A 56,548-nucleotide genomic window follows, 5' to 3' on the forward strand; every position below is an offset into this window, starting at 1 on the left:
TGGAGAAAGTGTTGCAGCTGTCAGGCCTCAATGGGCGAAGGCCCAGTGCAACAAAAGGCCCTTATAGGGCCAGAGGAAACCACCCGTTTTACGGTTGGTTTTGATAATAACTATATTGTAAAACTATATAGTATATGTTAAATTATAGATAACCGATAAACAAGGAGGGACTCAGCGATGAAAATCATTCACCTGCATCTATTTGAACAAGCCTCGGACCTGTTGTTTCGCTGTCAGCTGTATTTGGAAAAGGATGAAAGCTTCTGGCTTTCCGATCAGCTGACTCTCCATCGCATCGTGAGCCAGGATCAAGAAATTGCCTTCGAAGCAGGTCCCTCAGAACCGATGCTATTCCGCTCGGCTGCCCGCAAGATTACGCCGCAGATCGTTCAGGCAGGGGAAATCGAGATCGAATATCAAGGACAGCCGGCTGGATGGGGGAACGTCAACCGCTCCGATCTGCTGGCCCTCAACACTTATTCCGTTTACTATCCGCAGTCGAAGACCTTGTCCCTCATTCCGTTTCCACTGACATATCAAGGCCGGCCGGGACAGGTCATGCTGGAAGGACACTGGGATGAAGCTCAGAAGGCCTGGTTTTCTTCAGGGCTGGCCGGGGATCCCGGCAATGTCGTGATCTATAAGTCGGAAAGCAAACTGACGCAGGAAAATGCCGCAGTGCAGTTTATCTATTTCAATCCGGATGAAACGGAAATCATTTCCCGCATGGTCGAGGAAGTTGAACAAATTCTGATGGAATATCAGACAGCCTATGGCGCGCGGGAGCTGCCGCAGCGAAAAATGATATCTTTGGATATTCCCGACTATCAAAATGCCGGCGCTTTCCAGCGTGGGGAGTGGACGTTTTACACGCGGATTCTGCCGGAAGATTGTTCTCAAATCCAGGAACATGCCGATCGGATGATTGGCTTGATGGCGCATGAACTGGGTCATCTCTGGTTTACCGGCGCCGACGTTTCTTCCTGGGAGGACTGGCTGAATGAAACAGGGGCGGAATGGGCTTGCCTGCGTTACTTGATGAAACACGGCCCGACCTGGCTGCTAAAGCAAAAATTGAACATGCTCGTTTCCACTTATGCACCGCTGCGGCCGATCCGTACACCGGAAGGAAAGAACGATGCAAAAAGCATCCATCAAAAAGGAACGGCTTTGTTTTTAAAGCTGGCGTTTGATCAAGGAATGACGGTCGTCGATCAAATTCTTTCCTTGTTAGCGAACCTGACGGTTAAGTCCACGGCAGCTCTGCTGGAAGCAATCCGCCGGGAACTTTCCCCGGAGCTGGCCGCGGAGATCGAAAAATTTCTGGATCAGGCTGATTTTGGACTGCACGGGGAGGATCCAATCTTAAAGAAATGGATTGAAGCCGTAAGTCAGGCATCCGCGGAATAAAACAGAAAAATCAAAGTAAGAAAGAAAAGTTGATTTTAGGATACTAAAAGAGGAGCGCACACTCCTCTTTGTTGTCTATGTCAGAATCTGGGGCAGAAGACAATTTCGTCCATGCTTTCCCCAAGATCTTTAGAACATCCTGATCGGAGAAAGTTAGATTGATTTCCCCGCGACATAACCGGTCTGCGCGGCTTCCAGGACACTGCCGATCCCCTGAGCGTCGCCGATTTTGACGGATTTACCCACATTCAGTATCCATTCCGCCGTTAGGCAGCCATCCGTGCCGCCGATGATCCCAATGGTTTTGCCTGTCGGTTTACCCGCAGCGCTTTCTTGGCGTTTGTGACCAGTGGTTTGTCAAAGTCCGGAATCCGCAGAACTTCTGGCAGAACACCGGTGACGACGATGACGACGTCTGGATTCAGATGCGCGACTTCCTCGCAGATGATCCTGTCACAGGCGCTCTACTCGACGCAGGCTTCTTTGATCAGCTCCCACCGGGTCGATAATTTTCCGGCGATCGCGGAGTGGTCGATGCGTTACCGGCGTCAGCTTCAGGAATACATCCAGCGCCATGATCCCGACTTAAGTGAAAGCGAAGCCCGGACCCGGGCGAACGTCGTCCATTGTCTGCTCAACAGCTATGCGATGCGTTATGCCGATCGGCTGCAGCGCTTCACCTATGATGCCAAACCGTTCCGTGCCATACTTTATTCCTTATTAAAATTGGAAGATTACAATACCAAAGATCCGCTGTCGTCCGCCGTTTGATCTGTTTTTCAATTCCTTGGGAAATTCTGTCAGAATTTCCTTTTTTCTTGTGTTTTCCGGTTGAAATGTAAAATTGAATATGGTAATCTAAACATGCTTGTGTGAAAGCACAGCTAGAGGCGCGGAGATTAAGAGTACGCTGATGGAGGCCGAAAGCCTAAGAAGTCAGCCGGAAAGGATGATCCGCCGAAGTCGCTTTGTCATAAAAGCGGCTGGGGACCTGTCGAACAGGTAGGTCACTGTCTTTGTAAAGATGCCATTTTACAAAGGAGCACTATCTTAAGGCATATAGGGATGAATGATGATTTCCATTGATCTTTACATGTTTTAGGATGTAAAGATTTTTTTGTTAAGGAGGAAATTGTATGCGCAAGAAAACTGCCACATCATTCAAAATGCCCCATACCTATGTCATTATCTTCGGCATGGTCCTGTTGACCGCGCTGTTGGCGAACATTGTGCCGGCCGGGGAATTCACCCGTGTTCTGGACGAAGCCAGCGGCAAGATGGTCGTCGTCGCCGATTCATTCCATTACCTGCCGAAAACCGGCTGCAGTCTGTTTGAAATTTTTACTTCGATTCAGTTGGGCTTCATCGACGGTGCTCAGATCATTTTCTTCATCGTCTTTGCTTACGCCTTTGTTTATATGTTATTGAAAAACGGAACGTTCGACGCGGTCGTCGGCGCCGTTTTGCGAAAGATCGGCAACCGCGTACACCTGTTGATTCCGATCTGCATGATCGCCTTCGGAATCCTCGGCTCGACCATCGGTCTGTTTGAGGAAACCTACGGTCTGCTTCCGATCTTCATTTCGATCGCGATCGCGCTGGGCTTTGACGCCATCGTCGGCGGTTCGATCGTGTATATCGCAGTCGCGGTCGGCTTTGCGGCGGCGACGATCAATCCGTTTACGATCGGCATCGCTCAGGAAGTTTCTCAGGTTCCGCTGTTTTCCGGTCTGGGTTATCGGATCTTCTGCTTTGTTATTTTCATGGGCATCTCGATCATTTATGTCTGGCGCTATGCGGAGAAGGTCAGAAAGCATCCGGAAAAATCAATTCTGGCCGGTGAAAATCTGAATTTCCGCGAAGTCGGTACCAAGGAAGAGTTGATGAAGCGTGATTTTACGCTGACGCAGAAAATTTCCGGGCTGTGCTTCATTTTCACCGTGGTCATGCTTTTGATCGGCACGATCAAGCTGGGCTGGTATATCAATGAAATCGCGGCGCTGTTCATCATCATGATGCTTGTGATCGGTCTGGTGTCCCGGTTTACGCCGAGTCAGATCGCGCAGTATTTCATCGAAGCGGCGAAGGATATGATGTTCGGTGCATTGATTGTCGGACTGAGCCGGGCGATTCCGGTCATCATGGACAATGCGCACATCATCGACACGATTGTGTACTGGCTGTCGACCGGCTTGGCGCAGTTTCAGGGCATTGCGAGCGCGATGGGCATGTTGTTTGTGCAGAATATCATTAACTTCTTCATTCCGTCCGGCGGCGGACAGGCGGTCGTCACGATGCCGATTTTAGCGCCGGTTTCTGAAATGGTCGGCTTGAGCCGGCAGATCGCAGTTCTGGCTTTCCAGTTCGGCGACGGGTTCTCCAATATTTTCTGGCCGACCTCCGTCTTTATGATGTGCGGAATTATGGGCCTGCCCGTCAACAAGTGGTATAAGTTTGTGACGCCGTTGTTCGGTTTATTGTTCATCGCGGAAATTGTGCTCTTAACGATTGCCGTGCTGATCGGATACTAGACGGGAGGAAATCACGATGGAAAAGAACTTGGAAACGCTGCGCGAGGCGCTGTTTGCGCGGGAAGCGGAAATGGCTGAACAGTTTGAACGAGTCCGCGATGAAATCTACGCCCATCCGGAACTGGGGTGTGATGAGGTCTGGTCGTCGCAGTATTTGTGTGAAAAAATGCGCGGCTATGGCTTTGCGGTCACGCAGCCTTACGGCGGTCTGGCAACGGCGTTTCGCGCCGAGCTGAACTGCGGCGACGGTCCGAAAATCGCTTTCCTGGCAGAATATGACGCGCTGCCGGGCTATGGTCCGGAGCATAACCAGAACGCCCATGCCTGCGGTCATAACTGGATCGCAGCTTCAACGCTGGGCGCGGCCGCCTTGCTGGCGCAGATCAGCGAAGAATTCAGCGGTACAATCGTTTTGATCGGCACACCGGCGGAAGAAACGCTGGGCGGCAAGTGCGACCTGGTTGACGCGGGCTGCTTTGACGATATTGACGCGACATTTCAGATGCATTTAGGCGCGGAAAACAACATTCATGTCGTGTCGCTGGCGATGGATTCCCTGCAGTTTGACTTCACCGGGAAAGCGGCGCACGCCGCGGCGTATCCGCATTTAGGCATCAATGCTCTGGATGCTGTCCAGCTCACGTTTGCCGGGATCAACGCTCTGCGCCAGCACATGCAGAGCGACGCAAGGGTGCATGGAATCGTAACCAACGGCGGAGCGGCGGCCAACATTGTGCCGGAAAGCGCGTCCTGTCAGTTCTATATCCGGGCGAAATCCCGCGCTTATCTGGAAGAATTGACGCAGCGGATCATCAACTGTGCCAAGGGTGCGGCGCTGATGACCGGCGCGTCGTTAGCTTATCATAACTTTGAGAATTCGTATGACGATCTGGTATACAGTGAGCCGCTGCGAAAGCTGTTGAAGGAAAATCTGGAAGCGCTGGGCGTGACCCATTTTGTGCCGCAGTCCAACGAAGCCTCCGGCTCGACCGATATCGGCAATGTCTCGCATGTTTGTCCGACGGTGTATTGCGAAATTGAAACCGACGCTTGTCCGCCGGTGTATGCGCACAACGAAGATTTTCTGGACTATGTTCATGGTCATGCCGCCGATCACTCGCTGCACACAGCGATTAAAGCGATGGCCTTCAGCGCGCTGCAGGTCTTTCTGAACCCGGAACTGTTAAAAGGCTGACTGTAAAGCGTTCCCAACGCTCAGGAATCAGCGGAATTCAGAAGTTTCCAAAACAATCGACAAAATAAAGCCAAGAGCCGCGGTAAGCGGCTTTTTTAACACACACGATGAAATGGCTGAAAACTTTGGCATTCAGTCTGAAAAAGCAAGCGAAGCCTTATCCGAGTGCAGGCGGGGCTTGTGTTTGCCGTGAGAGATGTTTATAATCGGATTGAAGTCATCGGACTTGAAGGAGGAATTGAACAATGCAGAGAATCGTAACCATTCAGGATATTTCCTGCGTCGGCAAATGTTCGCTGACCGTGGCGCTGCCGATCATTTCGGCGATGGGCGTGGAAACAGCGATCATCCCGACGGCGGTGTTGTCGACCCATACAATGTTTCAGAACTATACATTTCATGACCTGACCGACGAAATCGCGCCGATCGCACGGCATTGGCAGCAGGAACAGATTGATTTTGCGGCGATCTATACGGGATATTTAGGATCGAAACGGCAAGTTCAGCTGATTTCTGATTTCTTTGATCAATTCAAATCTGAGGATAATTTTATCTTTGTGGATCCGGTCATGGCGGATAACGGCAAGCTTTATCCACTGTTTGACCTGGACTTTGCCGCCCAGATGGCCAAGCTGTGCGCCAAGGCGGATATCATCGTGCCGAATCTGACGGAAGCATGCTTTCTGACGGGGACGGAATACCGTGAGCACTATGACGAGCAGTACATCGAAACGCTGCTGGATAAGCTGGCCGCTTTGGGAACAAAACGTGCGGTCGTTCTGACCGGTGTGGCTTTGGAACCCGGCAAGACCGGCGTCGCCGGCCGGGATCTTGTAAGCGGGAAGAAAATCCGCTATGTGCATGACCGGATCCCTGTCAGCTACCATGGAACCGGGGATATTTTCTCAAGCACGACTGTCGGCGCTCTGGCACTGGGAAAAAGCTTGCAGGAAGCGCTGGAGATTGCGGCCGACTACACCGTCGCTTGTATCCGCGAAACGATGGAACACGACGCTGAAAAGAAATACGGCGTGAATTTTGAACGGGTACTGCCGCAGCTGATCCGCCGTCTCGGTTTATAAAAATAGAAGAGGCGAACAAAATTTAAAGCTTTTGCATCTATGGGAATCCTTCTCAGTATTTTGACGTCCTGCATACCATAAGAGATTCCTGCATCATAGAGGACATTGACGATGATATCCAGCGTGATCAACGACAATCCAGTTAAGAAATAATCACCTGTTCTGATAATTCCTGGTGGGATAAAAACTATAAAACAGAAGAAAAATGATTGAAAACAAGCGGACAGATTGGTAAAATTACATTGACTGGAAATAGCTGTTGTGCTATTATTATCACGTTGTATGCCCCTCTGATGGCTGCAACCGCTCATAACAGGGTTTTAAGACGGGAAATCGTCCCCTGCGCTGGCGAGTCTCTTTCAGAAATACATGAGAATATGAACGGAGGTGCAAGTCATGTACGCAGTAATTGAAACAGGCGGAAAGCAGCTGCGCGTTGAAGTCGGCCAGTCGATCTATGTAGAAAAGCTGGACGTTCAGCCGGGTGAAGAAGTCGTCTTCAACACCGTTGTGCTCTATGCCAACAGAACAACAAAAATCGGTACGCCGTATGTCAAGGGTGCTAAGGTCACCTGCAAAGTTGAGAAGCAGGGCAAGGAAAAGAAGGTCACGATCTTCAAGTACAAAGCCAAGGACGGTTCTTCTCACCGCAAGCAGGGCCACAGACAGCCATATACAAAGCTGACCGTTGAAGCCATTGAAGCTTAAGTCTCATGATTCGGATCAAGCTGACTGAACGTCAGGGAAAGGCGGAAACCTTACTGGCGGAGGGTCATGCGGGCTACGCTGAAATGGGACAAGATCTTGTCTGCGCCGGCGTCAGCTGCATTACGATCGGAACCAATAATGCTTTGGATGAATTAGCGCCCGGTACGTTTCAAACGGAAACCCGGGAGGGATATCTGAAAATCCGGATTCTGAATCTGGACGATCCGACAGCCCAGCTGATTCTCCGAACAGCCTGGATTCAGCTGCAGACCATTGCAGAGAGTTATCCAGAATTTATAAAACTCAAAAAACAGGAGGTGTAAGCCATGAAGTTAGTATTGAACATTCAGTTGTTCGCTTCCAAAAAGGGTGTCGGTTCTACAAAGAACGGCCGTGATTCTCATTCCAAAAGACTGGGAGCCAAGAAGGCGGACGGACAGTTTGCGACAGCCGGTTCAATCTTATACCGTCAGCGCGGCACAAAGATTCATCCGGGTGTGAATGTCGGACGCGGCGGCGATGATACCTTATTCGCAAAAGTCGACGGAACTGTAAAATTCGAGCGCGTAGGCAAGGACAAGAAGAGAGTTTCTGTCTATCCAGCAGCGTAAGTTAACAAAATCCCCGGTTGGGGATTTTTGTTTGAAGAAGTACGATCGAGGTTATTCTAAGAGGAAAGGAGGCGTTTTCCATGTTTATTGATCGTGTTAAAATGAAACTCAAGGCCGGCAACGGCGGCAACGGATTGGTTGCGTTCCGGCGTGAAAAATATGTACCCCTGGGAGGACCGGCAGGAGGGGACGGCGGCGACGGCGGCGATATTATTTTTGAAGCTGACAGCAACAAGTCAACCTTACTGGATCTGCGCTATTCCAAGCAGCTGACCGCGGGCAACGGCGGTGTCGGCAAGCCGAAGAAAATGCACGGCGCGGATGGCGACGACGTATTGGTCAAGGTTCCGCTGGGCACGCTGGTGAAGGATTTGGCGACCGGCGGACTGATCGCCGATTTAACAAAACCCGGCCAGCGCGCAGTCATCGCCAAAGGCGGCAAGGGCGGCCGCGGCAACTGGCACTTTGCTACCGCCCGCAACTCTGCGCCGGAATATTGCGAGCAGGGCGAAGACGGCGAAGCCAAAGAAATTCAGGTTGAGCTGAAACTGTTGGCGGACGTCGGACTGGTCGGCTTTCCATCCGTCGGCAAGTCAACGTTATTATCCGTTGTCTCCAAGGCTCGCCCGGAAATTGCGGATTATCCGTTTACGACGATCACGCCGAATCTGGGCATGGTCCAGGTCCCGGACGGCCGTTCGTTTGTCATGGCGGATTTACCGGGTCTGATCGAAGGCGCCAGCGAAGGCAAGGGGCTGGGACATCAGTTTCTGCGTCACATCGAGCGCTGCCGGGTCATCGTGCACGTCGTGGACATGGGCGCCAACGACGGCCGCGACCCGATTGAGGATTACAGAATCATCAACAAGGAGCTGGAACAATACGAACTGCGCTTAATGGAACGGCCGCAGGTCGTGCTGGCAAACAAGATGGATCTGGAGGGCGCGGAGGACAATCTGAAGCGTTTTAAGGAAACCTATCCGGACGTTCCGGTATATCCGGTGATCACGCTGATCGCGGAAGGGCTGGACGAGGTTCTTTACAAAGTCGCGGATCTGTTGGAAACGACGCCGGAATTCCCGATGACAGGTGAAACTGAAGTTGAGGAAGGCGTATTGTATAAGTTTGTACCGAAGGCACCGGATTTCATCGTTACCAATCTGGGCAATCACCAGTGGCGGCTGGAAGGTCCGAAGGTCGAGAAACTGTTCAAGATGACTGATTTTGAGGTTGAGTCGCAGGTGTATCGGTTCGGTCAGTCGCTGCGCAAGCTGGGTGTCGATGAGGTGCTGCGGCAGAAGGGCGCGGAGGACGGCGACCTCGTCTTCATCAACGATTTCCAATTTGAATTTGTCGAATAAGCAATCAGAGGCCGTTTGCGCCTCTTTTTCGTTGGCCATAGATCGGACCAGAGGGAAATGGGATTTCTGGCTTGAAAAAAGACTTAAACAAACGATCAGTTTTTGAGTGGGAAGGAGAATGAAATGATGGCGACCATACGGTTAGCTCAGCGGCAGGATTTACCGGATTTACTTCAGCTTTATACGTATTTAGGCGATAACCCCATCCCGGCGTTGGATGATAAACTCATGCGGCTGTGGCAAACGCTGCTGAACGATCCGCAGACAGCGATAATCGTGGCTGAGAGTCAAGGCCATGTAGTCTCAACCTGCACACTGACGATCATCCGCAATCTGACGCATGATCAGCGGCCCTGCGGGATCATCGAAAATGTGGTGACGGATCCGCGGTATCGGTGTCAGGGCTTAGGCCGGAGGGTCTTGGAGGAAGCGGTGCGGATCGCCTGCGAGAATCATTGTTACAAAGTGCTGCTGACAACGGGCTCCAAGCGGGAAGGTACGCTGCGTTTTTATCGTGAGGCGGGATTTAATGATCAGGATAAAACCGCCTTTGTGCGCTGGCTGTAAACGGATCCTGATTCTAAGCCGGACGCGAAGTTTTTTATTTCCTCGTTTTTTACTTCTTCATTGGTATTTTCTTTCAAGACGTCAAACGGAGGAGCGGAAACGCCGGGAAACAGACAAGTGTTGGTTAAGCCTGAGGCAAGCCTTCGTCAGTTTCCTGATTAGCTGTTTCGTTTGCGCTTGTTTTATGGTAAAATAAACGGCAGGTGATAACATGATAGCAATGATTAAAGGAACGGTTTTTGCCGTGGGTTTGGATTGGATCATAATCGAAAACCAGGGTATCGGATATAAAGTGTTCTTTTCCCGTCCGGAGACGGTCCGGCTGAATCAGGAAGTGCGGGTCTTTACTTACCAGCACGTGCGCGAAGAGGAGTTCAGCCTGTTCGGCTTTTTGTCGATGGAGGAACAGGACCTGTTCATCAAGCTGATTTCCGTCAAGGGTCTGGGGCCGAAGACGGCGATGAATATGCTGGCGGCATCGACGTATCAGCAGATGGTGCAGATGATCGAGCATGGCGATGTCGCGGCGTTAAAAAAGATGCCGGGTATCGGTGCGAAAACCGCGTCGCAGATCATTTTGGATCTGAAGGGCAAGCTGGTTCGCGAAGAAAGTGCTGAAGGCAAGTCCAGTCAGGCGATCGAAGACGCGCTGGAAGCGCTCAAAGCATTGGGCTATAAGCAAAGCGAATTGAGCGGGTTATCGAAAATGATGCGCGAGCATCCGGATAAGACGACGGACGAATATGTGAAATTAGGTCTGCAGCATTTGCTGCAGCGGAAAAGAGGGGGATAAGGGATGGACGAGGAACGGCTGCTTTCCGCGCTGCCGGAAGCGGGGGATGATGAGTCGTCGCTGCGGCCGCAGCGGCTGGCGGATTATATCGGTCAGACCCAGCTGAAAGAAAACCTGAAGGTTTTTATCCAGGCGGCGCTGCAGCGCAATGAAACGCTCGATCACGTCCTGTTGTACGGGCCTCCGGGATTGGGCAAAACGACGCTGGCCTACATTCTGGCCAACGAAATGGGCGGCAAGGTGCGCACAGCCAGCGGTCCGAGCATTGAACGCAGCGGCGATCTGGCGGCGATTTTGTCAACGCTGGAGCCGGGCGACGTGTTGTTTATCGACGAAATTCACCGGCTGCCGAAGATGGTCGAGGAAGTGCTGTATCCGGCGATGGAGGATTTCTGCATTGATATCGTTGTCGGCAAGGATTCCGGCGTGCGCTCGATCCGCCTGGATCTGCCGCCGTTTACGCTGGTCGGCGCAACGACGCGGGCGGGCGATCTGACGGCGCCGCTGCGCGATCGCTTCGGCATCGTCAATAAGCTGGAATATTATGACGAGGATCAGCTTTCACAGATCGTTTCGCGGACGTCGCGGGTGCTCAATGTGGCGGCGGACCCGGAAGCGGTCAGGGAGATTGCCAAGCGCTCCCGCGGTACGCCGCGAATTGCGAACCGTCTGCTGCGCCGCGTGCGGGATTTTGCGCAGGTGCTTAACGGCGGCGTGATCAGTCTGGACGTCGCGCAGACAGCGCTGGATCGGCTACGGGTCGATTCACTCGGCCTGGACGACGTCGATATCCGCTATCTGCGGGGGATTATCGAACGCTTCCGCGGCGGTCCGGTCGGTTTGGAAGCGCTGGCTTCCAGTATCTCTGAGGAACCGATGACGCTGGAAGATGTGTATGAGCCGTATCTGATTCAAATCGGCTTTATCAACCGGACGCCGCGCGGCCGGGTCGCGACGCCGAAGGCTTACGAGCATTTAAAAATTGCTTATCATGATCAGCTGTTCGATCTGTAAGCAGAAAATCAAAGGGAAAAGAAGATTCGTTGAATAAAAGGACGCAATGACCGTGTCCTTTTTTGTTTTTCATGAGGGAATTCTGCATCGTCCTGGATCCGATCTTCGATCTAATTCCGTTTTCATTGATTTCAAGCGGGGATCTCTATCTTCACAAGGCAGAATCTGACTGCGTTTGCGGAAATTGAATTCCTTCGTCTTGTTGAGAATGCAAAAAAGCAGACGGGGAAACCAATAAAAAAGGATCCCCGCTTCCGACGCTTGCCGTTTGCAAAGATCCAGATGAATTTCAATGATTTTACAGTGCTCTGCACCCCGTTAAATCCGATCCGCCGGTCTGACCTGCAGGCGGGAAGCACAGTGCAGCCGATCTTCGCCCTGACAATAGCGCAGCGCACCTTCCTCGTTCAGCACCACCGGCATCCGGTCGTGGATAGCGGAGAGTTCCGGCAGCGCCGGGCGGGTCATAATGACGAAGTGCGGACCATCCGCTTCCAGACGGTAGAAACCGGCCATGCACAGCATCGCCTGATCCGGAAGGGTGAACAACATCTTTTTCCGGCTGGGCTTCTCCCATTCATAATAACCGCTGGCACAGATGACGCAGCGGCGCTGACGCAGGCTTTCGCCGAACATCCGTGAGCGCGGCGCGGTTTCCGAGCGGGCGTTGATCACCAGCCGTTTCTGCGTCGGATGGGTAAATCCCCAGCGCATGGCGGCCGGAACCAGTTCTTCCCCCTGCTCAGACAACAGGTAGACCGGCGTCCGCTGCGATGGAAAAACCTCGCCCAGACTCAATTCCGATAGCGGCTCGTCGCCCAGCTGCCGCTCAAGCAAAGCCAGCAGCGAGCGGATCCGCGCGTTGTTCTGATCAAAGAATAAATAACGTCCGCACATCGCTTCACCCTCATTTCTCGATAAACCAGCGGTTTTCACAAAAGTACAGATACCGCCGCTGCCCGTGGGAAAACAGGCAGGTATAGCGCAGACCCGCGCCGCCGCTTTTTAAGGAAGCCGCAGGACAACGCTGAACAATTTTCTCTATCTTATATTTTAACCCGTTTTCCCAAAGAATAAACAAGGGAATGAAACTGCCGTCGTCTTCCCAGTTGCCGTTTACCCGAACATACTGCTTTTCCATGAAATCCTCGCTCCTCTCTGTCTTATATTTTACTTGATTATTATTCAATTTCAAGCGGTACATGAACAAATTTAAAGGATAAACCTGGAATACTTGAAAAAAGTTCCGATTAGTCGTTGAAAAAACAGAAAGATTCCGTTACAATGAAGCCAGGGTGGTGATTCCGATGTATTTTAAGGAAAACCTGAGATATCTCAGAAAGAAGTATCATATTACACAGAATGACCTGGCGGAGAAATTCGGCTATAAATCATTTACGACGATTCAGAAATGGGAAGACGGTACCTCAATGCCGAAAATGAGCATCCTGCAGCAGCTGGCGGACTTTTTTAACCTGACGATTGAACGGCTGATCAACCAGGATCTGACACGCGATGAAATGTCAGGCGTGCGGGTGCCGGTGTTGGGCAGCGTCAAGGCAGGCTATGATCATCTGGCAGAACAGATTGTTGAAGATTATGAATGGGTCAGCCCGGATGAAGCCCGGGGCGGCGAATATTTTTATCTCGACGTCGTCGGGGATTCGATGAAAAACGCCCGGATTGAGGAAGGCGACCGCGTGTATATCCATCGTCAGAATTCCGTGGATAACGGGCAGATCGCCGTCGTCCTGCTGGAAAACGACGAAGTAACGCTTAAACGTGTGTTCTATAAAGACGGCGATATGATCCTGCAGCCGGAGAACGACGCTTACGAACCGATCGTCGTGCCGTTAAAAGACGTCATGGACCGCCGCGTGCAGATATTGGGACGGCTGGTTCACAACAAGATCCGCTATTAACATCAAAAGCGGGGATAATCTGAAAGAAAAAGGAAAGACCGTGAACGGATTTGAATTGAAAACTGAACGGTCTTTTCGTTTGGGTTTTGTTGCAATGACAGCGGTTTCAAGGTAAACTTATACAAGAAATGAAGGTGGAAGCATGGAAAAATATATTATGGCGATCGACCAGGGAACGACCAGCACCCGGGCGATTTTATTTGATCAGCAATGTCAGATCCGCGCGCAGGCACAGAAGGAATTTACACAGTATTTCCCCAAGCCCGGCTGGGTTGAGCATGACGCAACGGAGATCTGGCTGAGCGTGCTGGCCGTGATGGCGGAAGTTGTAATGGCCAGCGGCATCGACCCCGTTCAGGTAACGGGGATCGGGATTACGAATCAGCGCGAAACGACAGTCGTCTGGGACAAAACGACCGGTCTGCCGATCTATCATGCGATCGTGTGGCAGTCGCGGCAGACGGATAAGCTCTGCGACCAGCTGAAAAAAGAAGGGCTGGAAGACTGGATTCGCGGGAAGACCGGACTGGTCATCGACCCGTATTTCTCGGCGACGAAAGTCAAGTGGATTCTTGATCATGTCCCGGGCGCGCGGAAGCGGGCGGAAAACGGCGAGCTGTTGATGGGCACGATTGATACGTGGCTGGTGTGGAAGCTCAGCGAAGGACGCTGTCACAGCACGGATTATTCCAACGCTTCGCGGACGATGATGTATAATATCTTCGATTTGAAGTGGGATGCGGAGATTCTGGCGAAGCTCGATATCCCCGCAAGCATGCTTCCGCAGGTTCAGCCGTCCAGTCAAATTGTCGCGACGACGGCGCCGGTGCATTTTTTCAACCGGGAAGTCCCGATTGCCGGGGTCGCAGGCGATCAGCAGGCGGCCTTGTTCGGCCAAGGCTGCTTTGAGGAAGGCATGGCAAAAAACACCTACGGCACCGGATGCTTCCTGTTGATGAACACTGGCGCGAAGCCGGTCGTTTCCCGTCATGGCTTGGTGACGACGTTGGCCTGGGGTGTGGACGGCAAGGTGAATTACGCGCTGGAAGGCAGTATTTTCGTCGCCGGCAGCGCGATCCAATGGCTGCGGGATGGGTTGAAGATGATCCGCACAGCCCCGGAGAGCGAAGCGCTGGCGACCTCGGTGTCCAGCAGTGAAGGCGTGATCGTCGTTCCGGCGTTCGTCGGATTGGGTGCGCCGTATTGGGATGATAAAGCCCGCGGGGCGATCTTTGGTCTGACCCGCGGCACAACGCAGGCTCATTTAGCGCGGGCAACGCTGGAATCGCTGGCATTCCAGACCCGCGACGTATTGGAAGCGATGCAGAAGGATTCCGGCATCCGCTTAAAAACACTGAAGGTTGACGGCGGCGCCGTGCGCAATAATTATCTGATGCAGTTTCAGAGCGATCTGCTTCAGACACCGGTGGAACGGGGAAAAATCAATGAAACGACAGCGCTGGGCGCGGCTCTGTTAGCCGGTCTGGCCGTCGGTTTCTGGAAAGACCGGCAGGAGGCGCTGGCCGGGCTGCAGCTCGACCGCCGCTTTGAGCCGCAGATAGAACAGGACCAGGCGGACGAGGATTACCGCCGCTGGCAGCAGGCCGTGGCGTGCTGCTGCCAATATCATCCTGAAGCTTAAAGGGAATCCGGAAATAAACAAAGAACAGGAGAATTGGACCCATTCATGGTATTAGATAAAGAAGGCTTTAATCAATGGGCGGCGCAGTATGATCAAACCGTCGCTCAAACTCAGGCTGACAGCCAGTATCCGTTTGCCGGCTACGATGCCGTGCTTCAGGCGATTGAAACGATCGTTGCCGCAAAGCCGCAGCCGGAGGTGCTGGACGCGGGTTTTGGCACCGGCGTTCTGACCCGGCGGCTGGCAGAGCAGGGCGCCCGGATTACCGGTTTTGATTTTGCTCTGGCGATGGTTGAAACTGTCCGGCGCCAACTGCCGCAGGCAGAATTGTTCGTGCATGATTTTAATGACGGCTGGCCGGCAGTGCTGGCGGAAAAACAGTTTGATTTTATCGTGTCCACGTATGCGCTGCATCATCTCAGCGTGGCTGGGCAAATCGCCTGGATTCAGGAAATGCTCGGCCATCTCAAGCCCGGCGGCCGGGTGCTGATCGGCGACGTCGCGTTTGACAACGCCGCGGCGCTGCACGCATGCCGCGATCAGGCAGGAGAGCGATGGGACACGGAAGAAATCTATCTGACCCGGGAACAGCTGGAACCCGTCTTTGCACAACAGCTGCAATGGCGGCGCTGTTCATTCTGCGCGGCGCTGATGAGCTTCGGCGCTGACTGAAGCCGGCGGGCAAAATAAAAGAAAACAGGGGGGATAAGCAATGAAAGCATTAATCTTTGATATGGACGGCGTCATCATCGACAGTGAAAAAGTGTATGAGCAGGCAGATCAGCGGTGGTTTGCGGAGAACGGCATCAAGACGGACCGGATCGCGCTGCGCCAGTGCCTGGGCTGCACGGACGATGTGAACTGGGGTATGATCGCCCGCTGGAATCCGGAATTGGATATCGCTGAGGCGTTTCAAAAATACCGCGCGTTCTGCAAGGACGTGCGCGTTAATTATGAAAAAATTTACCGTCCCTACGTCCAGACGCTGATCGATCAATGCCGCCGCTGCGGGATTTTGACCGCGCTGGCTTCAAGCTCGCCGATGGACAATATCCAGACGGTTTTATGCGATTGTCAACTGGAGGGACAGTTTGATTTAGTCGTCAGCGGCTGCGATCTGCCCGTCAGCAAGCCGGATCCAGCGATCTTTCTGCAATGTGCGGAGCAGTTGGGCTGCATACCGGCGGAATGTGTCGTGATCGAGGATTCATTGAACGGCGTGACGGCGGGGAAACGGGCAGGCATGACGGTGATCGGGCTGGACGATCCGTACTTTGGTCAGGACCTGTCAAAGGCGGACGTGCGGGTCGATCAGCTGGAACAGATCGTCATCACGGATAAAGGATTTTTGATCGGCGGGCAAGCCTTATGAAAATCTTTTTTGTCAGGCATGGTCATCCGGATTATACCGAACCGAAAGCGCTGGGTTATCCGGGCTTTGGCAACGACCTGGCGCCGTTGGACGCGCTGGGACGTTCGCAGGCGGAACAGACGGCGCGGGATCCGCGGCTGAAGCAAGGCCAGCTGATCGTTGCTTCGCCGTTTACGCGGGCGCTGCAGACGGCGGCGGTCCTCTCGCGCCGGCTGGATCTGGAACTGCGCGTAGAGGTGGGGCTGCACGAATGGCTGCCGGATCTCACGTATTCGTATACCGACGTGGAAACGGTCGAGCGGGCCCGGGCGGAATTTGACGCGATGAACGGCATCGCCGGTCCGGAAAGAAAACAGGCCTGGGAGACGTGGGAACAGATGCGCACGCGCGCGGAACTGGCGTTAGCGCGGTATGCCGGCTATGACTGCCTGATCGTCGTCTGTCACGGGTTGTTGATGCAAGCCTTCGGCGCGGAAAAAACAATCTCCAACGGCGGGATCTTTGAGGCGGAGTGGTCGCCGGCATGCCGGGATTAGGACAGGGGGGAAACGAATGGAACGAATTTGTATTATCGGCTGTCCCGGCAGCGGCAAGAGTACGCTGGCCGCGCGCCTGGCGGCGCAAACAGGTATTCCGGCAGTGCATCTGGATCAGTTGTTCTGGAAGGAAAACTGGGTTCAGCGCACAGCTGCGGAATTTGATGAGCTGTTGGCGGAAGCGCTCAAGCAAAGCCGCTGGATCATGGACGGGAACTTTGCCCGCACGCTGCCGTTAAGGTTAGGCTTCGCGGATACCCTGGTCGTTTACGATCTGCCCAAATGGCGCAGTTTGCTGGGCTATTTTAAACGGCTGCGGCGCTACCGCGGCCAATCCCGGCCCGATATGACGCCGGGCTGTGCGGAGAAGCTGGATTGGGAGTTTGTGGGGTACATCCTAAAATTCAAACGTGAGGATCTGAGCGCGCTGCAACGTGAATTTCCCGATCTGACCATCATCCGGTTGCGCTCGCACCGTCAGGCAGAGGACTGGCTGGGACAGGTTGAACGCGTTTCCAAATTGTGAAAAGGGAGAGCGAAGCGCAATAAGAATATCCGGATAACAATTACAAAAGAAAAGAATAAAGATGAAAAAGAAAGTGAAAATGCGGACCGTCAGAAATGGCGACACATATTGACGAGGTGATCAAAATGCTTCAATTAAAACGTTTCACGGCGGCGGACGGCGAACAAGCGTACGCCTTCCTGCAAGCTTTCGCTCCGGACGAAAACGGCTTTATGAATCCTTACCGCGGCTGTCCGAAAGATCAGTTTTTAACGCAGGAGCTGCCGCAGATTCTGGCGCATGCCGAAGGAAAAATGCTGAAGGAAAATCACGTGCCGGAAACCTGGTTCTTTCTGTGGGATGACGATCAGATGGTCGGTTTGTTCCGGATCCGGCATTACCTCACCGAGGCCTTGGCGCAGGGTGCGGGCCATATCGGCTATGGCATCCATCCTGCTTATCGGGGGAAAGGCTATGCGACGCGCGGCTTAGCGCTGGCGGTCAAGGAAGCCGCGAAGCTGATCCGGGAGGAAGAGGTCTATCTGTCCTGTCATAAAGACAATCCGGCTTCACTGCGGGTTCAGCTTAAAAATCAGGCGCGGATTGATCATGAGGACGAGGTGGAATTTTATACCCGGATTCCGCTGCCGGAGTGCAAGGACTGACGAAAAAACAAGCTTGGCAAGATAAAAAAGAAGTCTGGCAGAATCCGGAATCATTCCGGTTGTCAGACTTTTTCAATAGATTGTGATATCGTGATGAAACGGAAAGTTTCCGTTCCGTAAGAATAAGCAATTCGATTTCCGAATGGTTAAGATTTAACGCCGGCCAGAGCTATGTTGGATGTCAGGCCTCTAGGCAGATAGGGTCGTGTCTGAATTCCCGCACGAGAAACGCCGCGAACCAGCTGACGAGCACTTCCTGCGGCATCATCGGGGCAAGCCAGTGCAGCTGCTGAAGCAGCGCGGTCTGTTGATGAAGCATCTGATCGCACAAACTGCGGCACAGCGTAATCCGGTCCGCTTTGCCGATCAGCGTCAATAACGATTGTTTCGTGGTCTGCTGCAGCAGGCTCTGATACAGCGAGCGTTCGGTTTCCAAGGCTGGCGATCCAGCGTTGAAATAGCTGGCCAGCTCGATCAGGAAGGCTTGCGTATCGAGAATGACCTGGGGGTCTTTTTTCATGAATTCCGCGCCGTTTTCCATCATCCGCACCAAGACCGTTTCTGCGGTATCGCCCTTGATTTTCAGCACTCTGTCCAGCAGCACGTTCTGCGGCCACAGCGTGTCGATGAACGGATGATCGGAATCGTCCAGCTGACATTGGAATAAGGTTAGCTCGCGCAGCATCCGCTCTGCCAGAGCACGCAGCGAAGCGTCCAGCGGAGAAAAGACGAAACGCTCTCCGATCAGCTGACCGAGAAATTTCCGCGCGTCCAGCAGCCCCAGCTCGCGGTTGCGCTTTAAAAGCTCAGGATCAAACGAAAGGAACGAACCCAGCTCGCGGGAAGGGGAAATCACGGCGACCTGCGGCAGCTTTTCCAGCGTCGGATGGACCGGACTTTGATAATGCAGATTCACGGCGATCACCCGGTCCGCGCCCATCCTCAGCGCCAGCGCGATCGGCAGGTTGTCCTGATATCCGCCGTCGATATACTGCTGTCCGTCGAACTCGTAAACCGGAAAGGCCGGAAAACACGAAGCAGTCGCGATCAGATAATCCTTGATCCGGCCTTCGGGAATCTGCGCTTTCGTCAGCTCCACCGCCTGAAGCGAAGGATAACGCACGGTGACCAGTCCGAAATCAATCGGCGAGCGGCGCAGCTTCTCTTCGTCGACCAGCCGGGCGATCATTTCTTTTAACGGCGTGTTGTCCGCCCCTTTGGTGTTGATGTATTTTTTTAGGAAAGGGGCGATTTTCTGTTTGTTTTCCATGATCGCGCTGAGCTCTAAATCAAAACCATCCTGCATCACGTCTTCTATCCTGAGTTTCGCCCACAAATCCAGCGCCGCCGCATAATCCTGCTGGACGATCAACGCGCCGTTTAACGCGCCGATCGAAGTTCCCGTCACGATGTCCGGGGCCAGGCCGGCTGCGCTTAACGCCTGCCACACTCCGATTTCATAGGCGCCCCGCGAACCGCCGCCGCATAATACCCATGCCGTTTTCATGATCTGTTCCTCCCGTTCGATTGTTTTCTATCTTTATGTATTATATAATAACGGCGCAGGTTTCGATACGCTGAAAACGTTTTTGGCGGAAACGAAACGGAAAACGAAAAGAAAGAGGTGAAGGACGATGAAGCTGATTCATCATGCGATTTATTTTGTCAGCTGCATGGCGATTTATATCGGCCTGTTCTGGGCGGAATGCCAGATCGTGCCGCCGGTGCTGGAACTGTGTCTGCCCTCGGGCTGGATTGGGGTCGAATGGGTCGTCCTGGGTCTGTTTCTCCTGTTTCCCAATCCGCAGCTGACCTGGATTTTCGGCAACCGGATTTCCCGCCGGCTGACGCCCGCTTCCTGATTTGACATCAAGTTTCACTTTCTCTGCGCATACGCTGTATGGGAGGTGAGACTTTTTTATGTTCCATCGAAAAAACAGGCTGCTTTTGATCGAAGTGCTGACGCTGGTGGCCGCCGGGTTGATCATGATCGCCTCCAGCTCGGTATACTGGGCGGAGTTCAAATATCACAACCCCTGGTATTTTGTCCAGCGTCAGGCGCTGTTTGCCGGGCTGGGCTTAGTCGCGATGAATTTGACCAGCCGGCTGAATATTCAAAAGCTGCGGGAAAAACAGAAGCCGATTCTGATCGGCTGTTATATCGCGCTGGCGCTGGTGCTGATTCCAGGACTGGGCGTGCAGCGCAACGGCTCGCGCAGCTGGTTCGGCGTCGGCAGCTTTTTGATCCAGCCCTCGGAATTTTTCAAGCTGGCGCTGATTCTCTCGGTGTCGGATTATCTGGCTTCCAAAGACCGGATTAAAAGTCTGCGCCGGGATTTGTTAGTGCCGCTGTTTTTAACCATGCTGGGTTTCGGACTGATCCTTCTGCAGCCGGATTTCGGCAGCGGATTGGTCATGGTCTGCAGCATCGTTGTGATCGTGCTGGCGGCGGACGCGCCGTTTAAGTATTTTATCCGGCTGGGACTGCTGGGCGCGGCAGGCTTGACCGGCTTGATTCTGGCCGCGCCGTACCGGATGGCGCGGATCGTTTCCTTCCTTGATCCGTGGCAGGATCCGTTAGGCAGCGGCTTCCAGATCATCCAGTCGCTGTTTGCGATCGCCCCGGGCGGCTTGCTGGGAGCCGGACTGAACCGGTCGATGCAGAAGCACTTTTATCTGCCGGAACCGCAGACCGATTTCATCTTCGCGATCACGGCAGAGGAGCTGGGCTGGATCGGCGCTTCGCTGATCATTATTATTTATCTGCTGATCATCCTGGAGGGTGTCCGGATCGCCAAGAACGCTCATGATCCGTTTCTGTGCTACGTCGCGGTCGGCATCATCAGTCTGTTCGCGATTCAGGTCATGATCAATCTCGGCGTCGTCGTCGGTTTGTTTCCGGTCACCGGGATTACGCTGCCCTTGATGTCCTACGGCGGCAGCTCGTTAGTGATGATCATGGCCTCGCTGGGCATCTTAATGAGTATCGCCAAGGCCTAAAGGCAAGATGCGGGTGGGCGCGGCGGACGATGTATGCTATAATAAGGCAGGCAAAAAAGCAAATGAAAAAGGAGTGAAACGCAATGCGCGTATTAATTGCGACCGGCGGCACCGGCGGTCATATCTACCCGGCGCTGGCGCTGGCCGACGCCATGAAGGAAAAAGATCCGCAAACGGAAATCCTGTTTGTCGGTACGGCGGAACGGATGGAGTCGACGGAGATTCCCAAGGCCGGCTATGCGTTTGAAGCGATTAAGGCCAAAGGGCTGAACGGTTCCGCCCTGGCGAAGGTTCAGGCCGTCATGCAGCTGGCTCAGGCGTATTTTGCCTGCCGGAAGATTGTGCGGCAGTTCCGTCCGGATTACGCGATCGGCTTTGGCAACTATATCAGCGCGCCGGTGATTCTGGCCGCGCACTTCGCGCATGTGCCGACGATGCTTCACGAACAAAATTCCTATGCCGGCAAAGCGAACCGCTTTCTGGCGAAATATGCCGATCAGATCGTCGGCTGCTATCCTGAAAACTTAGACCAGTTTCCGCCGCAGAAAACCCGGATCCTCGGCAATCCGCGGGCCAGTGTGGCGGCCCGGGCGCAGCGCGATCCCAACGTGGTGCGGCAGCTGGGTCTGGATCCGGCCAAGCTGTTAGTCGTTGTTGTGATGGGCTCGCTGGGCTCGGAAAGCGTTAACACCGTCATGGTCAAGGCGCTGAAGCAGATGGCCGGCCAATCCTATCAGGTATTGTATGTTACCGGCCGGGCGGCTTATGAGGAAGTCCGCGCGCAGCGTCTGGAATGTGCCAATATCAAGGTAGTCCCGTATATCGACGGGGTCAAGGTCATGGTCAACGCCGATCTGGCGGTGGTGCGCGGGGGAGCGACGACGGCCGCTGAGATCACGGTTTTAGGGCTGCCGGCGATCATCATTCCCAGCCCTTACGTTCCCAACAACCATCAGGTGCTCAACGCGAAAGCGCTGCAGAGCGCGGGGGCGGCGCTCATGATCGAAGAAAAAGACTTGACAGAAGGGGAAATAACCGCAAAAATAGAGAGTGTTGTTTTTGATCCGATCCGTTTGGAAAGCATGCGGACCGCCGCGAAGCGGCTGGGCTATCCGGATGCCAGCGAACAGATATACAACTGGATCCAACAAGGATAAAAGGTGATTCTAACAATGAGAAACAGCTTGGAAAGACTGCGGTGCTATGGCGATGTGACGGAAAATGTTCCGATGTCGACGCTGACGACACTGCGCATCGGCGGCAATGCCCGTGCGGTCGTCTATCCCAAGACAATGCTGGCGCTGACGCAGGTACTGCGGCTGTTAGCCAAGCAGGGGATTCCGTATAAAATCTTCGGCAAGGGGAGCAATTTGTTATGCTCCGACAACGATTACGAAGGCGTGATACTCAAGCTTGACCGCTATCACGGCGACTTTTATTTCGACGGCCAGACGGTAGTGGCGGAGGCCGGCTGTTCGATTATCGCTTTGTCGTATGAAGCGATGAAACATTCGCTGTCCGGACTGGAATTTGCCAGCGGCATTCCCGGCACGGTCGGGGGCGCGGCGTTTATGAACGCCGGCGCGTACAAGAGCTGCATGGCCGAGGTCGTCAGCGAGGTGTTCGTGCTGCGGCAGGGACGCTGCGAATGGTTAAGTCCTGCTGAGTGCGGCTTTGGCTATCGGACTTCGATTTTCCAAAGTCATCCCGACTGGGTGATTCTGGCCGTCCGGTTTCATTTGACAAAACAGGATCAGACGGAGATCCGCGATCTGATGGACCGCCGGCGTCAGCGGCGGATGGAATCGCAGCCGTTGGATAAGCCGAGCGCCGGCAGCGTGTTCCGCAATCCCAAGGGTCGCCAGGCCTGGCAGATGATCGACGAGCTGGGCTACCGCGGCCGCCGTGTCGGCGGGGTTTCCGTCAGCGAGAAGCACGTCAATTTCATCGTCAACGATCAACAGGGAAAGGCCCGGGATTTTATTGAACTGGTCGAGGAAATTCAGGAACAGGTGCGTCGTCAATATGGCGAGGAACTGATTCTGGAAGTGGAGAAGTTTAACTGGTGATCCGCAAACCATCGCCGGTCAAACCGGACGAAAACAAAAACTCGGTTGATCTGTTGATCGAACAACGGCGGCGTCAGGCCGAACAAAAAAACTTTCGCCATCAGAAACGCCGGCTGTTCAAGGCGTCGTTACTCTGCGCGTTAATCGTGATGGGACTGGCGTATTATTCAAGCGACGCTTCGCTAATCAAAACCGTCAGCGTTAAGGGCAACGTCAGTCTAAGTCGTGCCGATGTGCTGGAGCTGGCGGGAATCACAGCCCAAACGCGCTGGCTGACGGTATTTGCACCGCAGGTGAAAAATGCCCTGCAACAGTACCCGCTGATCGTCTCGGCTTCAGTGCGGCATGAACGCAACAACCAGATCGTGATTGAAATTGAAGAACGGGAGCCGGTCGGCTACCGCTACATCGAAGAACCGGAAATTTTATTCAAGGACGGAACCGTCGTCAAGATGGATGAACGGATGACCGGCCTGATCGCAAGGATTCCGCTGATCGTCGGCTTTCAAAGCGAGGAACAGAGCGCCGATCTGGCGATGGCGTTCCGGCATGTGCCCGCAGCGATGATTTCGCTGATTTCAGAGATCCAGCAATATGAGGTTTCCTACGATCCCAACATGATCCGGCTGATCATGCACGACGGCAACCAGTTTTTTTCCAGCTACTATTCGATGGACGTGCTCAGCGAGTACAACAGCATCGTTTCCAATCTCAACAAGCCGAACTCGTGCATCTACGTCGATGAAATGTCCAAGTCCGCCTACACCCAGCTGTGTCCGGGCGAAGCGGATCCCAACGCGCCCGCAGAGGGGGAATCAGATGAAAATTCTGACACAAACGGCGCAGAAACCGAGTAAAATTTGAAAAGTACAAATAGTTTGATATAATAAATAAAGCGAAGGAGGAATCGTTCATGTCCATAGAACGGGTAACCAGCTACGGAAATATCAACATCTCGCAGGAAGCGATCGCAACGTTGGCCGGAGGTGTCGTAAGCGAATGCTACGGCGTCGTCGGGATGGCTTCCCAGAAGTTAGTGAAGGATGGCTGGGCTGAATTATTGAAAAAAGAAAACTATTCCCGCGGGGTTGTCGTCAGAAAGACCGACAGGGGAATGGAACTGGATCTATATATCGTCATCGGTTTCGGCGTTAAGGTGTCCGAAGTCGTCAGTGAAGTACAGAAGAAAGTGAAGTATGTCCTTGAGAAAACTCTGGAGCAGGATTTTGCGGCCGTCAATGTCTATGTGCAGGGTGTCCGGGTTATTGGTTAATCGGAGGGTATCATGAATAGAATTAACGGAACGGATTTTAAAGAGATGCTGCTCAGCGGAGCGGCTCATTTGAGCAACCGCCACGACGCGATTGATGCGCTGAATGTTTTCCCAGTCCCGGACGGCGACACCGGCACGAACATGTCGATGACGTTCACCTCGGGCGTGAAGGAAGCGATGCAGGCGTGCACTGAGGATCTCAGCTTGTTGGCGAAGACCTTGTCGAAGGGGCTGTTGATGGGAGCGCGGGGAAATTCCGGCGTCATTCTGTCGCAGATTTTCAGAGGTTTTTACCAGTCGATTGAAGGTAAGAGCGAGCTGACTCCGGCGGATTTGGCGGCGGCGTTCGTCAACGGCAGCAAGGTTGCCTACAAGGCGGTTATGCGCCCGGTGGAAGGAACGATTTTAACGGTTGTTCGCGAAGCCAGCGCGGCCGGTGAGCAATACATGAAGGAACATCCGGAAGCGACGATCGACGATGTGTTTAACTGCATTCTCGATGAATCGCGGATTTCACTGGCCAATACGCCGGAACTGCTTCCAGTATTAAAGGAAGTCGGCGTTGTCGACAGCGGCGGAACCGGGTTGGTCGTCATTTTAGAAGGCTTTAAGGCGGCGATGGATGGTCATCCGTTCGTCATGGAAGAAAAGGAAAGCACCACCGCTAAAGCGGCGATGGAGCTGGAAAATGAAGAATTCGGCTACTGCACGGAATTTATTCTGCGTTTAAGCGAGCAGGGACAGGTCACATTCACCGAAGATAAGATGAAGAAGGCGCTGGCCCGCTTGGGCGAATCGATCGTTGTCGTTCAGGATGACGATCTGGTCAAGGTGCACGTGCATACCCTGACCCCGGGCGACGCGCTGAACTATGCGCAGCGCTATGGCGAATTCGTCAAACTGAAAATTGAAAACATGCAGGAACAGCACAACACGATCATGAACGAATCGCTGCCGGAAAAAGCGGAAGCCCCGGTGGAAGAAAAAGATTACGCTCTGATTGCGGTTGCGGCCGGGGACGGCTTGAAGAAGCTGTTTGAGGAATACCGCGTCGACGTCGTGATTTCCGGCGGGCAGACGATGAATCCGTCGACTGAGGATTTTGTCGCGGCGATCAAGAAGGTCAAGGCGAAGCATATCTTCATCCTGCCGAATAACTCCAACATCATCCTGGCGGCGCAGCAGGCCGCGGCAGTGATGGAAGACCAGGATATCCGGGTTCTGCAGACAAAATCGATCCCACAGGGCTTATCCGCCTGCATCATGTTCAATCCGGAAGTCTCCGCGGAAGAAAACGAAGCGGAAATGACAGCCGCGCTGCAGCATGTCAAAACGGGGCAGATCACCTATGCGATCAAGGATACAACCTTCGACGGCATGGAGATCGTAGCCGGGGATTACATGGGCATCGCTGAGAAGTCGATCGTGATTTCAACGCCGAATAAAATGGACGCGTGCCTGCGGTTACTGGACAGCCTGATCGACGGGGATTCGGAGATCGTGACGGTGCTTGCGGGCGAAGACGCCAGCGAGGAAGAAACGTCCCAGATCGCCCGGTACATCGAAGATCAGTTCGGCGTGGAAACGGATATCCAGGCCGGAGGTCAGCCTGTCTACTCGTTTATCTTCGGCGTCGAATAAGTCAAAGGGACAATATTGTAAATATTGCAGGTCTGAAGTTTAAACTTGACAGAAACAGAAAATCGACGGAATGCGGAAAATCTCTGCATTCCGTTTTTGTTTTGTCTGCGAATGAAAATCCGGATTCTGCCATGGGCATAAATCAAACGCAAAAGCAGAGATCTCTACCGGAGATTTTCAAGTTCGCTTGGCGCTGACTTGAAAAATAAGGTATAATAAAGCTATTCTTGTTTGAAAGGAGGAAGAACCGATGGCGCTGACGTTAAAACAGTTGAAAATGACCCCGAAGCGGACCGAGCTGTTGGAAAAAATGGGACTGACCGACAGCGACGCGATTCTGATGTGCGTGCCGCTGCGCTATCAAAGCCGTGAGGTGATTCCTTATGATCAATGGCAGGTGAAAAGTGAGGTTATTCTGGAAGGGCAGATTGTGCGGCCGGCGCGGACGATGCGGATTCGCGGCGGCAAGACAATGACGAAGTTCCAGCTGGAAAATAACGACGATAGCTTTGAGATCACGATATTCAACCGCCCCTGGGCCAGTAATCTGACGGTGGGCCAGCGCGTGACGGTGATCGGCTATTACCAGGGCGGAAACAAGATTACAGCTTCGACGTATAACTCGCAGCCGCTGCAGGAACAGTTGGGCGTCACGCCGGTCTATCCTTTAAAGGAAGGCATGACGCAGAAGATGATGCAGGAAATTATCAAAAAAACCTTCATCACCGCTCAATCACATATTGAAGAGCTCGTACCGCTCTCGCTTCAGGCACAATACCGCCTGCTGCCGAAAAAGACGGCGCTGCGCTGCCTGCATTTTCCACGCTCCATGGATGAGGTCTACCAGGCCACGCGGACGCTGAAATATGAGGAGTTTCTGAAATTTCATCTTGTACTGGAGATGATCCACCGGCAACAGACCGAAACCGTGACGAAGAAAGCCAAGCAATTCGACGCTGAACAGGTGTACGCGCTGGCCAATCACCTCTCGTTCGCGATGACCCCGGATCAGTTCAAAGCGGTGCGGGATATTCTGGCCGACATGGGCAGCGATAAAATCATGTATCGGTTAATCCAGGGCGACGTCGGCTGCGGCAAAACCCTGGTCGCTTCGCTGGCTTTGTATGCCTGCGTGCTCAGCGGCCATCAGGGCGCGATCATGGCCCCAACGGAAATCCTTGCCCGTCAGCATGCCGTTTCCTTAAAGAAGCTTTTCGCCGGTCTGCCGATCAAGATCGACGTGCTTTGTTCGTCGCTGCCTTCGGCAAAGAAAAAAGAAGTGCTGCAGGCGATGAAGGACGGAACGCTGAATCTGGTCGCCGGCACGCACGCACTCTTTCAAAAAGAAGTGGAGTTTGCCAAACTGGGGCTGGTCGTCGCCGACGAGCAGCACCGCTTCGGCGTGGAACAACGCCGCGCGTTAAAGGAAAAGGGCGAGAAGGTCGACTTTCTGTTGATGAGCGCGACGCCGATCCCGCGGACGCTGGCCGCGACGCTCTACGGCGACATGGATATCTCGACGATCATGACGATGCCGCCGGGCCGCAAACCGATTCAGACTCGGTTAGTGGAGGAAAACAGCCTGCGCACGATCATGCCGCAGCTGTTGGACCAGCTGGAGCAGGGCGGTCAGATTTACATCGTCTGCAGCGCGATCGAGGAAAATGAAAACTTCGATGGCCGCAACGTGCTCGATATTTTTGAAAGCTTAAGCGAAGCCTTTTCAGGCAAGGCCAAGCTGGGCCTGATGCATGGGCGCATGAGCAGCGAGGAAAAGGAACAGGCGATGCATGATTTTGAGGCCAATAAGACGCAGATCTTAGTGTCGACGACGGTCATCGAGGTCGGCGTCAACGTCGTTAACGCCTGCTGCATGGTGATTTACGACGCGCACCGCTTCGGTTTGTCGCAGCTCCATCAGCTGCGCGGCCGGGTTGGCCGCGGACGCCGGCAGGGCTATTGTTTTTTATTGACCGCAAGTAAGGATCCGGAAAGTCTGGCCCGTTTGAAAATCATGGAACAGACGACGGACGGTTTCGAGATCGCGATGAAGGATCTGGAACAACGCGGACCAGGCGAGCTGCTGGGTACCCGTCAAAGCGGGGTGCCGGGATTGATTTTAGGCGATCTGGTCGCCGATACCAGAATCATCCAGACTGCCCGTCAGGACGCGGTGCGAATTCTGAACGATCCAGACAACGCGGAGTTTCAGCCGTTGTTAACTAAAATCCGGAAAGAAAATGAATCCGCTATTTCTTATATGGATTAATCACGATATAATAAAATAAGAGAATCAGAAAGGAAGAAAAAAATGAAAATATGCGAATGGCTTGAAGCACGAGGAATTCATTGCAAAGACAGCCGGTTGATTGAGCAGGCTTTTGTTCATTCCTCGTATGTCAATGAACATAAGCAGCTGAAACATGATAACGAGCGCCTGGAATTCATGGGCGATGCGGTGCTGCAGCTGTGGGTTTCGGATAAATTGTTCCGCCTGGATCCGCCGCTGGATGAAGGGCACATGACGACCTTCCGCGCGCAGCTGGTGTGCGAGGAGGCGTTGGCGATCTATGCCCGGCAGCTGCAGCTGAATTCCTTCTTGAAGCTGGGCGTGGGCGAGGAAAAAACCGGCGGCCGCGAGCGCGATTCGATTATCGCCGATATGTTTGAAGCGATGCTGGGCGCACTGTATGAGGATGGCGGGATGGGACCGATTGACAATATCCTGACCGAGGTAATCGTGCCGCATTTAAGCCATCCGGAGGAGCCGATCATCGTCGATTATAAGACGAAGCTGCAGGAATATGTCCAATCGGATTCCCGCAAAACCGTGACCTATGAAGTCATCAATACGACGGGGCCTTCCAATAAACCGGAGTTTGAAGTGCAGGTTAAACTGGACGGGATTATTCTGGGCACAGGCAAGGGCAACTCCAAGAAAAAGGCGGAACAAAAAGCCGCTCAGAACGCGTTTGAAAAGATGGTGCTGTGAAGATGAACAAGGGAAACTTCGGAACGCTGCAGGACGGCCGGTCTGCGCAGTGGTTAGAAATTGAAAACGATAAGCTGCGGGTGCGCGTCAGCGATTACGGCGCCACGCTGGTTTCATTGTGGATCAAGGACGCACAGCTGGACGCGGTGCTGGGCTTCGATCGGGTCGGCGGTTATCAGCAATCCGTCAAATACATGGGCGCAATGATCGGACGTGTCGCCAACCGCATTAAGGACGGGCAGTTCACGCTCGATGGACAGGTTTACACGCTTTACCGCAACGATAAAGGCAATACGCTGCACGGTGGTCAGGAAGGGTTTGACGCGAAGCTGTGGACGGTGCGGGAACATACTTCCCAGACGGTCACGCTGGAGCTGGTATCGCCGGCGGGCGACGAAGGCTTTCCCGGTGAGCTGACGGTCACGGTGACCTATGCTCTGGCAGGCAACCGGCTGTCGATTACGACACGCACCCGTACGACCGCCGCGACGCCGGTATCGCTGACCAATCACGCGTATTTCTCGCTGAACGGACAGATTCCGTCGTTAGACGAACATTGGATTCAGGTGGACGCCGATGAAATCGGTTTGCTTGATCCCAATGGCTGCACGCGTCCGGAAACGCTGGAGGTCGAAGGCACGGCCTTCGATCTGCGCCAGCCGAAAAAACTGACCGAGGTCTTAAACCAACATCACAGCCAGCTGGAAATCGCCGGCGGACTGGATCATAATTATGTGCTCAACGGCGTTGGCTTCCGACCGGTCGCCAGCCTGATCAAAGGCGGACTGACGATGCGGGTGCTGAGCGATATGCCGGACATGCATGTCTACACCGCCAACTTCTTAAACAGCGAGGTTGGCCGCGGCGGGGTGCGGTATACGCCGCATTGCGCAGTTTGTTTTGAAACGCAGTATTATCCCAACAGCGTCAATGATCCATCGAAGATTTCCTGCATTCTGAACCCGGGTGAAACGATGGAGCATTGCACGGCATTTGAATTTGATCAGGAGGATCAGGCATGAACAAGACAGAGCTTAAAGCGGCGTTAAATGAACAGCGGCCGCGGATCACCAGTCTGTATGGAGAGGGACAGGCGGAGCGTCAGATCGCACGCTATGGCCAGTTGATCGACGATTACGAAAGAGCGTTTGGAAATACGGACTGCGCTTTGTTTTCGGCTCCGGGACGAACCGAGGTCGGCGGCAACCATACCGACCACCAACATGGCCGCGTTTTGGCAGCCAGCGTCAATATGGATGCGGCAGCGGCGGCCGGCAGGCGGGAAGGCGAGGTCGTCTTTTACTCGGAAGGCTTTGAGATCAAACCAGTGTCGTTAGCGGATCTGTTTGTCCATCCGGAAGAAAAAAACACCTCGGAAGCACTGATCCGCGGCGTGCTGGCCGGATTTGTCCAGCGCGGCTACAAGATCGGCGGATTTCAGGCCGTTTCCAACAGTACGGTGCTGAAAGGCTCGGGAATTTCTTCCTCCGCTGCTTTTGAAGTGCTGGTCGGCACGATTTTATCGCATTTGTATAATGACGGACAGGTTTCCGCGCAGGAAATCGCCAAGATCGGTCAGTATGCAGAAAACGTGTATTTTGGCAAGCCGAGCGGGCTGCTCGACCAGATGGCTTGTTCCGTCGGCAATTTTGTGACGATTGATTTCAAGGATCCGCAGAATGTGCTTGTGGAACAGGTTGATTTTGATTTCAATCACAGTCAGATCGCGCTGTGTCTGGTCGATACGCGCCAGGATCACGCCGACCTGTCGGATGAATACGGTCTGATGCCTTCGGAAATGCGTCAGGTTGCCGCGTATTTCGGCGCCGAGGTGCTGCGTCAGGTGGAGCCGGCTGAGTTCTACCGCCGGCTGCGCGAGGTGCGGGAGAAGGTTCAGAACGATCGTGCAATTCTGCGGGCGATTCATTTCTTTGAGGAAGACGCGCGGGTGCCGCTGCAGGTGCAGGCGCTGAAGGATCACGATCTGAAGCGTTTCTTTGAACTGGTGATCGAATCTGGTCATTCCAGTTTCATGTATCTTCAAAATGTAACCAGCCCGAGCGATATCCGACATCAATCGCTGGCCCTGGCGTTAGCCCTGTCGGAAAATGTGCTGAAGGGGCATGGCGCCTGGCGCGTCCACGGCGGCGGTCTGGCGGGAACGATTCAGGCGTTTGTGCCGTTAGCGCTGCTGGAAACCTATCAGAAGGTTATGGACGACTGCTTCGGCGCAGGCAGCTGTCATGTTTTATCCATCCGTCCGGAAGGCGGAGTCCGGCTGATTTAAAAGAACCGTAAAGGTTCTTTTTTTGTTTTGTCAAGCAGAAAGCATCAGAATTCAGACACTTTCCTGTTAATGGAGATTGTGAATAATGAAATTAATTTAACTTGTTGAATTCACAAGGTGTTCGCTATATACTTAATTTATGAAAGGGATTGCAGAAAGGATGAGAGAACATGGTTGAAATTTTAGAAGCTCGTGTCCTGAACCCGCAGATCACGTTGCTGAAGTTAAAAGCAGAGCGGATCGCGAAGAAGGTTCAGCCAGGACAGTTTGTGATTCTTCATCAAGATGAAAAAGCAGAAAGGATCCCGTTAACGATTGCGGATTCCGATCCGCAGGAGGGCACGATCACCGTGATCGTACAAGCCGCGGGCGAATCGACGAAGCGGCTGTGTGCCTTAAAGACCGGTGATTCGATTCGCGATGTCGTCGGGCCATTAGGCCAGGCTACTGATTTTGGCGAAGCACAGAATATCTGCGTGATCGGCGGCGGCGTCGGCTGCGCGATCGCGTATCCAAGTGCGAAAGCCTGCCACCAGCGGGGCGCGCATGTCGATTTGATCGCCGGCTTCAAAAATGAATCGCTGGTTATTTTAAAAGAGGAAATGGCGGCGATCGCGGACGAGTTTACGCTGATCAGCGACGACGGCAGCACCGGAAAGCAGGGCTTTGTCACCGATGCGCTGAAAGAAAAGCTGGAACAGGGAAAGAAATATGATTTAGTCATCGCAATCGGACCGATCATCATGATGAAGATGGTTTGCAAGGTGACGGAAGCGGCCGGCATCAAGACGCTGGTCAGCCTGAATCCGATCATGATCGACGGCACCGGCATGTGCGGCGGATGCCGCGTCACCGTTGGCGGCAAGGTGAAGTTCGCCTGTGTCGACGGCCCGGATTTCGACGGCCATCAGGTTGATTTCGACGAGCTAATGCAGCGTAACCGCACGTATATGGAAGATCATCGCTGTCATCTTGAGGAGGCGAAATAACATGCCGAATATGCAGAATGAAAAAACGCCGATGCCTTTGCAGGAGGGCCTGGTGCGGATTACAAACTTTGAGGAAGTTGCGTTAGGTTATACTGAGGAACAGATGATCAACGAGGCAGATCGTTGTCTGCACTGCGTCAATCATCCATGCACAGCGGGCTGCCCGGTTTCCGTCATGATTCCGGATTTTATTCAGGCGCTGAAGCAGGGCAAGATCGACGAGGCTTACGGCATCATTACCAAGACCAACAGTTTCCCGACAATCTGCGGGCGCGTCTGTCCGCAGGAAAACCAGTGTGAAAAGAACTGTGTCCGCGGAATCCGCGGGGAAGCCGTGGCGATCGGCCGGCTGGAACGCTATGTCGCCGATCATCACACGCCAGTCTATCCGGAAAAGCCGCAGCCCAACGGAATGAAGGTTGCGATTGTCGGCTCCGGTCCGGCCGGACTGGCCTGTGCGGCGGATTTGGCGAAGGAAGGTTTTGCGGTGACGATCTATGAAGCTTTGCATGAGGCGGGCGGCGTCTTGCGCTACGGTATTCCGGAATTTCGTCTGCCGAAGCGAATCGTCGACGAACAGCTCGATCAACTGAAACACCTGGGCGTTGCGATTGAAACCAACGTCATTATCGGCAAGACCTTGACGATGCAGGAGTTGGAAGACGAAGGCTTCCAGGCGGTCTTTATCGGCAGCGGCGCCGGTCTGCCGAAGTTCATGGGCATTCCGGGAGAAACAGCGGCCGGGGTCTTCAGCGCTAACGAAGTGCTGACCCGCGTCAATCTGATGAAGGCTTATCGCGAGGATCATCTGACGCCGTATTATCAAAGCAATCACACGATCGTCGTGGGCGGCGGCAACGTCGCGATGGATGCCGCACGCTGCGCCCGCCGGCTGGGGAAGAAAGTCACAATCGTCTACCGCCGGTCGCTGGCGGAAATGCCGGCGCGCAAGGAAGAAGTCGAACATGCGATGGACGAGGACATCACGTTTATGACGCTGCACAATCCGGTTGAAATCTACAAGGATGAGAAAGGCTTCGTCAAAGGCGTGAAGCTGGAGAAGATGGAGCTGGGCGAACCGGATGAGCGCGGCCGGCGTTCACCGGTACCGACCGGAGAAATGATCGATTTGGTCTGCGACTGCGTGATCATGGCTTTAGGCACATCCAGCAATCCGCTGCTTGTCCGCAGTGAACCTCGTTTACAGACCAATGCCCGCGGGTGTCTGGTTGTGAACGAAGAACAGGAAACAACCATGAAGAACGTCTACGCTGGCGGCGACGCGGTCAGCGGCGCGGCAACGGTCATCCTGGCGTTAGGCGCGGGGAAGAAAGCGGCCGCCTCGATCATCAAGGCGCTGACGCCGAATAAAGCGTAATACAAAAGTCTTGGAGAGCTGCGCAGGTTGAGAGAAGCGCAGCTTTTCTCATTTTTTAAAACAAGCAAGGAGGAAACAAAATGCTTCCTTATCGAACAATGCTTTTTGATTTTGATTATACGCTGGGCGATTCCAGCCGTGGAATTGTGATGAGCGTCAACGCTGCACTGACGGCTCTGAACTATCCCCTGCCGAAACCGAAAGACATTCGCCAGACGATCGGGTTATCGCTGAACGAGATGTTCATCCGGTTAACCGGATGTCCTGACTTGAAGCAGGCCGCTCGTTTCACACAGCTTTTTAGAGCGAAGGCCGACGCGGTGATGGTGGGGCAGACGGATCTGTACCCAGGCGTCAGAGAAATGTTGGAGAAGCTGCAATCGCGTCAAATCCGCACGGGGATCGTCACAACGAAATATCATTACCGAATCGATCAGATTTTAGTCCGCTTTGGCGCTGCTGAGCTGATCAATGCGATCGTGGGCGCGGAGGACGTAAACCAGTCGAAACCGGATCCGCAGGGGATTCTTCTGGCGATGCAGCGGTTGAAAAGTACACCCGAAACAACGCTGTATGTGGGCGACAGTGTCGTCGATGCGTTGGCGGCTCGCCAGGCTGGAGTTGCATTTGCGGCTGTGCTGACCGGCACAACGCCGGCGGAGGCCTTTCAACCTTATCAGCCTCGCGCACTGCTGCGGGGAAGTTCGGAAATCCTGACGATGATCGAAAGTGTCTGACTGGAGAAGAATCGTGAATAGCCTTGACGATTATTTTTGTGAATGAGAGAGAAACAACCTCATGGATCATAAAAAAACTGCCTAGAAGGGAATCTGAGCAGGATTGACTAAATTCAGGAACATTCGTCAAAAAGAAGAAGGCGCATACCTTCAGGTATTATCGGCAGGAATTCCTGATTGTACCTGAAAATGCAGCGTGACCCGCAGAATTTCACTCTCGGTACCGAGGCGGAACGGTAATCCCCAGGCGCCCATACCGCTGGTGACCAGTGCTTGCGGCTGGGTGTCGCAGCGGCCGGCGACGCACGGATAAGCCAGTCTGACTACCAGTGCGAACGGCGCGACCTGTCCTGCATGGGTATGGCCGGAAACCTGTAAAAGCACGGCCGGGTTTTTCTCTTTCAGCTTGGGCTGATGATCGACGACGATCCAGTCGGCGTTCGACTTGCCGATCAAATCGTTTAACGCCAGGCGCGGCTGTGAGCGGTCCTGACGGAATAACAGCTGAAGATGCTCGTCAATCGCGATGGTTTGATCGCGAAGCAGCACGATCCGGCTGGCCTGAATTTGTTGGAAATACGCTTCATAGCGGCGTTGGTGGTATTCGTGATTGCCTGCCGCCATATAAACCATTTCCAGTTGAGAATGATTGACGGCGTCGAGGAATTGCTGCAGCTGTTGCGGCGTTGTGTATTCGTCGAACAGATCGCCGGCGATGATCACCGGCTGCTCCGGCGTTTGTTCCAGGATGCGGATTAAGGAGTTGATTTCCTTCGTGTTGACGGAGGTTCCCAAATGCAAATCCGAGATTACGGTGAACTGCAGTTCGTCATGCGGAAACCGTGAGCTCAGCGTGAGCTGGGTATCGTGAACGGCAAGCGTATGCGCCTGCCGCCATCCTGTGACGCTGATTCCGCCGCTCAGCAGGACGCTGAGACTCAGCCAGCAGAGCAGCCAGGTTCGCGTGCCGGTGGGCCGCAGCTGAAAAAGCAGCAGAAGCAGCGTGGAAACTGCCAGGAAAACTAACATGCCCAAGGCCAGGGCCTGAACGAATTGTGTAGAGCCCAGCGGTAAGGGCATGAACCGGACGATGAATATCAGCACCGCGATTCCGTCAAAAATCTGGATTTTTTTACGAATGCCGGATGCAACATGACTGCGCTCGAGCAGATGCTGCTGAGCGGCCAGACCCGCCAGAATTCCGGCCAAGACCAGAATTAATATCAATTTAAGCAACATAGTCTCACTTCCTATTCATTAGGATACCAGAGAAAACGAAAAATCAGCGTCAGAAAAAATAAAGAATTACGAAAACCGGCTTCAAAGAAGACCGGGACTAACTTGAGAGAATCAACTGAATGAAAATTGTTTCAGGAAGAAATTGAAAAAAGATCATCAAGAAGTCCAGGAAACTGGGGAAAAGACTTTAAAAGACCTGCGTTTTTTTCTATAATGAAAATCAGAATTGGAGTTGAAATCATGAAAATACTCGATTTGCGCAGCGACACGGTTACGCAGCCGACGCCTGAGATGCGGGAAGCGATCGCTTCCGCACTGGTCGGCGACGATGTGTATGGCGACGATCCGACGGTCAACGAGCTGGAGCGTCAGGCTGCCGAGCGTTTAGGCAAGGAAGCGGCATTGTTTGTTTCCAGCGGAACGATGGGGAATCTGTTAGGTGTTCAGTCGCAGACCCAGCGTGGGGATGAAGTGATCCTCGGAGCGCGGAGCCACATCATCACCCATGAAGTCGGCCATCTCGCTCAAATCTGTCAATGTATGGGGCGGACGATCGACAACCCGGACGACCGGATTTATCCAGACGATATCCGTCAGGCGATCCGGTCGGATGACATTCACGAACCGCCGACAACGCTGCTCTGTCTGGAAAACGCGTTGTCCAACGGCACAGTGGTGCCGTTGGAGATCATGCGGCAGGATTATGCCGCGGCGAAGGAAGCCGGACTCAACGTCCATCTGGACGGCGCACGATTGTTTAACGCAGCGACGGCGCTGGGCGTTAATGCGGCAGAGCTGGCTGCCTGTGCGGATTCCGTGACGTTCTGCCTGTCCAAAGGACTGTGCGCGCCGGTCGGTTCAATGTTATGCGGAACGAAGGAATTCATCGCCCGCGCGCGGCGCAACCGCAAGCGGATCGGCGGCGGTTTGCGTCAGGCGGGATTTCTGGCCGCGGCCGGATTGATCGCGATGAATCAAATGAGCCTGCGGCTGGGCGAGGATCACGCCAATGCGAAAACACTGGCGGCGATGCTGGAGGAGCTGGACGGCGTTGCGGTGGCGAAGGATCAGCTGGATATCAATATGGTCTTTCTGACGCTGAATGGTCTGGCCGCGCCGGAACGGTTTGTCGATGCGTTAAAGGAACAGGGGATTTTAATCAACGGTGCGGATCACGGCGTTTACCGGCTGGTCACGCACTGGGGAATTGAGACCGCGGATCTGCCGCGGATTGCCGCAGCGATCGACCGCTGCAGAAAGGAACTGTAATGGACTATAAAACACGCCGAACCCGCGTCATGGAGACGATGCCGCAGGGTTCCCTGGCATTATTCTTTTCCGGCAAAGCGCCGGTTCGTTCGCTGGACGAGGCCTATCCGTTTTCGGTCAACCGCAATTTCTACTATCTGACCGGCTTGGATCGGGAAGCGATGACGCTGGCGCTGATTAAAAACGGCGATTACGTTCAGTCGGTGCTGTTTATCGAGCCGTTTGATCCGGAACAGGCCCGCTGGGTCGGCGGCCGGATGAAACCGGAGGAAGCGCAGCAGCAGGCCGATGTCGACGCTGTGTATCCGAATGCGGAAATGCTGGATTTCATCCATCGTCAGATGAAGCTGAACCGCGGCAACCGCCGCATGAGCGTCGGGCTGGATCTGGCGAAGGAGAGCTGGGAGGAACCGGACGATCCGGCCTATCGGTTTGCCAGTCATGTGCGGCAGCATTATCCCAGCGTCGATCTGATCAACGTCCACGCGTCCCTGGCCCAGCTGCGGATGATCAAGGACGAGGATGAACTGAATCTGATGCGGCAGGCGCAGGAAGCGACGATCACCGCCGTCAAGGTGATGATGCGGCATTGCGCGCCGGGCATCAATGAAACCGAGCTGGAAGGGGTCTTTGACTTCGCATTAATGAAGCAGGGAGTGCGCGAGCATGCGTTCCCGACGATCTGCGCTTCGGGCGCTAATGCGACGACGCTGCATTACAGCCGCAATGACGAAGTGATCGAAGATGGCAGTCTGGTGCTGTGCGACCTGGGCGGTGCGGTCGGTCATTACTGTGCCGATATCACGCGCACCTATCCGGCTAACGGCCATTTCACAGAGCGCCAGAAACAGATTTATGATATCGTGCTGGAAGGTCAGCGGCGGGTGATCGCCGCCATCCGGCCGGGACGCACGCTGCGGCAGCTGAACCAGGTGCTGGTCGATTTTTACAGCGAACAGCTCGCCGCGATCGGTCTGTTGGATCACGGCATGACCGTGCGGGATTACTACTTCCACAGTGTGTCGCACCATCTGGGTCTGGATACTCACGACGTCAACATTGCGAATCTGCCGCTGGCAGCGGGGATGGTGATCACCGTGGAGCCGGGACTGTACCTGGAAGCGGAGGGGATCGGCATCCGGATCGAGGACGATGTGCTCGTCAGCGAAACCGGGGCGGTCAACTTAAGTGAAAAGCTGCCGCATACGACGGAAGAAATAGAAATGTTCATGAACAAGGGGGAATAAACAATGGACAAACTTCAACGTGATGAATTTTACAACTACCGCTTTTTATCCAATCTGACTGTATCGCCGGAAAAAACGGCGGCGGCTGTGACGGTCTGGCAGGCGGATCCCAAAAACAACGGCTACACAAGCAACATCTGGGTCCGCAAGGATCAGGGTTTTGCGCAGCTGACGGCGATGGATAAGGAAAGCAGCTTTATCTTTGACGATGAAACGACGATCCTGTTTGCGGCCAGCCGCGACAGCCAGGACAAGAAGAAGGCGGAAGCCGGCGAGCCGTATACCGCGTATTACCGGATTTCATTAACCGGCGGGGAAGCGGTCAAGGCCTTTACGGTACCGTTAAAGGCGATCGGGATCTGGAAGCTGGACGCCGATCTGTATCTGATCAAAGCCCGCACGGATGCCGGGATCGGCGATTTTGCGGCGATGAGCGAAGAACAGCGTGAACAGGTTTTGAAGGCGAAGAAAGACAACGTCGATTATGAAGTTTTCGATGAAATTCCGTTCTGGTCCAACGGCGGCGGATTTACGAACAAGCTGCGGAACACGTTGTATGTCGTCGATGCGAAGGCGAAGACCTGCACGCCGATTACCGCACCGCTGTTTATGACCGGCAATGTCGATGTGAAGGAGGGCAAGGTGCTGTATACCGGCGAGGAATATACAAGCCGACCGCAGCACAAGGCTTCCGTCTATCTGTATGACGTGAAAGCCAAGACGACGGAATGCATTTATGATAAAAAAGAATATTCGATTCACGAAGCTGCGTTTTTCGGTGAGGCCATCGTGCTGGCGGCTGCGACGACAACCCGCCATGGCAATAACGAAAACCCGTATCTTTATAAGCTTGATCCAGTGAGCCATGATGTGACGCTGTGGGCGCCATACGAGTACAGCATGGGCTCCTCGGTCGGCTCCGACTGCCGTTATGGCGGCGGCTGCGGTTTTGCGGCGGATGAGAAAGCGCTGTATTTCTTGACGACACGCGAGGACAGCTCACATTTGTATAAGATGGGCGCCTGCGGCTGCATTCAGCCGGTGATCGAGCTGACCGGCTCTGTCGATCATTTCGCGCTGGCCGACGGTAAGATTCTGTTTGCGGGCATGCTGGGGCAGAAGCTGCAGGAAATCTATGAGTACGATCCGGAAACCAAGACGACCACTCAGATTTCCGACTTCAACGAAGCGGTGTTAACGAATAAGTATGTCGCGGTTCCGCAGCGGTTAAGCGTCGAGTCGGAAGGCACGACGATCAACGGCTGGGTGCTGCTGCCGAAGGATTATGATGAAACGAAGCGCTATCCGGCAATCCTGGATATCCATGGCGGACCGAAGACAGTGTATGGCGAGGTCTTCTATCATGAGATGCAGGTCTGGGCGAACGAAGGCTATTTTGTCTTCTTCTGCAACCCGATCGGCTCCGACGGCCGCGATAATGAATTCGCGGATCTGCGCGGCAAATACGGCACCTGTGATTACAACAACATCATGGATTTCACAGATGCGGTGCTTAAGCAGTACCCGGCGATCGACGCGCAGCGTGTCGGCGTAACCGGCGGCAGCTACGGCGGATTCATGACCAACTGGATCATTGGCCATACTTCGCGCTTTGCGGCCGCGGCCTCCCAGCGCAGCATCGCCAACTGGATTTCGTTCTACGGTGTTTCCGATATCGGCATGACCTTCGGACCGGACCAGCAGGGCGGCAATATCTACGACGATACGGAAAAGTTGTGGTGGCATTCCCCAGTCAAGTATGCGCGCGCCTGCACGACGCCGACGCTGTTTATTCATTCGGATGAAGACTACCGCTGTCCGATGGCGGAAGGCTTGCAGATGTACACCGCTCTGGTCGATCTGGGCGTCGAGTCCAAGCTCGTGTATTTCAAGGGCGAAAACCATGAATTGAGCCGGTCCGGCAAACCGCTGCACCGGATGAGAAGATTGAACGAGATCACCGACTGGATGCAGTCGCATTTAAAATAAACCAGTAAAGAATAATGAGACGATACCGTTTAGCGCGGTATCGTTCTTGTATTCCGTGTTCCCGCACAAGTCCGAAGCGGGATCACAGATTTCAGGCGAGGTTGACGATTTTTATGCTGCGGGTTTAGAAATAGGGTAAAACAGGACTTTGAAATAAAAAAAGGAGCGCCATGACAGGTTTGATCCTGTTGTTTCAGGGCGTTCCTTTTTTTGTTATTCCTCTGGATTTTCAACGGGTTGATCCTGTGGGACATCGCCGCCTCCAGGGTTTTCATCACTGCCATTTTCCTCTGAATCCGCGCCGTCATTTACAGGTTCCTCGTCGGGCGCTGCAGTCGGCTTCGGTTCGGTGTGTTCCAGACGGTAGACGACGATTTCGGCAGGGGAGAACAGGCGCACGTCCATGCGGGTGGTGCCGGTGCCGTTGCTGACGTCAAGAAGAATGTCGTCAACCTGATGCTTGCCGCGGTAATATATCTCGGCATAATTCGCCCGGTAAAAGGTACCCAGCAGCGGAATGTAAACCTGACCGCCATGGCTGTGGCCGGCTAGCATTAAATCCGTCTGATCCTGCGGCAGCCGCAGCACGGTATCCGGCGTATGGCACAGGGCGATCGTGAAGCTGTCCGGAGAGATGTTCTGGTATGCCGCTTCCGGATCCGGATTGCCCAGCATCTCGCTTTCCAAACCGACTAACGAGATCGACTGAGTGCCGCGGTTGCGGATTTTCACGGACTGATTGTTCAAGACTTCAAAACCCGCTTCAAATAACAAGTGGCTGACCATTTCCCCGCTGCTCTGCGATTCCAGATCATGGTTGCCCAGCACCGCGAATTTTCCCAGCGGCGCTTTCAACCGCGATAAAGCGTTGCGGATCGTATCCATCGCCTGATCGTCAGGCCATTGGTTGGCAGGGTGATCGAACAGGTCGCCGCCGAACAGAATGACATCCGCGCCGACGCTGTCAATTTTCTCGATCAGCGCTTCCAGCCGTGAATCGTCGACAAAGGCGTTATAATGCACATCGGAAAAAAATAAAATCTGAAGACCGCTCAGGGCTTCCGGAATCTTTTCTGAACGGATCGTTTCCGTCCGGATCCGCACCCGCTTCGGCGCGATTTCCGTGGCATCTAAATAAAGCACGCCCGCGCCAGCGATCAGAAGCAGCACGATCAAGGTTATTTTCAGGATTTTCTTCATGAGAACTCCTTTCGTCCTTCTATTTTATCATAAGCGGCCCTCAAAAAGAATCGCGAAATCAGCGGAATTCACAGACCGGTGATGAATGACGGACGCTCAGCCTGGGAACACTAAGCACGAGGTGGACTATGAAGAAAAAATCAACTGCCGTCCGTTTTAACGGGCTGTTTCTGTTTTCGTATGCGGCCGGCGCAATCGGCACGACCCAGACGATTCCCTATCTGGTCTCGATGGGCTTTGAAGGCACGCAGAAGGGGATTATCCTGTCCGGGATGGCGATCTCGACACTCGTCACGCAATTTCTGTTCGGCTATCTGTCGGATAAATTCAAGGGCTGCCGCTGGTTTTTCCTGATCAGCTTCGGCGTTTTTTTCATCGGCGACGTCGTGCTGTTCGGCTTCCGCTGGCCGCAGTTCTGGTACCTGTTGGCGATGATCTCGCTGACCGGCGGCATTGCCCGGACGTGGCAGGGATTAGAAGATACGTGGGTGCTGCAGATCGATGAAACCAAGCCGGTATACAGCCGGATCCATGCCTGGGGTGCATTTGGCTGGGCGATCGGCAGCTGGGCTGCGGCGATTTTATTAAACTGGCTGGATTTCCCGGTCATCGCCGTACTTGTGTTTCTGACCAGCTGCGCGACGCTGTACTTCGCGTGGAAGCAACAGGATGCTCAGCGTGCCAGCGGCAAGGTCGTCAAGGTAGCGGACTTAAAGGAACTGGTAAAAAATAAAGCCTATATCCTGTTGGTGCTGATTCTGCTCGTCCTGTTTGGGATGGGGACGGCGGACATGTATATCGTCGTCGACAAGGTGATGGCGATCGGGGGAACCAGCTTTCATGTCGGAGCGAAGTGGGGCCTGCAGTCGCTGATGGAAATTCCGATTCTGTTAGTCGGGGACAAGCTGATGAAGAAATACGATCCAGCCAACCTGATGCTGGGGGCTTCCGTTCTGTTCGGCGTGCGCTTTGTCGTTTACAGCCTGATTCAGAATCCGTGGTGGATGATCGCCGCGGCGGTCTTCCAGATGGTCACGTTTCCGATCATCATTATCAGCTCCAAGCTGATGATTGACGAAATCATTTCGGAAAAGCTCAAATCCAGCGGTCAGATGGCGGCGATGAGCGTGTATATGGGCTTGTCGTTATTGATCATGCCCGTGTTTTGCAGCTGGCTGTCCGAGGCGATCGGATGCGATCCGGCGCTGCTTGTCGTCGCCGGATTTGCGGCGCCTGCGATCGTTTTGATTTTGATGTTTAAAAAAGCCCGCGGACCACTTCAAAAAAAATCCCAGAATTCGATTTGCCGGTGAATGACCGGCTTTTCTTTTACTTGAAAGCGATTTGGCTTTGTGTTACGCTATCGCAGGGTAAAGAAAAGGAGCCAAAGACGATGACAAAAAAATGCTACCTGTTGGATCTGGACGGCACGATGTACCGCGGAACGGCGATCATCGAGGGCGCGAAGGTCTTTATTGATTACTGTTTGAAGGAACAGCTGCCGTTCTTGTTTCTAACGAATAATTCCGGACGCACGCCGCGCCAGGCTGCGGATCACATGCTGAAGATCGGCTATCAGGGAATTGAGCCGAAGCATTTCTACACCTCGGCGATGGCGGCGAGCGATACGATGATCCGGCGGTTTCCCGACAAGAAGCGGGCGTACATGGTCGGGGATGAAGGGCTGCGTGAAGCGCTGCAGAACAATGGCTATGAGCTGGTGAACGACCAGGCTGATCTGGTGTTTATCGGCCTGGATAAGGAAGGAACCTGGGAGAAGTATTCACTGGCGCTGCGGCAGGTGCTGGCCGGGGCAATTCTGGTTGGTACCAACAACGATCGGATCTTGCTCAGCGAAGCGGGAGCCAACTGCGGCAATGGATCGACGGTGGCGCTGATGGAATATGCCAGCTCGCGCGAGGCGGTCAAGATAGGCAAACCGCATGCCGCGATCATCGAAGGCGCACTGGCCTATCTGGGCTTGGGCAAAGATGAGGTGGTGATCGTCGGTGATAACATGGAAACGGATATTCTGTGCGGCGTTCAGGCGGGAATTGAAACGATTTTAGTGACGACAGGCGTGCATGACCGGCAGGCGGCTGCGGCATATTCCTTCGCTCCGGATCATATAATTGAAGACCTGAGGGAACTCATGGACTAAGGAGGAGGATGCCTATCGGCACGCTGGAAGCAATTCGACAAGGCGGGCTGGTTCTCTACGCCTGTCTTAAGGCGTTTCTGCCGCTGCCGTCGCTGGAGGTGGTGCTGATTCCGCTGATTCTTAAAAATCCGGACGGCTGGCTGCTGTACGCGATGGAAGGGGCCCTCGGCACGGCAATCGGCGGCTGGATCGGCTATCAGATCGCAAGGCGGGCCCAGCAGGCCGTGCTGCGCAAATTTGCCAGCGAGCAGGAGATCGCATCAGGCCGGCAGCTGATGGATCGCTACGGCGTGCTGGCGGTGTTTATCGGCGGCGTCACCCCGATTCCGGATTTTTTGCTGGCCTATCTGGCCGGCATGACGCAGATGGCCCTGATTCCATTTCTGCTCAGCGACGGCACAGCACGGTTATTGCGGAGCGTGCTTGTCGGCTGGTGTATCCGGACGCTGGGCTATGTCGTCGATATCGAGCGCTGGGGCACGGTGATTTCATTAGTCATGGTCGCATGGCTGTTATTGCGCTGGGCGCGCAGCGACGGATGAAGCCAAGAAAAAAGGCCTCCGTTCCAAAGGGCCTTTTTCCTTGTTTATAAGGGGATAGAATGTTTCTGTACGATAATTTTTTTAAAGGGGATATTATGTTAGTTCGTAGGAGAAGAGGTTATCGTACAGGCAAGAGGTCTTCTCGCTCTTGCTGAATATAATATACCAGAGAAGTATAGGCGAAATATGTCGAAATTGTGTTAAAATGTGTGATTTTCTTAAAAACTTTGATTATAATGAAACAGGAACATAGAAATGAGGAAAGAGAATGAAGAAACCCATGATTGCCCTGACTGCCCGGATCGGTGATTTCCAGGGACAGAACCGGATTTTTGATAATCAGACATACTTTGACGCGGTCGCGCTGGGCGGCGGTATTCCGGTGCTTGTGAATTACGGCAGCGACGAGGATTATGAGGCGATTGCCGAACGTTTCGACGGATTGTTAGTGACCGGCGGCGAGGACCTGGATCCGGCGTTATTCCATCAGAGCGCTCATCCATCCGTCGAGCTTACCGATCCGCGCATGGACACGCTGGATCTTGAGCTGATCCGGCGCTTCGCGGCGAAAGGAAAACCAATCTTAGGCATCTGCAGGGGCATCCAAAGCATCAACGTGGTGTTCGGCGGCACGCTGATTCAGGATCTCAACACCCAGTATCCGGCCATGCGTCCTGCCGGACACCAACAGCACAAAGCCGAGCCGAAGCCGGCGATGGATGCGCCGTTTCATGACAATACCTTTGTGGAGGGGACGCTGCTGTATGAACTGTTCGGTCCGCGGCATGCGGTCAACAGCTTCCACCATCAGAATATCGACAGGGTTGCCGACGGCTTCGTCGTTTCTTCCTGGAGCGAGGACGGACTGGCGGAAGCGATAGAAAAGGACAAAATTCTGGCCGTGCAGTGGCATCCGGAACGCTTAACGGCGGATCCAGGCCACCGTGCAATCTTTGAAACATTTGTTCGCCAATGCCGGAAATAAAATTAGACAAATTCCGTAAAGTGTCTACAAAAACCGTTTAGTTAAGCCTTTTTTTAGAATTTGTATTGACAAGAAACCATAAATTCAGTAATATTCTATCAGGTCATAGGACCTGGATTGATTCATCTGTTATTGTTTTTCCCCCACCCATTCAAACAATAATAGATCCCCCCCAAGAGATAGAATCAATTCTGATAAGAGGACATCTTCGGATGTTCTTTTTTTGATTTCTTCTGGTTTTTTGAATCGCAAGTCTGTTATGTCCGGCGCTGAGGTTCTCAGATTTCATCGAGAAAAACAAGGTTGTTTGGATGAACATTTTCATTTGTCTTAGATGGGAGAAGGAGGAAAGCTTATGGCATGCTTAGGTATTTTTGAAGATACCGTAGATCCCGATCAGCCGATTCTCACGCTGCGGAAAACCGCACGCGTATTTGTGATCAATCCGCAGGGGCGGATCGGGATGATTCATGTGTTGGGACAAGATGAATTCGGCCTGCGCGATCATCTGGAAAGCTGCGGCGGCGGGATTGAGAATGGGGAGAGTGCGAGTCAGGCCGCCGTCCGGGAAGCGCGGGAGGAATTGGGCGCGGTGCTGACGGATTGGATCGAACTGGGCTGGATAGAAGACGAATATCATCGGCTGCAGCGGCGTAATCACAGCACGTTCTTCGTCGCGCATTGTGAAGCGGGATTGCATCCCCGCGCGTTGACGGTCAGGGAACGGCAGATGATGGCGGAGCCGGTGTGGCTGTGTCCGGAAGAAGTGGAACGGCGGCTGAATCCGGCAAACAATCAGGGCATCGGACTGTTGATCGCCCGGCGGGATTTCTGCGCCTGGCAGGAAGCGGTGCGCCGTCGTCAGATCCCTTAAGAAAAAGAATCCTCAGATGGGGATTCTTTTTGAAAGATCAGTTTATCTGTTTGCGTTTCTTATTTCATGCTTTTTCTGACGGTCAGCTCCGGCGCAGGTAGTACAGAATCGGCGCTGCCGGCCGGCCGTCGGTATAGGACCGCACGCTCCAGGCTGAGCCTAGTTGCTCGATCCAGCCGACGACGGCCTGCCATTCTTCCATGCCGCCCGCATGGCCGCGGTAACAGGCCAGCGCCAACAAGCCATCCGGCGTCAGATGCGATATGGCGGCGTCCAGTGCCGGCAGGGTTGTTTTAGGCGTCGTGATCAGCGGGCTGGAAGAATAGGGGAGATACCCCAGGTTAAAGACAATGATCTGGGCCGGCTGCGTCAGCCAACGCGCCAGTTCGGCATGATCGGCCTGAATGACCGTCACGTTGGCGAAGCCGGCGGTTTTTTTCTGCGTTTTCCTCACCGCTTCGAGCTGGATGTCCAGCGCCAGCACATTGTCGGCCAGACCGGCGAGGAAAACGGTGTCGTTGCCTCCGCCGCAGGTGGCGTCGACGGCCAGGTTGACATGCTCGAATGTTTCCCGGATCCAGCGGTGATTGACCGTATTGATATTCTCAGCCATGCGCTGCCCGCTTGCCCTGCCATGTCTTCTCCCGGGCCATAAGCTTGTCGATCTCGTTGAGGACAATCGTCTTCTTTTGAGTCCACTGCGGTGCGATCAGCGCATCCGAGGCGCCGTCCCCAGTCAGCCGCTGAATGATGATTTCCGGTCTTAACAATTCCAGCTGGCGCACGACAAGACTGACGTATTCCTCGCGCGACAACAGCGGGAAGGGCTGTTCGGCATAGCTGCGGGCCAGCTGCGTATCCCGCATTAAATGAAGCATGTGAAGCTTGACGGCATGGATGGGCAGCAGGTTGATCTGCCGCACGGTTTCCAGCATCATTTCTTCATCTTCACCCGGCAGACCGTCGATCAGATGAACACAGATTTTTAACGGGGTCAACGCCAGGCGCTGAACGGTTTCGACCACCTCGGCATAACTGTGACCGCGGTTGATCGTCTGCGCGGTGGCGTCGTGAACGCTCTGCACGCCCAGCTCCAGCCAGATTTCCTTGCTTGCGCAGCAGGATGCCAGCCAGGCGATCTTTTCCGGTTCCAGGCAGTCGGCGCGGGTCGCGATCGCAATCGCCGCGACTTCCGGGCGGTCTAAAAAGGGTTTCACACAGGCCTGAATTTTAGAGAGCGGACCATAGGTGTTGGTATAGGCTTGAAAATAGGGAATAAAGTCGGCGTCCGGCCATTTATGGCGCATGACGGCCTGGCCTTTGATATACTGTTCTAATAGTGGTTCAGCCCGGTCTCCGGCAAATTCCCCGCTGCCTGAGCTGGTGCAGAACGTACAGCCGCCATAGCCGCGGGTGCCGTCGCGATTGGGGCAGGTGAACCCACCGTCCAACGGAACTTTGGCGATTTTTTTGCCAAAACGATGGCGCAGATAATAATTCCAGGTATGATAACGTTTGTTATCATCGGAAAACGGGAACGGATTAACGGACTTCATGGGCTTCTCCTAACGGGATGTGTTTCAATTCGTCAATCAGCTGGATCAGAAGCTGGCTGATCGCCTCGAGCATCGCTTCGCCCCACGAAGCGGAAGCCGTAGCCGGCTGATCAGGCCCGGTCCAGCCGTTGTCGCAGATCGCGGCGATGGGTTGGGGCATCGTCAGCGTTACCCCCTTGAACTGAACGGTTTTAAAGCCGGTTGTCGTGATGTTCTCACTGAGCGGCTTCAGCGTGGATTCACGGCAGCGCTCGCGATGGACGGCTTGCGGACAGATCGCAAGCATCGCCGCCGTTTCTTCCCCGCCGCCATGGCCGCCGCCCCAGGCCGGATCGATTTCTTTGGCCATCTGCCACCAGTTGGCGATGATTCCAAGATCGCCCTGGCTGTTCAATTTCAAAGCGACCTGTTCCAGCGCCGGCAGGTTACCGCCGTGGCCGTTCAGAAACAGAAACCGCCGCGCGCCGTGAGTCCGCATACTGTCGACGATCTCCTGCAGGACACGCCGCAGCGTTTCCGTGCTGAGACTGACGGTGCCGGGAAATCCCCGCAGATAGTCGCATGAGCCAAACGGCAGCGCCGGCAGCACAAGGATTTCCGTCTGCTTTTCAATCCGCTGCGCCAGCGCCTCGGGAACCAGTGTATCAACGCCTAACGGATTGTGGACGCCGTGGCATTCCAGACTGCCAGTGATGATCATCACGCTGTCGTTCGTTTTAAAATAAGCCTGAACGTCAGGCCAGCTTGTTTCAATACTAAACATAAGCGAATCTCTCCTTATCTCTTGATTAGTGTAAGCGATCCGGCTGTTTTTTTCAACTCGGTTGACGATTGCGGCTTCTTTGCGCGCGCAAGAAGCGGTATAATAGAGAAAAGAATGGGGGAGAAACCTGATGAATCGAGACGCGATCTTAAACGCGGCGGTGGACGAACAAGCGCCGCTCATCTGTAAAACTGCGGAAGTGATCTGGAAGCACCCGGAAACGGGCTTTAAGGAATGGAAGACAAGCGCGTATCTGGAACAAATTTTTACCGATCTGGGCTATGAGCTGGTCAAACCGGAGGGGATACCTGGCTTTTACACTGATCTGGACACCGGCCGGCCCGGCCCGAAGCTGTGTCTGATGGGCGAGCTGGATTCTCTGATCTGCGCGGAGCATCCGGATTGTGATCCGGTAACAAAGGCGGTGCATGCCTGCGGCCATCACGCGCAGGCAGCGGGGTTGGTCGGCGCAGCGGCGGCCCTGAAGCAGCCGGGCGTGCTGGACGGGCTGTGCGGCTCCATCCGACTGATGGCGGTGCCGGCGGAGGAGCTGATCGAAGTGGGTTATCGCGAACAGCTGCGCGCCGAAGGCAAGATTGAATTTTTCGGCGGCAAGGTGGAGTTCATGCGTCGCGGTTATTTTAAGGACGTTGATCTGTGCGTGCTGATCCATACCTTCGACGATCCGGGGATGAAGCATGTTTATCAGCTGGCGCGGGGCAACAACGGCTGTATCGTGAAAAACATCACGGTTCATGGTCTGGCCTCGCATGCCGGCGGTTCGCCGGACAAGGGCATCAACGCGCTGTATGCCGCCATGCAGGCGCTGCAGGCGGTCAACGCTCTGCGCGAAACGTTCCGTGACGATGAACATATCCGCTTTCATCCGATCATCACCGAAGGCGGACAGGCGGTCAACGCGATCCCGGAGGAAGTTAAGATTGAAAGCTATGTCCGCGGGGCTTCGTTGGAAGCCATTGATCAGGCCAACCGCCGGATCAACCGCGCGATCGCGGCGTCGGTCGCGGCGATGGGCGCGACGGTCACGCTGCAGGATCGGCCGGGGTATTGTCCGATGCACGACGACGAAGCGATGAACGAAGTTGCGCTGACGGCGATGAAACGGATTGTCAGTGAAGATGAAATTTTGATTCAGACCCATTGGGGAACGGGCTGCACGGACATGGGCGATCTGTCGGCGGTGCTGCCGACGATTCAGCCGGGCTCCAGCGGATCGGTCGGGGCTTATCATGGCAAGGATTTCCAGATTGCCGACGAAGATAAAGCCTATGTCAAACCGGCGAAGGCGCTGGTCTTTATCGCCGATGAGCTGTTAGGCAACAACGCCGAAAAGGCGAACCAGATCGTCGCTCAGTTCAAGCCGCTGTATCCGTCGCAGAAGGCCTATCTGGAGGATGCCCGGCGGCGTTTCCTGGATAAGGAAGCGGTGCGGATGAATGCCGACGGCACGATAACGCTGGACTTTCAAAATGGGGAATAAAGCGAGATGCCGGCGTCGGTCAGAGCCTTGAAAGCCGGTCGAAGCGTCAGGACGAAAGACGGCCTTACACCCTATCAGAAGCAATGAATCCTGAAAGCGGCAGGCTGGTATTTTGCATGAACGAAAAGAAACCGCGCGTGCGGTTTCTTCGGGAGTTCTCAAACGAGAACTCTTTTTCATTTCCCGGATGATCTGGATTTTGTTTTCATTTAATGCAAATTAAGGAAGAAGCTGTGTCCAGTGTTCTAACGGGAAGCAGCCCAGCAGCGTGAAGCTGATCAGCGCATACAGAATGCCCCAGCGGGCGGCCGGGATGATCCGTTTTAAGCGTACCCAGGCTAAACCTGCGCCGACCGCCAACACGCTCAAAGCCCAGACCGCCAGTACCCGGCGCAGCGTCCAGCCATAAACAAGCGCGTACATCCCCAGCTTTAATCCGGCTAACAGGACAAACGCGATCGTGGCGACGCTGAACAGCTTGGCCAGCGAACGCAGGCGGCCGGGAGCGAGCAGGGAAGTTTCGCTGAGCGTATGCAGAACCGCCAGCACGCTGAGATTTAACAACACAATGCCGCAGAGCTGCCAGAAGCCCTGAACGGCATACTGACAAGCCAGCGTCACGGTGATGGCGCCGGCAATCAACTGCGTGAGATAGGCGTAAGCCTCCACCGCGAAGAACAAGCTGTAAATTCCGCACAGCACGCCGATCACCAGCACCGTCGTGAAGCCTGGCAAAACCTGCATCCGGGCCAGCGCTGCCTGCCATTGCCACAGCGGGACGGCCGGTTCGGCCTGGTACAAACTGCCGCCTGCCAGACCAAAGAGCCAGGCGCCGACCGGCAGCGAGAGAATCACGGTTAGCAGCGTCTGCGGCGAAAGCCAGCCGAACAATCCGGCTCCGAGCTGACTGGCGACTTCGGCGAAGAACGGATCGGCGCCGCTCAGCAAGCTCCAGGCCGTCATTCCGATTCCGCCGGCTAAAAGCAGCGAGAAGCCGATCCATGCCGGACTGTGCGCGCCGCGGCTGCGATCGGCCAGATAATCGCGCAGCGCACTGCTCAGTACCTTGATTCGTAGTAGAAAATGACGCAGCGGCAGAACACAGAAACCCCAGGCCAGTTCAAACGGAAAGCTGCCGCTGGTCCGGTTGTGGATTAAGATGCGGGTTCGGCACAGTGTCCAGTACACCGCTTCCAGATGCAGCGCCAGAATCTGCAACAGGGCGAAGAAGCTCGTCGGCTGATAGAAGCATAAGGAGAGCGCAGTCGTCAGCAGGCATCCCGCCCAGAGTCTGCTTTCGCGGCTGGCTGGCCGGTCTAACCGGTTTGCGCCGTGACTGACCAGGAACAAATAGAGCAGCGTGAAGATGACTACGGCCAAGTTGCGGTAGGTCATCAGACGGAAGTCTTCAAAGCCCATCGCATAACCGACGTACAGAAATGCCATGGGGAAACTGAGGATCGCCGCGGCTGACCAGGAGAATCTCATGGCCGTCTTTTCAGACGAGCCGCTTACCGGCCGGCTTTCGCTCATTTGCCTGCCTCCCGCCTGAATTCCAGCAGATCCCCTGGCTGACAATCCAGCACGTCGCAGATCTTGCATAGCGTCTCAAATTTGATGCCTTTCGCTTTGCCATTTTTCAAGATCGACACATTCGCCATTGTGATGCCGATCCGTTCGGATAATTCAGTCACGCTCATCTTGCGCTTTGCCAGCATGACGTCTAACGTTACATTGATTTCCATAGGCTTACACCATCAATTCGTTTTCCGTCTGGATCTGTTCGGCGATCGTGACCAGATAGGCGAGCGTGTAGGCGGCCACGGCGATCAACCCGCCCAAAGCCATGATTCCCAATCCGCTTAACATCAAAACCGGATGCAGGATGTTGAGGAATAGCGCGTAAAGACAGCCGATCAAGCACAGCGCGGTGTCAAAGAACGCCAGCTTGCAGATCCAGCGCAGACCTTCGGCATTTTCATGGCAGAACGAACGATTTCGGCCGATCCGCGTGCAGATCCGCCAGAATAAGATCAGCGCGATATACAGGATCACGGCTGCCGTTGCGGACAACAGCTGCAGCGGCAGTTCTTCATTCAGCGTCCGGCGGTAGAATAAAATCAACTCATGAAGCAGACTCGGAATGCAAAGCCCGAATAAAACAAGTCCCAGCGCCGCCAGAATAACGACGAACAGTTTAAGCAGAAACGCCAATTTTTTATTGTTCATAACATCAACCTCTTTTCATCTTTGATTATAACAAGAAAATCTTGAAAATCAATATAAATTTATCGTATTAAAATAAATAATTATCGAAAAACAATTTGTTTATTGCCGCAGAAGGATGATTGCTGGCCGGCGTAAAGAAAAATCCGGATCCTTTTAACTGATCCGGATGGGGTTGATTCTTTGTTTTCTCTAACAGCTGCGAATGAGTTCGGCGACTGCTTTTTTATCGTCGTTGGAACAAATTTCGATCATCGTTTCGTACGAGATTTCCTGATTGTCCGGGCAGCTCAGATAGCCCAGATAGCCTTGCGAATAACAGACGAGCACGTCTTTTTTCGGATCCAGATTCTGCATATAACCGGAGAACAGCTCAAACGGATTAAAGATCAGCCGGAACGGTCCCAGGCTGACGCGCGTGAATCGTACTTCATTGGGCAGCATCGCCAACATGCCGCGGTATTGTTCGACCATTTTCGCTCCCGTATGCAGCTCGCGGATTTCTTTCTCGCTCAAGCTTGCCGTATCCATCTGATTGATGTCAAACGTTTTCAAGCCTTTGTGAATCGGCAGCGTCTGATCGTTCCAATCCAGCTTCAGCGGCTGCATCCGCGGGGTCAGCTTCATCATCTTTTCCCAAGCCGACACGATTTCATTGGCCAGCCGGATGACTTCGTCGTAATTCTTGGCCTGACGGGTGAACCGTGTCGAAACGTCGCCGCACGGTCCCTGTAAGAACAGGAAGAATTCCTTCGGGTAACGCTGCTTCAGAATATCCAGCGCCGCGCCCGGATAATCGGAGGACAGGTAATCGGCATCCTCGGCGGAGATCGTCGGGTGGCAGTTATAGATCAAGAAATTGCCAATCCGTAGACCCTCTTTGAAAAAGCTCAGAACTCCGGCCAGAACAAATTGATCGCTGCCTTGGGACAGCCGGCAGCGGCCGACACCGGTGAAATTGCGCACCTGATAGGAAACCGTCAGCTGCGCGTCTTCGCTCATCCGGCAGTTTCTGACCAGATTGAGCAGCTTGATATCCAGACTCTCAAGATAAGGGGTATTTTCTTCAATAAAACCCAGCGCGTTGCATAAAGAAGGGGCATAATGCGTATGGGAACAGCTGAAAATGATCAGCGCGTCTTCGCCGACGGCCTGGCGCAGCGATTCCTCCATCCGCTCCTGAACGTCCTGCGAAATTCCCAGCGAATCAAATGTGATCAAGATCACTTCCCGACCATCGTCTACCATCCGCAGACAGCGGGCATATAAATCACCGCGAATTTTATTCAGCGGCTCGGCCTGCGTCAGAAATCCGACCGGCAGACAGCTGAAGGTAGGATTGATGCAGACTTGATTGTAACCAATTTTCACGTGATATCCCTCATTTCAAAATTAATTATAAAACGACTGGTTTGAAAGCGCAATCTTTTGTCCTGTTTTCGACGATTTGAAAGAATTCAAAAGAGAGCAGGCTATGTCTTGACGGGTCTGGGCGACAGGCAGATTGAAATGTAAGTGGGATTTTTCCTCATTAAATATGCAAGGGAATCAACTGAGCTGACTTTAAACTGTCCGGTGAAAAGAATTCGCGCACAGTTTTCTCAACATGCACAGATCATAACCACTTTGATCAAGCTGGCAAACAAGCAGGATCGGGCAGGGGCAAAGAATTCGAAAATAAAGTAAAAAACGGCGCATTTTCTGCGCGCCGTCCGTTGATAAAATCAGTTCCGATTACAATTCGATTGACTGGATCGCAATACACCGCGGTCCGCCCTGAGTAATAAACGCGCAGGACAGATCGTAGAGAACGCATTCAGCTTCCGGAAACCGCTCCTTAACTCTGGCCAGAACCTTTTCAGCCTGTTCCTTACTGAACGCATGGGATACGCTGATCTGAACGCGGGCGTTGCGGACGTGTTCCTCCAGCTTGCCTAAGACCGATTTGACCGCGACGTCAAAGCTGCGGCCGACGCCGAACTTTTCCAGCCGCCGGCCTTCTTCGGCCTGAATCATGATCGGCTGTAATTTCAACAGGCCGCCCATTGCCGCCGCCATCGGCGTGCACCGGCCGCCGCGCTTGAGATAGCTGAAATCCTGCGGCAGTAAGAACGACAGGCTCGTCGCAATTTTATTCTGAAGTGTTTCCAGAATATCTTCGATCTGCCGCCCGTCGCGAATCAGCCGCGCCGCCAGGTCCACCAGATACCGATGCGGTCCGCACAGCGTTTGGGAATTGACTACGTGAATCCGTTCCGGATGCTCCGTGTGCTGCCGCGCCGCTTCCGCCGTCTGATACGTTCCTGACAAGCCGTCCGCCATGGAAATGACGAGAATTTCATCATCCGGATATTTTTCAAACAGCTCGATCAGCTCGCCCATCGAAGGCTGCGACGAGGAAGGAATGTAGCCGGCTTTGATCAAGCCCAGAAACGTCTCGGCGTCGATTTCTTCAAATTCGCGGTAAGTCTTGCCGTTGATCGTAACACACAGCGGCGTGATGTCGCAGGGCAGCGCCTTGCCTTCTTCAATGGAATAAAGCGTGGAGGAATCAGAAATTAATCGAATCATAGTTGAACTCTCTTTCTTTACTTTTAAATGGATTAGGGAACGGGATGCGCTAAAGCAGAATGTAGCTCAGCACTGCGATGAAGTGAAAGAACGATCCCAGCAGAATGAACAGATGGAACAGTTCGTGAAATCCCCATTGCTTCGACAGATCCGGCTTTTTGATCATATAGATCACGGCGCCGATCGTGTACGCGATTCCGCCCAGCGCGATCAGCATCAGGCAGCCGGAAGGCATCTGCGAGAAACCGCTCCAGTCAAACAGTACGGCCCAGCCCATCGCCAGATACAGCAGCGTATACAGAATCCGCGGCGCACTCAGCCAGCAGATCTTCGCGATGATGCCGGCCAGTGCGATCGTCCAGATCACAACCGCAAACGTAATTCCCTCCCGCCCCGGCAGATAGGTCAGACACAGCGGGGTGTACGTGCCGGCGATCAGCACATAGATCATCGAATGGTCCAGCTTGCGGAACAACGTGTGATGCGGATGATCCCAGCTCAGTGTGTGATAATAGCTGGATGCGCTGTACAACGCGATCATCGAAGCGCTGAACACGCAGCAGGCCAGAATCGTTTTAAGCGGACGTTGGTTCGCAACTCCGGCGGCGATAAACACCAACGTGGCGATCACGCCGAAGCAGGCGCCGAGAAAATGGGTGTAGCTGCTGATCGGATCCTGAACATTCTTAAACCAACGAAACATACTATCAGCTCCTTTTTAATCTAGTTATCAAAACTAGATCATGTAAATATCATATCATATTGGCGAGGAACTTCAACTACAAATCTTGGTTTTTGTCTAAGCGTATGCTTATTCCCTTATTCATTTTCTTATTGTAGCCGTTTTGACAAGAATTGAAAAGCCTTTCCGGCATTTTTTTAGCGGGATCACAGGCAGAAAAAAGAGGGTTCAGGAAAACGTTTCATAAAAAAGAAACAACGATGAAAACCCTTGTTTTTCAGGCAAGATTTGATTGACTTAAAACGGGGATTTTGTTATTCTTGAATAAGCGATGAAAAGGAATAGTAATTCTACCGTCTGACCGATCAGAGAGCCGGTGGCAGGTGCAAACCGGCGGCAGACCTGAACGAACTGACCTTGGAGCTGAATCTGAAAAAAAGGATTCCGTGACTTCCTGCGTTAAAGGAAAAAGAGGGGCACAGAAGGGATCTTTCTGTGAACTAAGGTGGTACCGCGCGCTGACGTCCTTAGATGAAGGGCGTTTTTTATTTGTTTGAGAAAGGATGAATTTTATGAGCTACGATCACAAGAGTATTGAGACAAAATGGCAGAAGGTATGGGAGGAGAACAAGACGTTCGCAACCGATGCCTGGGACTTTTCCAAGCCGAAGTTTTACGCGTTGGATATGTTCCCGTACCCATCCGGGGTCGGTCTGCATGCCGGCCATCCGGAGGGCTACACGGCGACCGACATCGTCAGCCGCATGAAGCGCATGCAGGGCTACAACGTGCTTCATCCGATGGGCTTTGACAGCTTCGGTCTGCCGGCGGAGCAGTATGCGATCCAGACCGGCAACAATCCCAACGGCTTCACACTGAAAAATATCGAAACGTTTAAGCGTCAGCTGAAAATGCTGGGCTTCAGCTACGACTGGGACCGCGAGGTATCGACGTGCGATCCTTCGTTTTACAAATGGACGCAGTGGATTTTCAAGCAGCTGTTTGAAAGCGGCCTGGCAAAATGCGTTGAGATGCCGGTTAACTGGTGTGAGGAATTGGGCACGGTTCTGGCCAACGACGAGGTCATCGACGGCAAGAGCGAACGCGGCGGTTATCCGGTTGTGCGCAAGAACATGCGCCAGTGGGTCATCGACATCGTGCAGTATGCCGAGCGGCTTTTGGAAGGGCTGGACGAGGTGGACTGGCCGGAATCCACAAAGGAAATGCAGCGCAACTGGATCGGCAAATCAATCGGCGCGCTGGTGGATTTCCAGGTTGCGGGGCATGCGGAGCAATTCACGGTTTTCACAACCCGCTGCGACACGCTGTTCGGCGCGACCTACTGCGTTTTAGCGCCGGAGCATGCGCTGGTTGATCAGATCACGACGCCGTCGCAGAAAGCGGCGGTCGAGGAGTACAAGCGGCAGTGTGCGACAAAATCGGATCTGGAACGTACGGAATTA

The 56,548-nt window shown here is 53.8% G+C and carries 57 protein-coding genes, 1 riboswitch and 2 other annotated features (1 of these 60 cut by a window edge); of the genes, 43 read left to right on the forward strand and 14 right to left on the reverse strand.

The annotated features are described in order from the left end of the window. Positions 1-177: 177 nt before the first annotated feature. From I2D94_RS12585 to ruvB, 12 genes are all read left to right on the forward strand, one after another. A complete protein-coding gene (locus I2D94_RS12585) occupies positions 178-1,410 on the forward strand; it encodes a M1 family aminopeptidase (protein ID WP_195397120.1) in 1,233 nt (410 codons plus the stop codon). A 405-nt stretch (positions 1,411-1,815) separates the two neighbouring features. Further along, positions 1,816-2,181 carry a hypothetical protein gene (locus I2D94_RS12590; protein WP_195397121.1) on the forward strand — a complete coding sequence of 122 codons (366 nt, stop codon included), beginning with the start codon at positions 1,816-1,818 and terminating at the stop codon, positions 2,179-2,181. A 106-nt stretch (positions 2,182-2,287) separates the two neighbouring features. After that, a riboswitch (Lysine riboswitch) is annotated at positions 2,288-2,466 on the forward strand. Between the two features lie 80 nt (positions 2,467-2,546). Further along, a complete protein-coding gene (locus I2D94_RS12595) occupies positions 2,547-3,941 on the forward strand; it encodes a YfcC family protein (protein WP_195397122.1) in 1,395 nt (464 codons plus the stop codon). A gap of 16 nt (positions 3,942-3,957) precedes the next feature. Beyond that, complete coding sequence (locus I2D94_RS12600; protein ID WP_195397123.1) at positions 3,958-5,136, forward strand: M20 family metallopeptidase; 1,179 nt, start codon at positions 3,958-3,960, stop codon at positions 5,134-5,136. A 245-nt stretch (positions 5,137-5,381) separates the two neighbouring features. Beyond that, positions 5,382-6,218, forward strand: coding sequence for a pyridoxamine kinase (locus I2D94_RS12605; RefSeq protein WP_195397124.1), 837 nt, complete (start codon positions 5,382-5,384; stop codon positions 6,216-6,218). A 291-nt stretch (positions 6,219-6,509) separates the two neighbouring features. Then, positions 6,510-6,584, forward strand: a sequence feature (ribosomal protein L21 leader region). A 30-nt stretch (positions 6,585-6,614) separates the two neighbouring features. Further along, positions 6,615-6,926 carry a 50S ribosomal protein L21 gene (gene rplU / locus I2D94_RS12610; RefSeq protein WP_006060525.1) on the forward strand — a complete coding sequence of 104 codons (312 nt, stop codon included), beginning with the start codon at positions 6,615-6,617 and terminating at the stop codon, positions 6,924-6,926. A 5-nt stretch (positions 6,927-6,931) separates the two neighbouring features. Continuing rightward, positions 6,932-7,249, forward strand: coding sequence for a ribosomal-processing cysteine protease Prp (locus I2D94_RS12615; protein ID WP_195397125.1), 318 nt, complete (start codon positions 6,932-6,934; stop codon positions 7,247-7,249). A 3-nt stretch (positions 7,250-7,252) separates the two neighbouring features. Next, positions 7,253-7,537 carry a 50S ribosomal protein L27 gene (gene rpmA / locus I2D94_RS12620; RefSeq protein ID WP_006060527.1) on the forward strand — a complete coding sequence of 95 codons (285 nt, stop codon included), beginning with the start codon at positions 7,253-7,255 and terminating at the stop codon, positions 7,535-7,537. Positions 7,538-7,617: 80 nt separating this feature from the next. Next, complete coding sequence (gene obgE / locus I2D94_RS12625; protein ID WP_195397126.1) at positions 7,618-8,898, forward strand: GTPase ObgE; 1,281 nt, start codon at positions 7,618-7,620, stop codon at positions 8,896-8,898. A 123-nt stretch (positions 8,899-9,021) separates the two neighbouring features. Beyond that, positions 9,022-9,465, forward strand: a complete 444-nt coding sequence (locus I2D94_RS12630; RefSeq protein WP_195397127.1) for a GNAT family N-acetyltransferase — start codon at positions 9,022-9,024, stop codon at positions 9,463-9,465. Positions 9,466-9,676: 211 nt separating this feature from the next. Continuing rightward, on the forward strand, positions 9,677-10,258 hold the full coding sequence (ruvA, locus tag I2D94_RS12635; RefSeq protein ID WP_195397128.1) for a Holliday junction branch migration protein RuvA: 582 nt from the start codon (positions 9,677-9,679) through the stop codon (positions 10,256-10,258). Positions 10,259-10,261: 3 nt separating this feature from the next. Next, complete coding sequence (ruvB, locus tag I2D94_RS12640) at positions 10,262-11,272, forward strand: Holliday junction branch migration DNA helicase RuvB (protein WP_195397129.1); 1,011 nt, start codon at positions 10,262-10,264, stop codon at positions 11,270-11,272. 318 nt (positions 11,273-11,590) lie between these two features. On the opposite strand, the gene I2D94_RS12645 is transcribed toward ruvB, so the two are convergent. Together I2D94_RS12645 and I2D94_RS12650 are read right to left on the reverse strand one after the other, a co-directional pair. Further along, positions 11,591-12,169 carry an SOS response-associated peptidase family protein gene (locus I2D94_RS12645; protein ID WP_195397131.1) on the reverse strand — a complete coding sequence of 193 codons (579 nt, stop codon included), beginning with the start codon at positions 12,167-12,169 and terminating at the stop codon, positions 11,591-11,593. Positions 12,170-12,179: 10 nt separating this feature from the next. Next, positions 12,180-12,413: a hypothetical protein gene (locus I2D94_RS12650; RefSeq protein ID WP_006060537.1), complete on the reverse strand. Its 234-nt coding sequence runs from the start codon at positions 12,411-12,413 to the stop codon at positions 12,180-12,182. 166 nt (positions 12,414-12,579) lie between these two features. Here I2D94_RS12650 and I2D94_RS12655 point away from each other — a divergent pair, with 166 nt between their 5' ends. The 7 genes from I2D94_RS12655 to I2D94_RS12685 all read left to right on the forward strand — a co-directional run bounded on the left by I2D94_RS12655 (position 12,580) and on the right by I2D94_RS12685 (position 17,914). After that, positions 12,580-13,194, forward strand: coding sequence for a LexA family transcriptional regulator (locus I2D94_RS12655; RefSeq protein WP_006060538.1), 615 nt, complete (start codon positions 12,580-12,582; stop codon positions 13,192-13,194). Between the two features lie 142 nt (positions 13,195-13,336). Further along, positions 13,337-14,836: a glycerol kinase GlpK gene (gene glpK / locus I2D94_RS12660; RefSeq protein WP_195397132.1), complete on the forward strand. Its 1,500-nt coding sequence runs from the start codon at positions 13,337-13,339 to the stop codon at positions 14,834-14,836. Positions 14,837-14,881: 45 nt separating this feature from the next. Beyond that, the gene (locus I2D94_RS12665; protein WP_195397133.1) at positions 14,882-15,508 is read left to right on the forward strand and encodes a class I SAM-dependent methyltransferase; all 627 of its coding nucleotides are present in this window, start codon (positions 14,882-14,884) and stop codon (positions 15,506-15,508) included. 40 nt (positions 15,509-15,548) lie between these two features. After that, positions 15,549-16,208 (forward strand): HAD family phosphatase, encoded by a 660-nt coding sequence (locus tag I2D94_RS12670; protein WP_195397134.1) that lies wholly within the window; start codon positions 15,549-15,551, stop codon positions 16,206-16,208. Further along, on the forward strand, positions 16,205-16,744 hold the full coding sequence (locus tag I2D94_RS12675) for a histidine phosphatase family protein (RefSeq protein WP_195397136.1): 540 nt from the start codon (positions 16,205-16,207) through the stop codon (positions 16,742-16,744). The genes I2D94_RS12670 and I2D94_RS12675 overlap by 4 nt, the downstream gene beginning before the upstream one ends. Positions 16,745-16,760: 16 nt before the next feature. Continuing rightward, entirely contained in the window at positions 16,761-17,270 is a 510-nt protein-coding gene (locus I2D94_RS12680; protein ID WP_006060543.1) for an AAA family ATPase, read from the forward strand. A gap of 125 nt (positions 17,271-17,395) precedes the next feature. Further along, positions 17,396-17,914, forward strand: coding sequence for a GNAT family N-acetyltransferase (locus I2D94_RS12685; protein ID WP_195397137.1), 519 nt, complete (start codon positions 17,396-17,398; stop codon positions 17,912-17,914). Between the two features lie 181 nt (positions 17,915-18,095). Here I2D94_RS12685 and I2D94_RS12690 read toward each other — a convergent pair whose 3' ends face one another. Next, complete coding sequence (locus I2D94_RS12690; RefSeq protein ID WP_195397138.1) at positions 18,096-19,421, reverse strand: patatin-like phospholipase family protein; 1,326 nt, start codon at positions 19,419-19,421, stop codon at positions 18,096-18,098. Positions 19,422-19,548: 127 nt separating this feature from the next. Here I2D94_RS12690 and I2D94_RS12695 point away from each other — a divergent pair, with 127 nt between their 5' ends. The 14 genes from I2D94_RS12695 (at position 19,549) to I2D94_RS12760 (ending at position 34,280) form a co-directional block, all read left to right on the forward strand. Continuing rightward, a complete protein-coding gene (locus tag I2D94_RS12695) occupies positions 19,549-19,776 on the forward strand; it encodes a hypothetical protein (RefSeq protein ID WP_006060553.1) in 228 nt (75 codons plus the stop codon). 58 nt (positions 19,777-19,834) lie between these two features. After that, positions 19,835-20,914 carry a putative lipid II flippase FtsW gene (ftsW, locus tag I2D94_RS12700; protein ID WP_195397139.1) on the forward strand — a complete coding sequence of 360 codons (1,080 nt, stop codon included), beginning with the start codon at positions 19,835-19,837 and terminating at the stop codon, positions 20,912-20,914. An 83-nt stretch (positions 20,915-20,997) separates the two neighbouring features. Next, entirely contained in the window at positions 20,998-22,071 is a 1,074-nt protein-coding gene (gene murG / locus I2D94_RS12705; protein ID WP_195397140.1) for an undecaprenyldiphospho-muramoylpentapeptide beta-N-acetylglucosaminyltransferase, read from the forward strand. 15 nt (positions 22,072-22,086) lie between these two features. Then, positions 22,087-22,983: a UDP-N-acetylmuramate dehydrogenase gene (gene murB, locus I2D94_RS12710; protein WP_195397141.1), complete on the forward strand. Its 897-nt coding sequence runs from the start codon at positions 22,087-22,089 to the stop codon at positions 22,981-22,983. Further along, the gene (locus tag I2D94_RS12715; RefSeq protein ID WP_195397142.1) at positions 22,980-23,840 is read left to right on the forward strand and encodes an FtsQ-type POTRA domain-containing protein; all 861 of its coding nucleotides are present in this window, start codon (positions 22,980-22,982) and stop codon (positions 23,838-23,840) included. Before murB ends, I2D94_RS12715 begins: the two co-directional genes overlap by 4 nt. Before the next feature lie 56 nt (positions 23,841-23,896). After that, complete coding sequence (locus I2D94_RS12720; protein WP_072683310.1) at positions 23,897-24,256, forward strand: Asp23/Gls24 family envelope stress response protein; 360 nt, start codon at positions 23,897-23,899, stop codon at positions 24,254-24,256. A 12-nt stretch (positions 24,257-24,268) separates the two neighbouring features. Then, positions 24,269-25,897 (forward strand): DAK2 domain-containing protein, encoded by a 1,629-nt coding sequence (locus I2D94_RS12725; protein WP_195397143.1) that lies wholly within the window; start codon positions 24,269-24,271, stop codon positions 25,895-25,897. 250 nt (positions 25,898-26,147) lie between these two features. Next, complete coding sequence (recG, locus tag I2D94_RS12730; RefSeq protein WP_195397144.1) at positions 26,148-28,166, forward strand: ATP-dependent DNA helicase RecG; 2,019 nt, start codon at positions 26,148-26,150, stop codon at positions 28,164-28,166. A 42-nt stretch (positions 28,167-28,208) separates the two neighbouring features. Continuing rightward, positions 28,209-28,889 (forward strand): ribonuclease III, encoded by a 681-nt coding sequence (gene rnc, locus I2D94_RS12735; protein ID WP_072683306.1) that lies wholly within the window; start codon positions 28,209-28,211, stop codon positions 28,887-28,889. A gap of 2 nt (positions 28,890-28,891) precedes the next feature. Then, positions 28,892-29,911: an aldose epimerase family protein gene (locus tag I2D94_RS12740; RefSeq protein WP_195397145.1), complete on the forward strand. Its 1,020-nt coding sequence runs from the start codon at positions 28,892-28,894 to the stop codon at positions 29,909-29,911. Then, a complete protein-coding gene (locus I2D94_RS12745; protein ID WP_195397146.1) occupies positions 29,908-31,176 on the forward strand; it encodes a galactokinase family protein in 1,269 nt (422 codons plus the stop codon). Before I2D94_RS12740 ends, I2D94_RS12745 begins: the two co-directional genes overlap by 4 nt. Before the next feature lie 170 nt (positions 31,177-31,346). Then, positions 31,347-32,165 (forward strand): sulfide/dihydroorotate dehydrogenase-like FAD/NAD-binding protein, encoded by an 819-nt coding sequence (locus tag I2D94_RS12750; protein ID WP_195397147.1) that lies wholly within the window; start codon positions 31,347-31,349, stop codon positions 32,163-32,165. 1 nt (position 32,166) lies between these two features. Further along, positions 32,167-33,543, forward strand: coding sequence for an NADPH-dependent glutamate synthase (gene gltA / locus I2D94_RS12755; RefSeq protein WP_195397149.1), 1,377 nt, complete (start codon positions 32,167-32,169; stop codon positions 33,541-33,543). Positions 33,544-33,623: 80 nt separating this feature from the next. Continuing rightward, the gene (locus I2D94_RS12760) at positions 33,624-34,280 is read left to right on the forward strand and encodes an HAD family hydrolase (RefSeq protein ID WP_195397150.1); all 657 of its coding nucleotides are present in this window, start codon (positions 33,624-33,626) and stop codon (positions 34,278-34,280) included. Positions 34,281-34,430: 150 nt separating this feature from the next. Here I2D94_RS12760 and I2D94_RS12765 read toward each other — a convergent pair whose 3' ends face one another. Next, on the reverse strand, positions 34,431-35,519 hold the full coding sequence (locus I2D94_RS12765; RefSeq protein ID WP_195397151.1) for a metallophosphoesterase: 1,089 nt from the start codon (positions 35,517-35,519) through the stop codon (positions 34,431-34,433). 240 nt (positions 35,520-35,759) lie between these two features. On the opposite strand from I2D94_RS12765, the gene ltaE reads away from it, so the two are divergent. Genes ltaE through I2D94_RS12780 form a run of 3 tightly spaced genes read left to right on the forward strand, consistent with a single transcriptional unit; the run spans position 35,760 to position 40,024 of the window. Beyond that, positions 35,760-36,788 carry a low-specificity L-threonine aldolase gene (gene ltaE / locus I2D94_RS12770; RefSeq protein WP_229056877.1) on the forward strand — a complete coding sequence of 343 codons (1,029 nt, stop codon included), beginning with the start codon at positions 35,760-35,762 and terminating at the stop codon, positions 36,786-36,788. Further along, positions 36,788-38,035: a Xaa-Pro peptidase family protein gene (locus I2D94_RS12775; protein WP_195397154.1), complete on the forward strand. Its 1,248-nt coding sequence runs from the start codon at positions 36,788-36,790 to the stop codon at positions 38,033-38,035. Before ltaE ends, I2D94_RS12775 begins: the two co-directional genes overlap by 1 nt. Positions 38,036-38,038: 3 nt before the next feature. Further along, positions 38,039-40,024 carry a S9 family peptidase gene (locus tag I2D94_RS12780; protein ID WP_195397155.1) on the forward strand — a complete coding sequence of 662 codons (1,986 nt, stop codon included), beginning with the start codon at positions 38,039-38,041 and terminating at the stop codon, positions 40,022-40,024. A 213-nt stretch (positions 40,025-40,237) separates the two neighbouring features. Here the strand turns inward: I2D94_RS12780 and I2D94_RS12785 are convergent, their stop codons facing one another. Continuing rightward, on the reverse strand, positions 40,238-41,224 hold the full coding sequence (locus tag I2D94_RS12785) for a metallophosphoesterase (RefSeq protein WP_195397156.1): 987 nt from the start codon (positions 41,222-41,224) through the stop codon (positions 40,238-40,240). 128 nt (positions 41,225-41,352) lie between these two features. On the opposite strand from I2D94_RS12785, the gene I2D94_RS12790 reads away from it, so the two are divergent. The 5 genes from I2D94_RS12790 to I2D94_RS12810 all read left to right on the forward strand — a co-directional run bounded on the left by I2D94_RS12790 (position 41,353) and on the right by I2D94_RS12810 (position 45,786). Then, positions 41,353-42,537, forward strand: coding sequence for an MFS transporter (locus tag I2D94_RS12790; protein WP_195397157.1), 1,185 nt, complete (start codon positions 41,353-41,355; stop codon positions 42,535-42,537). An 80-nt stretch (positions 42,538-42,617) separates the two neighbouring features. Beyond that, on the forward strand, positions 42,618-43,385 hold the full coding sequence (locus tag I2D94_RS12795) for an HAD-IIA family hydrolase (protein ID WP_229056878.1): 768 nt from the start codon (positions 42,618-42,620) through the stop codon (positions 43,383-43,385). 8 nt (positions 43,386-43,393) lie between these two features. After that, positions 43,394-43,927, forward strand: a complete 534-nt coding sequence (locus tag I2D94_RS12800) for a YqaA family protein (RefSeq protein ID WP_195397161.1) — start codon at positions 43,394-43,396, stop codon at positions 43,925-43,927. Between the two features lie 268 nt (positions 43,928-44,195). Beyond that, positions 44,196-44,912, forward strand: coding sequence for a gamma-glutamyl-gamma-aminobutyrate hydrolase family protein (locus tag I2D94_RS12805; RefSeq protein ID WP_195397163.1), 717 nt, complete (start codon positions 44,196-44,198; stop codon positions 44,910-44,912). Between the two features lie 355 nt (positions 44,913-45,267). Beyond that, entirely contained in the window at positions 45,268-45,786 is a 519-nt protein-coding gene (locus tag I2D94_RS12810) for an NUDIX domain-containing protein (RefSeq protein ID WP_195397165.1), read from the forward strand. An 82-nt stretch (positions 45,787-45,868) separates the two neighbouring features. Here I2D94_RS12810 and I2D94_RS12815 read toward each other — a convergent pair whose 3' ends face one another. Genes I2D94_RS12815 through I2D94_RS12825 form a run of 3 tightly spaced genes read right to left on the reverse strand, consistent with a single transcriptional unit; the run spans position 45,869 to position 48,105 of the window. Further along, positions 45,869-46,399, reverse strand: a complete 531-nt coding sequence (locus I2D94_RS12815; protein WP_195397166.1) for a class I SAM-dependent methyltransferase — start codon at positions 46,397-46,399, stop codon at positions 45,869-45,871. Then, the gene (locus I2D94_RS12820) at positions 46,392-47,342 is read right to left on the reverse strand and encodes a TIGR01212 family radical SAM protein (RefSeq protein WP_195397167.1); all 951 of its coding nucleotides are present in this window, start codon (positions 47,340-47,342) and stop codon (positions 46,392-46,394) included. The genes I2D94_RS12815 and I2D94_RS12820 overlap by 8 nt, the downstream gene beginning before the upstream one ends. Continuing rightward, on the reverse strand, positions 47,329-48,105 hold the full coding sequence (locus I2D94_RS12825) for a creatininase family protein (protein WP_195397168.1): 777 nt from the start codon (positions 48,103-48,105) through the stop codon (positions 47,329-47,331). Before I2D94_RS12825 ends, I2D94_RS12820 begins: the two co-directional genes overlap by 14 nt. Before the next feature lie 130 nt (positions 48,106-48,235). Here I2D94_RS12825 and I2D94_RS12830 point away from each other — a divergent pair, with 130 nt between their 5' ends. Further along, a complete protein-coding gene (locus tag I2D94_RS12830) occupies positions 48,236-49,606 on the forward strand; it encodes an amidohydrolase (RefSeq protein WP_195397169.1) in 1,371 nt (456 codons plus the stop codon). A gap of 219 nt (positions 49,607-49,825) precedes the next feature. On the opposite strand, the gene I2D94_RS12835 is transcribed toward I2D94_RS12830, so the two are convergent. The 6 genes from I2D94_RS12835 to I2D94_RS12860 form a co-directional block, all read right to left on the reverse strand. Continuing rightward, entirely contained in the window at positions 49,826-51,139 is a 1,314-nt protein-coding gene (locus I2D94_RS12835; protein WP_195397170.1) for a DUF4153 domain-containing protein, read from the reverse strand. After that, complete coding sequence (locus tag I2D94_RS12840; protein WP_006060594.1) at positions 51,136-51,351, reverse strand: helix-turn-helix transcriptional regulator; 216 nt, start codon at positions 51,349-51,351, stop codon at positions 51,136-51,138. Before I2D94_RS12840 ends, I2D94_RS12835 begins: the two co-directional genes overlap by 4 nt. A gap of 4 nt (positions 51,352-51,355) precedes the next feature. Then, positions 51,356-51,835 (reverse strand): DUF2975 domain-containing protein, encoded by a 480-nt coding sequence (locus I2D94_RS12845; protein WP_072684535.1) that lies wholly within the window; start codon positions 51,833-51,835, stop codon positions 51,356-51,358. A gap of 189 nt (positions 51,836-52,024) precedes the next feature. Then, positions 52,025-53,203 (reverse strand): hypothetical protein, encoded by a 1,179-nt coding sequence (locus I2D94_RS12850; protein WP_195397171.1) that lies wholly within the window; start codon positions 53,201-53,203, stop codon positions 52,025-52,027. Between the two features lie 363 nt (positions 53,204-53,566). After that, entirely contained in the window at positions 53,567-54,403 is an 837-nt protein-coding gene (locus tag I2D94_RS12855) for a DegV family protein (RefSeq protein WP_195397172.1), read from the reverse strand. Between the two features lie 49 nt (positions 54,404-54,452). Further along, entirely contained in the window at positions 54,453-55,106 is a 654-nt protein-coding gene (locus I2D94_RS12860; RefSeq protein ID WP_072684531.1) for a hemolysin III family protein, read from the reverse strand. 301 nt (positions 55,107-55,407) lie between these two features. Beyond that, positions 55,408-55,617: a binding site (T-box leader), on the forward strand. 40 nt (positions 55,618-55,657) lie between these two features. On the opposite strand from I2D94_RS12860, the gene leuS reads away from it, so the two are divergent. Then, positions 55,658-56,548 carry the beginning of a leucine--tRNA ligase gene (leuS, locus tag I2D94_RS12865; protein WP_195397176.1) on the forward strand. 1,512 nt of this gene lie beyond the right edge of the window, so 891 of the gene's 2,403 nt are visible here — the first part of the coding sequence; its start codon is at positions 55,658-55,660; its stop codon lies off the right edge, out of view.

The organism is Holdemania sp. 1001302B_160321_E10 (assembly GCF_015552275.1).
In the GTDB taxonomy this organism is placed as follows: Bacteria; Bacillota_I; Bacilli_A; order Erysipelotrichales; family Erysipelotrichaceae; genus Holdemania.

Excerpts from the sequence above, each read along its gene's own strand:
- I2D94_RS12585 (WP_195397120.1), top strand. The coding sequence starts at position 178 with ATGAAAATCATTCACCTGCATCTATTTGAACAAGCCTCGGACCTGTTG.
- I2D94_RS12590 (WP_195397121.1), top strand. The coding sequence starts at position 1,816 with ATGACGACGTCTGGATTCAGATGCGCGACTTCCTCGCAGATGATCCTG.
- I2D94_RS12595 (WP_195397122.1), top strand. The coding sequence starts at position 2,547 with ATGCGCAAGAAAACTGCCACATCATTCAAAATGCCCCATACCTATGTC.
- I2D94_RS12600 (WP_195397123.1), top strand. The coding sequence starts at position 3,958 with ATGGAAAAGAACTTGGAAACGCTGCGCGAGGCGCTGTTTGCGCGGGAA.
- I2D94_RS12605 (WP_195397124.1), top strand. The coding sequence starts at position 5,382 with ATGCAGAGAATCGTAACCATTCAGGATATTTCCTGCGTCGGCAAATGT.
- rplU (WP_006060525.1), top strand. The coding sequence starts at position 6,615 with ATGTACGCAGTAATTGAAACAGGCGGAAAGCAGCTGCGCGTTGAAGTC.
- I2D94_RS12615 (WP_195397125.1), top strand. The coding sequence starts at position 6,932 with ATGATTCGGATCAAGCTGACTGAACGTCAGGGAAAGGCGGAAACCTTA.
- rpmA (WP_006060527.1), top strand. The coding sequence starts at position 7,253 with ATGAAGTTAGTATTGAACATTCAGTTGTTCGCTTCCAAAAAGGGTGTC.
- obgE (WP_195397126.1), top strand. The coding sequence starts at position 7,618 with ATGTTTATTGATCGTGTTAAAATGAAACTCAAGGCCGGCAACGGCGGC.
- I2D94_RS12630 (WP_195397127.1), top strand. The coding sequence starts at position 9,022 with ATGATGGCGACCATACGGTTAGCTCAGCGGCAGGATTTACCGGATTTA.
- ruvA (WP_195397128.1), top strand. The coding sequence starts at position 9,677 with ATGATAGCAATGATTAAAGGAACGGTTTTTGCCGTGGGTTTGGATTGG.
- ruvB (WP_195397129.1), top strand. The coding sequence starts at position 10,262 with ATGGACGAGGAACGGCTGCTTTCCGCGCTGCCGGAAGCGGGGGATGAT.
- I2D94_RS12645 (WP_195397131.1), bottom strand. The coding sequence starts at position 12,169 with ATGTGCGGACGTTATTTATTCTTTGATCAGAACAACGCGCGGATCCGC.
- I2D94_RS12650 (WP_006060537.1), bottom strand. The coding sequence starts at position 12,413 with ATGGAAAAGCAGTATGTTCGGGTAAACGGCAACTGGGAAGACGACGGC.
- I2D94_RS12655 (WP_006060538.1), top strand. The coding sequence starts at position 12,580 with ATGTATTTTAAGGAAAACCTGAGATATCTCAGAAAGAAGTATCATATT.
- glpK (WP_195397132.1), top strand. The coding sequence starts at position 13,337 with ATGGAAAAATATATTATGGCGATCGACCAGGGAACGACCAGCACCCGG.
- I2D94_RS12665 (WP_195397133.1), top strand. The coding sequence starts at position 14,882 with ATGGTATTAGATAAAGAAGGCTTTAATCAATGGGCGGCGCAGTATGAT.
- I2D94_RS12670 (WP_195397134.1), top strand. The coding sequence starts at position 15,549 with ATGAAAGCATTAATCTTTGATATGGACGGCGTCATCATCGACAGTGAA.
- I2D94_RS12675 (WP_195397136.1), top strand. The coding sequence starts at position 16,205 with ATGAAAATCTTTTTTGTCAGGCATGGTCATCCGGATTATACCGAACCG.
- I2D94_RS12680 (WP_006060543.1), top strand. The coding sequence starts at position 16,761 with ATGGAACGAATTTGTATTATCGGCTGTCCCGGCAGCGGCAAGAGTACG.
- I2D94_RS12685 (WP_195397137.1), top strand. The coding sequence starts at position 17,396 with ATGCTTCAATTAAAACGTTTCACGGCGGCGGACGGCGAACAAGCGTAC.
- I2D94_RS12690 (WP_195397138.1), bottom strand. The coding sequence starts at position 19,421 with ATGAAAACGGCATGGGTATTATGCGGCGGCGGTTCGCGGGGCGCCTAT.
- I2D94_RS12695 (WP_006060553.1), top strand. The coding sequence starts at position 19,549 with ATGAAGCTGATTCATCATGCGATTTATTTTGTCAGCTGCATGGCGATT.
- ftsW (WP_195397139.1), top strand. The coding sequence starts at position 19,835 with ATGTTCCATCGAAAAAACAGGCTGCTTTTGATCGAAGTGCTGACGCTG.
- murG (WP_195397140.1), top strand. The coding sequence starts at position 20,998 with ATGCGCGTATTAATTGCGACCGGCGGCACCGGCGGTCATATCTACCCG.
- murB (WP_195397141.1), top strand. The coding sequence starts at position 22,087 with ATGAGAAACAGCTTGGAAAGACTGCGGTGCTATGGCGATGTGACGGAA.
- I2D94_RS12720 (WP_072683310.1), top strand. The coding sequence starts at position 23,897 with ATGTCCATAGAACGGGTAACCAGCTACGGAAATATCAACATCTCGCAG.
- I2D94_RS12725 (WP_195397143.1), top strand. The coding sequence starts at position 24,269 with ATGAATAGAATTAACGGAACGGATTTTAAAGAGATGCTGCTCAGCGGA.
- recG (WP_195397144.1), top strand. The coding sequence starts at position 26,148 with ATGGCGCTGACGTTAAAACAGTTGAAAATGACCCCGAAGCGGACCGAG.
- rnc (WP_072683306.1), top strand. The coding sequence starts at position 28,209 with ATGAAAATATGCGAATGGCTTGAAGCACGAGGAATTCATTGCAAAGAC.
- I2D94_RS12740 (WP_195397145.1), top strand. The coding sequence starts at position 28,892 with ATGAACAAGGGAAACTTCGGAACGCTGCAGGACGGCCGGTCTGCGCAG.
- I2D94_RS12745 (WP_195397146.1), top strand. The coding sequence starts at position 29,908 with ATGAACAAGACAGAGCTTAAAGCGGCGTTAAATGAACAGCGGCCGCGG.
- I2D94_RS12750 (WP_195397147.1), top strand. The coding sequence starts at position 31,347 with ATGGTTGAAATTTTAGAAGCTCGTGTCCTGAACCCGCAGATCACGTTG.
- gltA (WP_195397149.1), top strand. The coding sequence starts at position 32,167 with ATGCCGAATATGCAGAATGAAAAAACGCCGATGCCTTTGCAGGAGGGC.
- I2D94_RS12760 (WP_195397150.1), top strand. The coding sequence starts at position 33,624 with ATGCTTCCTTATCGAACAATGCTTTTTGATTTTGATTATACGCTGGGC.
- I2D94_RS12765 (WP_195397151.1), bottom strand. The coding sequence starts at position 35,519 with ATGTTGCTTAAATTGATATTAATTCTGGTCTTGGCCGGAATTCTGGCG.
- ltaE (WP_229056877.1), top strand. The coding sequence starts at position 35,760 with ATGAAAATACTCGATTTGCGCAGCGACACGGTTACGCAGCCGACGCCT.
- I2D94_RS12775 (WP_195397154.1), top strand. The coding sequence starts at position 36,788 with ATGGACTATAAAACACGCCGAACCCGCGTCATGGAGACGATGCCGCAG.
- I2D94_RS12780 (WP_195397155.1), top strand. The coding sequence starts at position 38,039 with ATGGACAAACTTCAACGTGATGAATTTTACAACTACCGCTTTTTATCC.
- I2D94_RS12785 (WP_195397156.1), bottom strand. The coding sequence starts at position 41,224 with ATGAAGAAAATCCTGAAAATAACCTTGATCGTGCTGCTTCTGATCGCT.
- I2D94_RS12790 (WP_195397157.1), top strand. The coding sequence starts at position 41,353 with ATGAAGAAAAAATCAACTGCCGTCCGTTTTAACGGGCTGTTTCTGTTT.
- I2D94_RS12795 (WP_229056878.1), top strand. The coding sequence starts at position 42,618 with ATGACAAAAAAATGCTACCTGTTGGATCTGGACGGCACGATGTACCGC.
- I2D94_RS12800 (WP_195397161.1), top strand. The coding sequence starts at position 43,394 with ATGCCTATCGGCACGCTGGAAGCAATTCGACAAGGCGGGCTGGTTCTC.
- I2D94_RS12805 (WP_195397163.1), top strand. The coding sequence starts at position 44,196 with ATGAAGAAACCCATGATTGCCCTGACTGCCCGGATCGGTGATTTCCAG.
- I2D94_RS12810 (WP_195397165.1), top strand. The coding sequence starts at position 45,268 with ATGGCATGCTTAGGTATTTTTGAAGATACCGTAGATCCCGATCAGCCG.
- I2D94_RS12815 (WP_195397166.1), bottom strand. The coding sequence starts at position 46,399 with ATGGCTGAGAATATCAATACGGTCAATCACCGCTGGATCCGGGAAACA.
- I2D94_RS12820 (WP_195397167.1), bottom strand. The coding sequence starts at position 47,342 with ATGAAGTCCGTTAATCCGTTCCCGTTTTCCGATGATAACAAACGTTAT.
- I2D94_RS12825 (WP_195397168.1), bottom strand. The coding sequence starts at position 48,105 with ATGTTTAGTATTGAAACAAGCTGGCCTGACGTTCAGGCTTATTTTAAA.
- I2D94_RS12830 (WP_195397169.1), top strand. The coding sequence starts at position 48,236 with ATGAATCGAGACGCGATCTTAAACGCGGCGGTGGACGAACAAGCGCCG.
- I2D94_RS12835 (WP_195397170.1), bottom strand. The coding sequence starts at position 51,139 with ATGAGCGAAAGCCGGCCGGTAAGCGGCTCGTCTGAAAAGACGGCCATG.
- I2D94_RS12840 (WP_006060594.1), bottom strand. The coding sequence starts at position 51,351 with ATGGAAATCAATGTAACGTTAGACGTCATGCTGGCAAAGCGCAAGATG.
- I2D94_RS12845 (WP_072684535.1), bottom strand. The coding sequence starts at position 51,835 with ATGAACAATAAAAAATTGGCGTTTCTGCTTAAACTGTTCGTCGTTATT.
- I2D94_RS12855 (WP_195397172.1), bottom strand. The coding sequence starts at position 54,403 with ATGATTCGATTAATTTCTGATTCCTCCACGCTTTATTCCATTGAAGAA.
- I2D94_RS12860 (WP_072684531.1), bottom strand. The coding sequence starts at position 55,106 with ATGTTTCGTTGGTTTAAGAATGTTCAGGATCCGATCAGCAGCTACACC.